The sequence below is a fragment of the Sphingomonas sp. PSPC2-2 genome (assembly GCF_049897725.1).
Taxonomy (GTDB): Bacteria; Pseudomonadota; Alphaproteobacteria; order Sphingomonadales; family Sphingomonadaceae; genus Sphingomonas.
The window spans coordinates 114,768-169,678 of the sequence record NZ_JAFCWU010000006.1 but is presented as its reverse complement, the minus strand read 5'-3'; the positions used below and the strand labels follow the sequence as shown (position 1 = coordinate 169,678).

Here is a 54,911-nt window from a genome sequence, read left to right as displayed (position 1 = left end):
ATGCGGCATACCCGGTCGCCTGGCCAGTGTTGGCAAGGCACCGAAGCTCAGCCCCGCCGGTGCCGACGATGGCCCGGCGCTGGAGCCCTCGCTCTCGGCCCCGTCCGATCGGCGCGGCCAGGCCCGCGCGGCCACGACCCCGCCGCCGGCACCCAATGCGTCGCTCTTTCGCACTGGCGCGGGTGCGTTCTTCCACGACCAGCGCGCCTCGCAAAAGGGCGACATCCTGACCATCCGCATCAACATCGCGGACAAAGCGGACTTGGGCAACGCAACGACCCGCACCCGCGGCGGTACCGAAACCAGCGGCATCAGCGCCTTGTTGGGGCTACAGAACCCGCTGACCAAAATTCTGCCCGGGCAAGTCGACCCGTCGAAGCTGGTCGATACCAAATCCACCTCAGGCTATAACGGTGCCGGCACGGTTGCGCGATCCGAAACGATCAACATGACGATGGCGGCGATCGTCACCGATGTGATGCCCAACGGCAACCTGATGATCCGCGGGCGCCAGGAAGTGCGGGTCAATTTCGAAATGCGCGAGTTGATCGTAACCGGCATCGTCCGGCCGCAAGACATTGGTCGCGACAACAGCATTCCGCACACCCAGATCGCCGAAGCGCGCATCATCTATGGCGGCAAGGGTCAGTTGACCGACGCGCAACAGGCACGTTGGGGCCAGCAGATTTATGACGCGCTGTTCCCTTTCTGATATCCCTAATATTTTGTTTTATTTCTGATGCTTCCATCGCCGATTGGCTCGTTTTCCCGCGCGCGGGAAGGCGGGCCAATTGCGTCGCGATGACCATGGCCGCGCCTTCATCTTTTGGTAACCTTCAATAAATTGCCATTCGATTTTGGTAATCCAATAACTTTCCCAAAATGGAGAGGTGAGCGGCATTTCTCGCCGAACATCGCCGGGGTGGCGTCTAGCCCCAGGCCGCAGAATGCGGCTCTCAATCCTAGAAGGAAATTGCAATGAGCTTTTCGGTAAACACCAACGTCGGCGCAATGACGGCTCTCCAGAGCCTGAGTGCGACCGGCAAGTCCCTCGCGACGACCCAAACCCGCATCACGACCGGCCTGTCGGTTTCTTCGACCAAGGACGATTCGGCTTCGTACACGATCGCCCAGGGCCTTCGTGGTGACGTGGGTAGCCTGAAGTCGGTCAGCTCCTCGCTCAGCCGCGCCAAGAGCGTTGTTGACGTGGCAACTGCCGGCGCCGAGCAGATCTCGGATCTGGTCAACCAGATGAAGGCAAAGGCAACGACCGCCAGCGACACCGGCCTTGATGCCGCCAGCCTGTCCGCCAACGCGAAGGATTTCACCGCGTTGAAGGATCAGATTGCCACGGTTATCTCGTCCTCGTCGTTCAACGGTACGAACCTCCTGTCGAGCGTTTCGGCGGGCACCGTCAAGGCACTGCAGTCGACCGATACGACCGCAGCCACCCTCGACGTCGCCAACCAGGACTTCGAAACAGGCGTCACGACGGCGATTGGTGCCACCTTCACGACCGCTGCGGGCGCGAAGACCATGGTAACGACGCTCAACACCGTGTCCGACACGATCAACGCAAGCCTCAGCACGCTGGGTTCGGCTTCGCGCAAGATCGACAGCCAGATGACCTTCGTCAGCAAGCTGTCGGACACGATCACGACGGGCATCGGCAATCTCGTCGATGCGGATCTGGCCAAGGAGTCTGCAAATCTGCAGGCACTGCAGGTCAAGCAGCAGCTCGGTGTGCAGGCGCTTTCGATCGCCAACCAGGCACCGCAGGCGATTACGTCGCTGTTCCGTTAAGAGAGATCAGCGGCCGCGTATCTGGTCGCTGCACTGGGGTCGACGCGGGAAACCACGTCGGCCCCTTTTCTTTTTTACCCTGCGTTTCATCGGTCGCGGCGACCGAATGCGGGCGCGATCCCCGCTATAATGGAACAAGGATAACAGGAGTTTGAGCATTGTCGCTGCGCATTAGAGAGATAGCCGACGGGCTGGGCAGCAGGCTCCGTGTCACGGCCGAAGATCGCCATTCCGGCAGCCTGGTCATTCTGGAACGGGGCGACCTGAGCAACGGCACGCGTGCGCTGCTCGATCGCTATGGTGCCGAAGTGTTGCGCGCCTTTTTGATGGCCGCACGCCTGTCCCTGTCGGGTGGGCTTCCCGACGAAATCGTCGGCGGCCCGTTTGCGACGCAATTCCGGCTGGTGGTCGACCCCGTCGTCAATCTGGCCCTGACTCAGGACGGGGGTCTCGTCGCCCTCGATATCCCGGCGTCCTTGTGGGACCGGCTGTATGCCGAGCTTTGCCTGATTTCGGCCCATACCAGCGAAGGGCTGCGCGCGCCCGCGCGATCGCCGCGCTACAATTAGCGTCGCGCGGCGGTTAGGCGGCACGCTGGTTTCGTATTTCACGATCGATCGCTAAGACTGCGGCCATGCTCCGCGCGTTCCTCCTCGCGATTGGCCAGCTTGGCGACCGCGCCTTTGCCGCCGTCTTCCTGAAATCCCTCGCGGTGACCCTGGCGCTGCTCACGGCGGCGGGAGGCGGGCTGTGGTATGGTGCAACCCGGCTGGCCGCATGGCTCGGCTGGGAGACGCATATGGGGGGGCTGCTCGGCGCACTTGCATTGCTCGCCGCGTTCGGGCTTGGCTGGCTGCTGTTTCGTGTGATCGCAATTGGCGTGATGGGCGTGTTTGCCGACGACATCGTGATTGCGGTGGAGGCCAAACACTATCCCAGCGCCCTTGCCACCGCGCGCACCGTGCCGCTAATGCGCGGTATCGCGCTTGGCGTGCGGTCGGCGCTGCGGGCGATCCTGATCAACATCGCGCTGGCCCCGATCTATCTCGCATTGCTCGCCACCGGACTGGGCACCTGGCTGCTGTTCTTCCTGGTCAATGGGTGGCTGCTTGGTCAGGATCTCGGCACCATGGTCGCCGCGCGCCACATTCCCGATGCGATGATGCGAGACTGGCGCAAGACCGGCGCGGTCGATCGTTTCGCGTTGGGGGTTGCGGGCACCGCCCTGTTCATGGTTCCCGTGCTCAACCTGTTCGCGCCGATCCTTGGCGCGGCGATGGCCACCCATCTGTTCCATGCGGGGCGAAACACATGAAGCTTCTTGGCGCTTTGACGGCGGGGCTGCTTGTCGCAGGCTGCGCGACCACTGGGGCACCAGCGCCCAGCACGGTGCGCCCGCCGCTCATCCCGATCCCGACTGGAACGGCCGGGCTTGACCATGTGCTGGGGACCAACGCCGCCAATCTGACGCGGATGTTCGGGGCCCCGGTCGCCGATACCCGCGAAGGCACCGCGCGCAAGCTGCAATTCGGCAATGCGACCTGCGTGCTCGACACCTATCTCTATCCCAAGGGCACTGCCGAGCCTGTCGTCACCTATCTCGACGCGCGCCAGAACGACGGATCGCCGATCGACCGCGCGAGCTGCGTCGGGGCGTTGCAGGCGGGACGACGGAAGTAGCGCGCGCCTAAGCCAGCCGCGCCAGCGCCCATCCCGCAGCTTCCGCCACCACGGCATTGGGATCATCAAGCAGCCGCGCGACCGGCGCGCGTAGCGTAGCATCGCCGCTATTGCCCGCCGCGATCAGGCAATTGCGCATCATCCGGTCGCGGCCGATGCGCTTGATCGGCGAGCCGGAAAACACCTGGCGGAACGCCGCGTCGTCAAGCGCAAGCAGATCCGCCAGCGCCGGTGCCGCCAGTTCGGCACGCGGCCGAAAGGCGCGGTTGGCATGCGCGGCCTCGGCAAACTTGTTCCACGGGCACACCGCGAGACAATCATCGCAGCCATAGATGCGGTTGCCGATGCTCTCGCGAAATTCGTGCGGGATCGGCCCGGCATGTTCGATCGTGAGGTAGGAAATGCAGCGGCGCGCGTCGAGCCGGTACGGTGCGGGAAAGGCATCGGTCGGGCAGGCGCGCTGGCACGCGTCGCACGAGCCGCAGCGGTCGCGCTCCTGCGCCTCCTCCGCACCGAATTCCGCCACCTCCAACGTCGTGTAGATCGCCCCCAGAAACAGCCAGCTTCCCTCGTGGCGGCTCACCAGATTGGTGTGCTTGCCCTGCCAACCGAGCCCTGCCGCCGCCGCCAGCGGTTTTTCCATGACCGGCGCGGTATCGACGAACACCTTGACGTCGATGCCCGGCACCTCCCCCACCAGCCAGCGTGCGAGCGCTTTCAGCGCGCGTTTGACGACGTCGTGATAATCGCCGCCCTGCGCATAGGTCGAAATCCGCCCGATGCCACCTTGCCCGGCCAGCGCCAGCGGATCGCGCGCGGGGGCGTAGCTCATCCCCAGCGCAATGACGCTGCGCACCTCGGGCCACAGGCCAGCGGGGGATTCGCGGTGATCGGCACGCGCCTCCATCCAGATCATCTCGCCGTGCCGCCCCTCGGCCAGCCACTGCCGCAGCCGCGCCGCCGTCTCGGGCGCGGCATCGGCGGAGGCGACACCGCAAGCGGCGAACCCACATTCGGACGCCTTCGCCACCAGGCGGGCATGGAGTGACTTGTCGAACTGCACCACCACCCGCTACCACGGGCACTGCCCAACAGGGAATTGGGCTGGAACAGGGAATTGGTGTTGGGGCAGGAATTCGCGGTCCGCGCATCGGGCCTGGTCAAGCGCTTCGGCGACCGGCGCGTCGTCGACGGGGTCGATATCGCGGTGCCAACGGGTACGATCTACGGCGTGCTCGGCCCCAATGGTGCGGGCAAAACCACCACGCTGCGGATGCTGCTCGGCATTATCGAGCCAGATGGCGGGACGCGCACGCTGCTCGGCCATGATCGCCCGCGCGACGCCAGCGACCGCGTCGGCTATCTGCCCGAGGAACGCGGCCTGTATCCCGCGATGCGCGCCAAGGATGCGATCGCCTTCATGGGCGCGTTGCGCGGGCTCGATCTCAAGACCGGGCGCAAGCGCGCGGTGGCGCTGCTCGAAGCCAACGGACTTGGCCATGCGGTCGACACCAAAATCCGCAAATTGTCGAAGGGCATGGCGCAGCTCGTGCAATTGCTGGGTGCTGTCGTGCACCAGCCCGATCTGCTGGTGCTCGACGAACCCTTTTCCGGGCTCGACCCGGTCAACCAGGAACGGCTGGAGGCGCTGATCCTCGCCGAGCGCGATCGCGGGGCAACAGTGCTGTTTTCCACGCATGTGATGGCCCATGCCGAGCGGCTATGCGACCGGCTCGCGATCATCGCGGGCGGCAAGCGCCGCTTCGAGGGCACCGTTGCCGAAGCGCGCGGACTGCTGCCAATGCGTGCGCATTACGTGCCCGAACGCGACGATGCCGCCATCGCCGCGCATCTGCCGCAAGACGCCATGCATGATGGGCAAGGATGGCATTTCGAAGTGCCAGATGGCGGGGTCGAGCAAGCGCTCAGTCGGCTGATCGGCGCGGGCCACGGCATTGCCGGGCTCTCGATCGAACGCCCCGGCCTGCATGATGCGTTCGTCCGCATTGTCGGCAAAGCCGCCCTGGAGCAAGGCCAATGAGCAAGCTGCCGCGCATCATCCGCCAGACCTTCACCATCGCCCGGCGGGACTTTGTGGCGACGGTGTTCACCCCCACCTTCCTGCTGTTCCTGCTCTCGCCCTTGTTCACGATCGGCTTCGGCCTGGTCGGCGGGATGGGCGCGTCGAGCGTGGCCAGCGGATCGACCGACAAGACCCGCATCGTCGCGATCGTCGCCCCCGCACAGCAGGCGGCGATGCGCGCCGCCGACGCACGGCTGCGCGCGATGTTCCCGCGCGGGGATCGTCCCGCCACGCTGACGCTGGAAAATCCGACGGCCGACCCGCAGGCACAGGCGCGCGCGGCCTTCACCGTGCGCAAGGGGGCGGATGTCTCCGCCGCCTTGTTCGGCGATCTTGCCCACCCGACGATCCTCTACGATGGCCAGGGGCGCGGCGATGCGCGCTATATGGCGGCGCTGGCCGAGGCGACGCTGCGCACCAATCCTGCGCAGACCGCGCCGCTCAGCACCGCGACGCTGACCTCGATCGCGCGCATCGCGCCGACCGAGGGCGGGCACAAGCAGGCGGCGTTCATCGCCGTTATCGGCATCTTTTTCCTGACGCTGCTGCTCGCGGGCCAGGCAGTCGGCACGATGATGGAGGAACGCAGCAACAAGGTGATCGAGGTGCTCGCCGCTGCCGTGCCGCTGGAAGCGGTGTTCTTCGGCAAGCTGCTCGGCATGTTCGGGTCGGCGCTGCTGTTCGTCGCCTTCTGGGCGACTTTGGTCAGCCAGGTCGGTGGCATCCTGCCCGCGCAATATGCCGGCGCGATCGGCCAGATCGGCCCGGCGGTGGGCGTGCCGATGTTCTTCCTGCTGTTCTTCGCCTATTTTGCAATGGCCTATCTGCTGCTCGGTGCGGTGTTCCTCGGCGCGGGCGCGCAAGCCTCGACCCCGCGCGAATTGCAGATGCTGTCGCTGCCGATCACCATCATCCAGGTCGCGATGTTCGGGCTCGCGCTAAAGGCAATCGGCGCACCCGAGGCTGCAACGACGCGCTTTATCGAGCTGTTTCCGCTGAGCTCGCCTTACGCAATGGCGGCGCGCGCGGCCGACAAGCCCGACCTGTGGCCACACGCCGCCGCGCTTGGCTGGCAGGCTTTGTGGGTGGCGATCGCGATCACGATCGGCGCGCGTGCATTCCGGCGCGGCGTCCTCAAATCGGGTAGCGGAGGACCGCTGTTCCGACGGCGAAACCCTGTTGACATGAGTGTCAGTTAGGGCTTTTCTCTCTCCATAAAAAGACAGGAGAGTGATGATGGCGACTCTGGCACCCGAAGCACCCGTGCGCGCGGTCGATCCGCTCGATGTCAGCCGTCCCGAACTCTATCGCGACGACGTTTGGCAAGCACCGTTCCGCGAGTTGCGCGCGACATCGCCGGTCCACCGCGTCGAGCATTCGGACTTCGGCCCCTATTGGTCGGTTTCCACCTACAAGCCGATCATCACGGTCGAATCGCTGCCCGATCTGTATTCGTCGCAGGCCGGCGGCATTACGCTCGCCGACTTCATCGAAAATAACCCGACCGACGTGCGGATGCCGATGTTCATTGCGATGGACCGTCCGAAACATACCGGGCAGCGCCGCACCGTCGCCCCTGCCTTCACGCCTTCCGAAATGGTGCGGATGAGCGACAATATCCGCACGCGCACGTCCGAAATTCTCGACTCGCTCGACTGGAATACGCCGTTCGACTGGGTCGATACCGTTTCGGTGGAGCTGACCACGCAGATGCTGGCGATCCTGTTCGATTTTCCGTGGGAGGAACGCCGCAAGCTGACCTTCTGGTCGGACTGGGCGGGCGACATCGAGCTCGCCAAGAATGACGAACTGCGCCTCGAACGGCTGAAGCACATGTATGAATGCGGTGCCTATTTTCAGAATTTGTGGAACGCCAAGGTCGGCAAGGATCCGACCCCCGATCTCATTTCGATGATGATCCATTCCGACGCGATGGCCGAGATGGATCAGATGGAGTTTCTCGGAAACCTGATCCTGCTGATCGTTGGCGGCAACGACACCACCCGCAACACCATGAGCGCGGTCGCCTACGGTCTCGACCAATTCCCCGACCAGCGCGCGAAGCTCGAGGCCGACCCATCGCTGATCCACAATGCCGTGCAGGAAGTGATCCGCTGGCAAACGCCGCTCGCGCATATGCGCCGCACCGCCACCGCCGATACCGAATTGGAGGGGCAACAGATCAAGGCCGGCGACAAATTGGCCTTGTGGTATCTGTCGGCCAATCGTGACGAGAGCGTGTTCGAGAATGCCGACCAAATCATCGTCGATCGTGCGAATGCGCGTCGGCACTTGGCGTTCGGGCACGGCATCCATCGCTGCGTTGGCGCACGCCTCGCCGAATTGCAGGTTTCGGTGTTGCTGGAAGAGATGGCCAAGCGGCGGATGCGCGTAAACGTGCTCGGCGAGCCCGAGCGCGTTGCCGCCTGTTTCGTCCATGGCTATCGCAAGTTGCCGGTCGAGATCAGCCGGTACTGACCGCGCGGACGCGTGGACGTTGCCCCGCGGCCCAGCCGAACCAGGCGACCGCAGCGCCCGCGACCAGGCCGGTGAGCAGTAACGGTGCCACCGGCAACAGCGCGAGCGAGCGATAGGCCGCGTCCCAGCCATAAGTCGCGCCGAGCGTGTCGAACACTATCGTCTGTACCAGCAGCACCGCACCAGCGACCGCAAAGGGTTTGCCGTGGCGCGGCGCGCTGACATAGAGCCATGCGGTCAGGGCGAGCGCCACCACGCTCGACAGGCGCACCGACCAGGCGAACAGCGCGAAATCGTGCGGGCCGTGAATGACCAACCCCGGCACGAACCCAGCGAATACCCGGCCGACAATCGGCATGATCAGCGGCAGAGGCGTCGCGAGCAGATACCGCGCGTGCAACTGCACTCGGCCGCGTTCGGCCAGCGCGTGGTAATAGAGATAGCCCAGCAGCAGCGTCGAAATGAGATCCATCGTCGCGAGCCGTGCGCCATAAATCTGGTAGAAGGGGTCACCTGCGGCGGTTGCGGCGGCCATGCTCCAGATCACCCCCGCGCTGCCGGCGAAAAACACCGGAAAGAGCACGAGGCTCGCCATCCCTCCACGGCGATGCAGCGCCATCTGCCGCGCATGCGCCGACCAGCTTTGCACGCCGAGCAGGATCAGCCACAAGGTCGCGCTGATGCCGTGGAGATGAAAGCCCCAGGGTGCCTTTGCCAATATCGAAAAATAGCCCGGCCAAAAGCCGAGTACGGTCAACGCGAGCAGGGCGGCGAGCCAATACGGCGCGTAGCGGAACGGCATCGGTTTTCCCCCGCATGCCCCCGCATGCCGACCGGAGGATGCAGATCGGCATCTGCCGAGTCAAACCATCATTGCTCAGTTCGGCTTGGCGATCGCTTCCGCTACCACCGGCTCGCCCGCGCCTGAGCAATCGCCATTTTCTCGCGCGATTGCCGCTGGCTTCTTGCGGCCCATCGTCCAGTTGGCCTGCATCCGCACGCGTGGATTGGGCGCGCACCAGATTTCACCGGTCTCGTTGATCGCGGTGACCCAGATGAGGTTATGCTCCTGGCCGTAATCGATCACGGCGAAGGCGTAGCCTGCGCCCTTGTCGAGGACATGCACCGGAAGCGGCGGATCGAGTTGCTGCATCGTCATATGCCAAAAGCGCGCGAGATTGCAGGCGGTTCCGGGCGCAGTGCATCCATCGGGGGAAAGCTGCGTAACTATTGTGTCGCCGCGCACGTATAGCCACATGACGCCCGAAAAGAGGACCCTATCGATGCCCGCCCTGATGCCCCACCGCCGCCAATTCCTCAGCCTCGCAGGTACCGGTGCTGCCGCGATTGCTCTATTCGGTTGCAAGGGAGCCACGGCGAGCGCGCCCGAGCAGTTCGAAGTGGTGCTGAGCGATGCCGCGTGGCGGAAGAAGCTCTCGCCCGCCGCTTATGTCGTGCTGCGCCACGAAAGCACCGAGACGCCCTTTACCAGCCCGCTCAACAGCGAACATCGTGCGGGGGTGTTCTCTTGCGCGGGATGTGCCCTCCCCGCTTTCTCGTCGAAAACCAAGTTTGATAGCGGCACGGGCTGGCCGAGCTTCTGGGCACCGCTGCCCAATGCCGTGCGCACCCGCGCCGACGGTTCGCTCGGTTTCACGCGGACGGAGGTGCATTGCCGACGCTGCGGCGGCCATCTTGGCCATGTGTTCGATGATGGCCCGCAACCGACGGGCAAGCGCTATTGCATGAACGGCGTGGCGCTGAGCTTTACCCTCGGCAAAGCGTAACGCCGGGCCGCAGCGCGGCGGGTTGGCGGCTTAGAAGCGCGCCGCCCCCTGGCTGAGCGAGGCCAGGATGATCGGGGCCTTGGCGGTGCTGTCGATTGCGTCGTCGCCCTGGTCGTTCAGGGGCGCATGTTCGGCATAGATGAAGCCCTTGGTCGGATAGGCCGAGGTGCCAAGGCCACCCTGCGGGCCGTACCAGACCTTAACCCGCGTCCAGTCGCCCTTTTCCGAAATGTCGATCGCGCGGACATCGCGCTCGACACCGCCGCGACGCGACCAATTGGCGTGGGTCAACAGGACTTCGCGATCGCTGACCACTTCGCTGACCATAGCAACATGGCCGAGGCGCATGTGGCTGGTCGAGGCAAAAGCGAGCACGGCACCGACCTTGGGGGCATGGCCGCGCGCATAGCGACCGGCGGCCTGGCCCCACCAGGTGTTGGCATTGCCGCGGATCTCGATGCCAGAAATCATCCGTGCATAAGGCGCGCACTGCCAGAACTGGGCCATCGCTGGGGTCGCCGTCATCAGGGCGCAAGATACCACCAGCGCAAAACGCGCTGTCAAAGTCCGGATTGTCATGTGACCCCCTCAGGTCGCGATGAATTCGTTGAGTGTCTCAAAGCAGTTCATAGCGGGGTTGGAAACCCCGCCACGCGGCGAACGGAACCATTTCCGACGAAGTGAGTTTGTCGCACGATGGGTGGCTTTTCGCCGCTGCCGAAACAGTGCTTTTGGATGATGCCCGCTCGCCAACGGACCAGCACTCGGCTAAGAATCGGCCATGAACCGCAGCATCCTGGTGATCGCCCTGCTCTTGACCGCTTGCTCGCGGGAAGGCGCGTTCAGCAACGATCCGTCGCTTTATCAGAGCAATACCACGACCCTCACCCCAGGCGTGCAGGCCGTGCGTGTCGGTGACGGCGGCCCGGCCTATCCGGCCTGCGCCAGTTCCGGCGTGGTCGTGAACGTGTCGCCCGAAGGCGAGGCCTATCTGCCGCTCCGCGCCGCCCCCTTTGCCGAGGCGCAGGAAGTCGCCCGGCTTGGCGAGGGCGCGAAGCTGTTCCTGTGTCAGCGCTCGCTCGACCAACGCTGGCAGGGCGTGGTGGTCGCGCCGACCGATTCCCCGCAACTGGATTGCGGGGTAGCGGCCACGCTGGCCAATGCGCGCCCCTATGCGGGGCCATGCAAATCGGGCTGGGTGTTGAGCAGCTTCGTCCGACCCGTAGCGGGTTAACCCCGCGCCGCCGAAACCAGCCGCGCATCATGGTCCGCGCGCCCGAACGGAAAACGCGCATAGCAAAGCCCCGCCATCCCGTAAAAGGCGAGCTCCAGTGCGATAAACACGATTGTCAGCCGGTCGAGCGTCTCAGCCGGCACCATCCCGGGGCGCGCGCCTTGCGGAAACTGCGCAAACGCGAGGATTGCGCCGGCCAGGAAGATGCCGAGCCCGCCGACCAGCTTTTGCACGAAAAACCCACCGGCAAAGAACACGCCTTCGGATCGTTTGCCGGTGCGCACTTCGGATTCCTCGACCACGTCCGACAGCATTGCCGCGCCCAGGATAAAAGCTGAAACACCGCACGCGGTGTTGGCCGCAAAGATCGTCAGCAACACCGGCAGCAGCAGTGGTGAGCCCGGCTCTGGAAACCAGCCCGCCAGCCGCAGCACATAAGGGGTCACCAGCAGCACGGCGGCACCAAATGACGCGATCATGCCGATGCGCGGCTTGTCGCCGCCCCTGGTCAGCGCGGGGGCCAGGAAGAACGCCCCTACTGCCCCGATCATCAGCGCGAGCGACAGCCAATTGAAATCGCGGCCCGCAAATTGCCAGACGAACTGATACATATACGTTGATAGCGCGAACGACACGCCTTGCGCGGTATAGGCGAACACCCCCGCCGCCATCAGGATCAGAAAGCCGCGATTGCGGACGGTCCGGAGAAAATCGGCAAAATGCTCGGCCAGCGTTTCCTGCGATTTCGGGATTTGCGGTAGCAGCGGAATTTCATGGTGTAGCCCGATCGACGACACCACGATCGATACTGCCATCACCACCGCCGCCAGCGTCGCCATGCCGGCATAGCCATTGCGGTTGAGAATCCCCACCGGATGCGTCGCGTCGGGCACCAGGAACACGCCATAGGCCAGCGCCAGCATCGCCAACCCGCCTCCCCAGCCGAACAGATAGCGATAAGAGAACATCCGGGTGCGCTCGTCATAGTCCGAACTGAGTTCGGGCCCGAGTGCCGAGGACGGAATCTCGAACGCCGACAAGGCGATCCGCACCAACAGCGCACTGCCAAATACATAGAAGCCAAGCGCCGCGTGCGACCAATGCGGCGGGTTCCACAATAACAGCCAGCCAATCGCCACCGGCAGTGCCGAGGCATACATCCACGGATGCCGCCGCCCCCAGCGCCCTCGCGTATGATCCGACAGATAGCCGACCAGCGGATCGACAAACGCCTCGACCACCAACGCCGCCATGATCGCCACGCCCACCAGTCCGGCGGGCAAGCCGATCACCTGATTGTAGAACAGCAGCAGGAAGGTCGCGAAGCCACTGTCCTTCACCCCATAAGCGATCGAACCGAGCCCGAACGACCAACGGCTACGCGCGCCGAGGCGTCGCGCCGCCGGGATCGCGAGCGGCGGGGTCACGCGGTAAACGCCTCAAGGCTGGAAAAGAGCGACGGCGTCTTCGGGTCCCAACTGTGACGCGGGCCGATCGTCATGCCGCCATCGACGACGATATGCGTACCGGTCACGAAAGCTGCGTCCGCGCTGGCCAGATAGGCGACGGCGGCGGCGATGTCGTCGGCGGTGCCCGCGCGCTGCAAGGGCTGCGCGTGCGCTGCGACCTGTTCGATCATGCCATTGGCCATCACGCGCTTTTCGCCCGAAATGCCGAGTGCCGAGGTGAAGATGTTGGTGGTGATGAAGCCCGGGCACACCGCGTTGACGCGGATGTTATGCTGCGACAGGTCGGCGGCGGCAAGCGTCGTCAAATGCAACACGCCAGCTTTTGCGACCGAATACGCGGTCGGTGCTGCGCCGGTCTGGAGTGCTGCGATCGACGACGTGTTGACGATCGCCCCGCCCTTGCCGCGCGCGATCATCAGCGGGGCGGCATAGCGGATGCCCATCGCGACCGAGCGCAGCAACAGGCTTTGCGTGCGATCCCAATCCTCGGGCGAAATCGCGTCGATCGTCTCGCGCGCGCCGCCCGCCCCGGCATTGTTGAACAGCACATCGATGCCCCCGGCATCGTCCGCCGCCTGTAGCAGGGCGGCGATATCGGCGACCTCGGTCACGTCGGTGCGGAGAAAATGGATGCGCCCGTTGGAGGTTTCGGCAAGGTCCTGCCCGCCGGCGACATCGACATCGCCGATCCACACTTCCGCCCCTTCGCGCACCAGCCGCAGCGCGGTAGCACGTCCAATTCCTGAGGCTCCGCCGGTGACGACGGCGCGCTTGCCCGCAAAACGCATCTCACTCTCCTGTGTTTTTGTCACCTTAGTACGGGTCATGGGCCGGTCAATCCGTGCTGTCGTGGTATTTTTGGAATTTCGGGTTTGGTGCGGCCTTGCGACGATCCCGGCATTTCCCTACCACTGCCGCCAAGCCCCGTTTCGCAATGATGGCGCAGAGAAGAGAGATCATGGCACTCGACCCCGAAACTTTCGACGCGCTGATCGAAACCGTGCGGCGCTTCGTCGCGGAGCGGCTCCGGCCGCTGGAGGGCGCGGTCGAGGACGCCGACGCGATCCCCGCCGACATCGTCCGCGAAATGCGCGACATGGGCCTGTTCGGGCTGTCGATCGCCGAAGACTATGGTGGCCTTGGCCTGACCATGCTGGAAGAAGCCAAGGTCGCGATCGAGCTTGGCCGCACCACCCCCGCCTTCCGCTCGACCTTCGGCACCAATGTCGGGATCGGCTCGCAAGGGTTGGTGATGGCGGGCAATGCCGCGCAAAAGGATACGTGGCTGCCGCGCATCGCAAGCGGCGAGATCATCACCAGCTTTGCGCTGACCGAACCCGATGTCGGCTCCGATTCGGGTGCGGTGAAGACGCGGGCGACCTTCGACGGCCAGTCCTATCGGCTGAGCGGCACCAAGCGCTACATCACCAATGCCGACAAGGCCGATCTGTTCACGGTAATGGCGCGGACTGGCGACGATCCCGGCGCGCGTGGCGTGTCGGCGTTTCTGGTGCCGCGCGCGCTGGCTGGCGTCAGCGTCGGCGAGCCTGAAAAGAAGATGGGGCAAAAGGGCGCGAAGGTCGCCGACGTGCATTTCGACGACGTCGTGGTGCCGGTGGAGAACCGGCTCGGGGCCGAGGGCGAAGGCTTCAAGATCGCGATGCGCGTGCTCGATCGCGGGCGGCTGCACATTTCGGCGGTGTGCGTCGGGGTGGCCGAGCGGCTGATCGCGGATTGCGTGGCCTATGCAACCGAGCGCAAGCAGTTCGGCAAGCCGATTGCCGAGCATCAACTCATCCAGGCCATGATCGCCGACAGCAAGACCGAAGCGCTCGCCGCGCGCGCGCTGGTGCTGGAGACGGCGGCGGGCAAGGATGCGGGCAAGGACGTCGTCATGGAATCGGCGGCGGCCAAATATTATGCGAGCGAGATGGTCGGGCGTGTAGCGGACCGCGCGGTGCAGATCTTTGGCGGGGCGGGCTATATCGCCGATTACGGGATCGAACGGCTGTACCGCGACGTGCGGCTGTTCCGTATTTACGAAGGCACCAGCCAGATCCAGCAACTCATCATCGCACGCGAAACGATCAAGCGCGGGGGGTAACCACTCTCCCTCTCCCCGCAGGCGGGGAGAGGGCAAGCGAGCGAAGCGACGCGCGGGAGAGGGGCAGTGCGGCGCGCTCTCATGACGGCCCCTCTCCCCGACCCTCTCCCCGCAAGCGGGGAGAGGGAGAAGAAGGAAGAAACATGGACACCAATACCCTATTCCGGCTCGACGGCCGTATCGCCCTCGTCACCGGCGGCTCGCGCGGCATCGGCAAGATGATCGCGACCGGCTTCATCGCACAAGGCGCGACCGTCTATATCTCGTCGCGCAAGGCCGATGCCTGTTTCGAAACTGCGGCGGAACTGGGCGAGAAATGCATCGCGCTGCCGCAGGACGTGTCGACGGTGGCCGGGTGCAAGGCGCTCGCCGCACAACTGGCGGAACATACCGATCGGCTCGACATCCTGGTCAACAATGCGGGGGCGGCCTGGGGCGAACCGTTCGAGATCTTCCCGGAAAAAGGCTGGGACAAGGTGATGGACCTCAACGTCAAATCGCCCTTCTTCCTGACCCAGGCGCTGCACGCCCCGCTGAAAACCGCCGCGAGCGCCGGGCGACCCGCCAAGGTCATCAACATCACCTCGATCGACGGCCAGCGGTTGAACCCGTGGGAGACGTACAGCTATCAGGCGTCGAAAGCGGCGCTGATCTACCTCACCAAGCGGATGGCGGCGCGGCTCATCACCGATCATATCAACGTTACTTCGATCGCGCCCGGTGCCTTTGCCAGCGAGATGAACAAGGCCGCACGCGACCACGGTTCAGCGATCGCACAGAGCATCCCCGCCAAGCGTATCGGCGTCGATGAGGATATGGCGGGTGCCGCGATCTACCTCGCCAGTCGCGCGGGCGATTATGTGGTGGGCGATACGATCACCGTCGATGGCGGGCTGGTCCATGCGGCGCTGGGCACGAGCATCGACGCCTAATCCGGGCCCCTTCCCTTCCCCGACCCAAGGGGGAGGGAAATCAGGCCGTTTGGGGGTGATGCGGTTGCAGGATCATCACCCCATCCTCCACCCGCCAGGATTTGAGGCGCGACAGGAAGTTCATCCCCACCACGTTCATGTCGCCAAAGGCGGGCGACACTACCACCGGCAAATCGCGCGCGACGACATTGCCGATGCGCAGTTCCGGCACTGTCGCGGTTTGCGCCGCCACCGTGCCATTGGCGGTCTGCATCATTACCGGCATCAGCGAATCGCTCGGCTCGATCCCCGCTGCGGCGGCGGTATCGGCCGAAATCGCGGTGACCGTGGCACCACTATCGACCAGCATCCGCCGTTCGATCCCGCCCAGCTTCACCCGCACCCAGAAATGCCCGTCCGCCGCCATCGGCACGCGCATCTCCTTGCCCACCACGCGCTGCCCGCCCAGCTCGAACCGCTGCGCCACGCGGGCGAAGGTCGGGTCGAGCGGCGCGCGCTCCATCACCAGCAACGCGACCAGCACCATACATCCGGCGGTCACCGCAAAAGCGAGGAACCGCCCGATCACCGGCACGCGCCGCGCCAGAACCATCACCGCCACGACAGCGATGACCAGCAGATAGAGCGAGCCCTGGGGCCCAAGATCAGGAAGCGTGTTCACCACCCGAATATAATAACGGGCGCGGCTTTATGAAGGCTGACTAGGCCATCGCCGCGAGCAATTGGTCGACCGTGGTCGTGGCGAACGCCGTGAAATTGTCGGCCACGCCATACGGGATCAGCAGATCGCGCCCTTTCGCCAGCACGCCACAGCTATACACCACATTGGGCACATAGCCGTCGCGCTCGAGCGGGCTTGGCGTAAGGATCGGCGCGGGCGTGCGCGCCAGCAGGCGCGACGGATCGACCTTGTCGAGCAGGCAAGCGCCGACACAGTAATTGCGCACCATCCCGACGCCGTGGGTGAACACCAGCCAGCCCTCGTCGATTTCGATCGGCGAGCCGCAATTGCCCATCTGCACAAACTCCCACGGGTAACGCGGCGAGACGATCTTGCCGCCGCCCGCCCAATGCAGAATGTCGTCGGAGGCATGCAGCCAGATGCTTTCGCTATCCTGCCGCCCGAGCATCATGAACCGCCCGCCGACGCGGCGCGGAAACAGCGCCATGCCTTTAGCCCCCGCCGCATCGCCCGTTAGCGCCCGCATCGTGAAACTGCGAAAGTCATCGCTCGACAGCAATTCCGGGCGCGCCGCCGCACCGCTGAAGGCGGTGTAGGTCCCGTAATAGGTGGTGCTGCCATCTTCCTCGGTGAAGTGGACGAGCCGCAAATCCTCGATTCCCTGGCGTTGGCTCGGCAGCACCGGAAACAGCACGGTCTCGGAAATATCCCGGCTGCCACCGCAGCGGAGCATCACCACCGCCCCGGCATCGACATCCGTACCCTCGATAATCGGCGGCACCGCGACCAAGCTTGGCAAATCGATCTTGAGCGCACCGCCCGGCACCCAGTTGCCCGTGCGGAATGCGACCGAAGAAACATGCCCTTCCCCAATTCCGCGTAGCGAAAGGACGAAGCGCACCGCGCCATCTTCGAGGCCACTCTGGTCGGGCGCGACGACTGCACTCGGGTTGAACAAGGCCGCAGCTTCGTATGAAAATTCTTCGCTGAAATACGCGCCGATCAAGCGGCGTTGGCCTTCCGAGGCCACCGGCGGCACCGGCAAAGCGGCAGCAACCTCATCGTAGCGCCGCAGCAACATCGCATCGACGTCGCGGTGGCGCTCATCCAGCGAATCCACGATCAACGCTAGCTCCGCCGTCAATGCGTCGCCCGTCAGGGTCAGGACGCGGTCGACGATGGCCTGTGCGCGGCTATGCCCTTCCCGCTGAAATTGCGCCGGATATTCGAGAGAAAACGGTCGCACCACCGTTCGCGATGGGTCAGGCCGCAAAATGATGCTGCTATGGTCAAGTCTGAGCTGAACATCCGCCATCGCAATCCTTCCTATCCGCCCGCCGCGATACCGCAGCGGAGCCGCCTGAACGTGCGGGCGTGGCCGACGATCCAATGCCGGTCGTCGCCATATGCCATTGGGACGGCGGCCACAAATCCGGAACGCGAACGCTACTCGATTGGCTCGCACACGAATTGGTGCTGGGAATCGGGGCGCGCGTGATACACGGCTATACCGGTTGATTGTGGCCGCGCCCGACTTGCTTTCACACGGAAAGTCCGGGACCGAAAGGGTTCCGATGCCGTCTGCCGTTTCACCCGATGCCGAACTCGGCCTAAAACTCGCGCTGGCGGTGGTCGGCTCCTCGCACGCCCCGGTGCTGCTGCTGGATGGAAACCGCGCTGTCATTATCGCCAGCGACGCCTTTTGCGAAGCCTTCGACATCGATCCCGCAACGATCGTCGGCAAGACCTTTGCCGATCTGGGCGACGGCGAATGGGCCATCCCGCAACTTCAGTCGCTCCTCAAGGCAACCGCGTCGGGACTCGCCGAAGTCAAAAATTACGAATTCGACTTGAAGCGCTCCGGCCTTGCCACGCGGTGTCTGGTCCTGAACGCGCATAAGCTGAGTTACGGTGCCGGGGCCGAACCCCGACTGTTGCTCGCCATCTCCGACGTTACCGCAGCCCGCATCGCGGAAAAGGTGAATGACGGCCTGGTTCATGACAAGAGCGTGTTGCTGCAGGAGTTGCAGCACCGCGTCGCCAATAGTTTGCAGATCATCGCCAGTGTGCTCCTGCAGAGCGCGCGCAAGGTTCAGTCGGAAGAGGTCCGCGGCCATTTGCGGGATGCCCACAGCCGCGTGATGTCGGTCGCTGCGGTCCAGCGGCAACTGGCGGTCGCATCGCTCGACAAGGTCGATGTCGGTCCGTACCTTCACCAATTGTGCGAGAGCATCGGGGCATCGATGATCCACGATCACGAGCAGATTTCGATCGAAGTGACGAGTGCCCGCGAACAGGTCCAGGCCAATATTTCGGTCAGCCTTGGTCTGGTGGTGACAGAGCTGGTGATCAACGCGCTCAAGCATGCGTTTCCTGATGGACGACACGGCAAGATCGCGGTCGATTATATGCGTAGCGGCGCGGACTGGTCGCTCTCGGTAAGCGACGACGGGATCGGCATTACAAAGCAGCCAGGCCCTTCCAAGGCCGGGTTGGGCACGAATATCGTGCAGGCGCTTGCCAAACAGATGGATGCCAGCGTCACCGTGTCGGACGCGGACCCGGGCACCCGGGTAACCTTGGCGCACCATTTGTCGGCGGACACCCCGCCGAAGCGGGCACCCGCCATTTAAGGCTTGGCGTTGGCCCCTGCTGCCGACGGTGGCGGGGGCGGCAACGGTACGACGTGGTACTTGCCATGCAGAGCGTCGATCTCGGCTTGACGCCGCTGCAGATAGAAGGTCCGCGTCGCCACATACGGGTCGGTCGGTCCGTTATGAAGCTGGTGGAACAGTTCGTCATTCTCAGCGCGCCGGTCAAGCACCCCGAGGACGCTGACCGGCAGAGTAAAGGCGGCCCTGTTAAAGGGCTTTCCAACCCCCAGCGGCAGCACCAGCCGATCGACCGCATCCCCCACCAAATCGCGCAGCGTGGTGGGCCCTATCAGCGGCAAGAACAGGAAAGGCCCAGGCTTCACGCCGTAAAAACCGAGCGTGTCGGCAAAGCCATTCGGGCGCCGCGGCAAATGGATCGGGCGACGCTTGGCCATATCGAAAAGGCCGCCGACCCCGACGGTGGAATTGACGACGAAGCGCCCCAGCGTCTCGGCGGCCTTGCCCGCTTTATGCTGGAGCAGAAAATTCACGAACACGATCGGCTCGCGCAGATTGTACAGGAAATTGCGGATGCCGCTGCGGACCGGCACTGGCACGCTGTGCTTATAAGCCAGCGCCAGCGGCCCGACAAAGGCACGGTCGACCTCCTGCGTCGCCTTGAAGGATTCGGTGTTGATCGCAGCGATAGGGTCGTTTGCGGTATTTCGCGAACGGGCCGTAACGACGATGTCTTGCGGCTCTTCCATCGGCGGCGGCGCGGCCGACACCACTGCCGCTTCGTCGGTTGCGACAAGGCTTGCGGTCTGCGGATCGGCGAGCGGCACCGTCGGCGACGCCAGCATGCTGGCCGCCACAACCTGTTCGGGCTGAGTGACCTGCAGGTCGCGATCGTCCACCGGCGTGCTGGTCGCCAGCATCGCTGTGACCCAGATCGGAATGCTCACAAATCCGCTCCTGCCGGGCACGCGTAAGAGGCTTCAAGACACGCAAAACCGGCGATCGGGTTCCCCTGCCGTACTCTTTGGGAAGACGCCAATTGTCGTTTCCTAATGTCGTGCCGACGGGTCAGTATGGAATACGCCAATCCCCCGTTATGTGTGTGACGACACCAAAAGCAAAAATCCTCAATTCTATTTTAGGGCTTTCCGAAATCTCTCGTCGAGCGCGCCCGTGGCGAGCGCGCGCAGCAGGAAGCGGCGGCCTTCCCATAAGAAAAGCCCCGCGTCCGGCATCGCTATCGCTGCATTATCGGGCGATACCGCCCGCCGCCAGCACCGCCAGAGTGACGAGTTCGCTCGCGGTCGAGGTCATCGGCGCGATCTGCACCGATTTCTCCATCCCGACGAGCATCGGCCCGATCACTGCATCGCCGCCCAATTCGCGGAGCAACTTGGCCGAAATATTGGCCGATTGCAGCCCCGGCATGATCAGCACATTGGCTGGCCCCGAGAGGCGCGCGAACGGATAATTGGCAAGCTGTTTGGGGTTGAGCGCGACATCGGGTGCCATTTCGCCTTCATATTCGAAACTGACCTGCCGCTTGTCGAGTACCTTCACCGCCGCGCGGATATCGTCGAGCCAATTGCCTTCGGGGTTGCCAAAGGTCGAATAGCTGAGGAAGGCGACGCGCGGCTCATGCCCCATGCGCTTGGCGACGAGCGCCGTCTGCTCGGCAATATCCGCCAGTTCCTCGGCATTGGGGCGCTCGTTCACGGTGGTGTCGGCCATGAAGACCGTGTGGCTTTGCCCGACCATCAAATGAATGCCGAACGGGGTGCGCCCCGCCTCGGGATCGATCACACGGCGGATTTCGCGCATTGTATGCGCATAGGTGCGCGTGATGCCGGTGATCATCGCGTCGGCTTCGCCCAGTTGCAGCATCACCGCGCCGAAGATGTTGCGATCCTGGTTGATCATCCGCTCGCAGTCGCGCCGCAGATAGCCGCGCCGCTGCAGTCGTTCGTAGAGGAAGTCGACCATGCGCGGCACCAGCGGCGAATTGCGGCTGTTGTGCAATTCATAGCTGTCGGGATCATTGACGCCGAGCGCGCGCAACCGTTCGGGCACATCATCGCGGCCGACCAGCACCGGCGTGCCGTAACCGCCGTCCTTGAACGCGATCGCCGCGCGCAGCACGACTTCTTCCTCGCCTTCCGCGAACAACACCCGCTTGGGATGTGCCTTGGCACCTTCATACGCGAGCGTCAGCACCGAAGTGGTCGGGTTGAGCCGTGCCTTCAGCGTCTGGCGATAGGCCTCCAGATCGAGGATCGGCTTGGTCGCAACGCCCGAATCCATCGCCGCCTTGGCCACCGCGACCGGCACGATTTCCATCAGCCGCGGGTCGAACGGTGCCGGGATGATGTAATCGGGGCCGAAGGTGTGGCGCACACCGTAAGCAACCGCCACTTCCTCGGCCACTTGTTGCCGCGCCAACGCCGCCAGCGCGCGCGCGGCCGCCAGCTTCATTTCATCGTTGATCGTCGTCGCGCGCACGTCGAGCGCGCCGCGGAAGATGAACGGGAAGCCAAGCACGTTATTGACCTGGTTCGGATAGTCCGACCGCCCCGTGGCGATGATCGCATCGGGCCGAGCCGCCTTCGCCTCGGGCGGGGTGATCTCCGGATCGGGATTGGCCATCGCGAAGATGATCGGCTTGGGGGCCATCTTGAGCAGGTCCGACGCCGGCAGCGCCCCGGCGGCTGAAAGACCGACGAACACATCCGCACCATCGAGCGCCTCGGTCAGCGTGCGCTTCTCGGTGGCCACGGCATGCGCCGACTGCCACTGATTGATATCGGCCCGCCCCTGGTAGATCACCCCACCAAGATCGACCATCGTCAACTGGTCGCTCGGCAGGCCCATCGCTTTGATCAGCTCGGCGCACGCGATCGCCGCCGCGCCCGCGCCGTTCATCACCACCTTGGTGTCCTTGATGTCACGGCCGGTCAGGAACAACGCGTTGATAAGCCCCGCCGCGCAAATGATCGCGGTGCCGTGCTGGTCGTCATGGAACACCGGGATGTTCATGCGTTGACGCAAGGTCTGTTCGATGATGAAGCATTCCGGCGACTTGATGTCCTCCAGATTGATCCCGCCAAAGCTCGGCTCCATCAGCTCGATCGCATCGATCAGCCGGTCGGCATCCTCGGTCTTCAGCTCGATATCGATCGCGTCGACATCGGCGAAGCGCTTGAACAGCACCGCTTTGCCTTCCATCACCGGCTTGGACGCGAGCGCGCCGAGATTGCCGAGCCCGAGAATGGCGGTGCCGTTCGAGATGACCGCAACGAGATTGCCCTTCGCGGTGTAATCATACGCCAGGCTCGGATCGGCCGCGATCGCCAGCACCGGCACCGCGACGCCCGGCGAATAGGCCAGCGCCAGATCGCGCTGAGTCGCCATCGGCTTGGACGCGACGATCTCGATCTTGCCCGGTCGCCCTTCCGAGTGGAACAGCAGCGCCTCGCGCTCGGAAAATTGGACGTTCGAGTCTGCAGTCATGGGGGCGGCCTCCTGGATCGGCGTCGTCTTAGAAACAGTTTGGGAGAATGGGAACGGCTCTAGTTGCCGTTACGACTATCGAAGGACCGACGCGCCTCGGCGATGCGGTCGACATTGTCCGCCGCCCACACCCACACGCCGCAAAACGCCTCGGCCAGCGTGAAACCGAGTTCGGTCAGCCGATATTCGACTTTTGGCGGGATCACCGGATGGATCGTCCGGATCACCAGGCCGTCGCGCTCCATCTGACGCAACGTCTGTGTCAACATCTTCTGGCTGATGCCCTCGGCAAGCTGCGCCAGACGCGAGAAGCGCAGTTCGCCATGTTCGGTCAGCACCTCCAGCACGATCATCGTCCATTTGTCGGCGACGCGACCGATCACTTCCGTGACCAGAGCCTCGACGCGCGGATCGAGATTTTCGGGATATTGGTGCGAAACGGCCATTGGTTTCCTGTCGGTAAGTACCGCACTTTTGCGTGCCTACTTTCCAATCGAACGCGCAGCTTTTACGCGCCGTGTCAACAATCGAACGGGAAGAGCAACCATGAATATCAGCGGCAACACCCTCCTCATCACCGGCGGCGGCACCGGCATCGGCCGTGCGCTCGCCGAGCAATTTCACGCGCGCGGCAACCACGTCATCGTCGCCGGCCGTCGTGCCGAGCCGCTCGACGCGCTGGCGCGCGACCTGCCGGGAATCAGCACCGCCTTGCTCGACGTCGCCGACGCGGCCGACATTGCGCGCTTCGCCGACACGATCGCCAGCGAGCACCCGGCCCTCAACGTCGTGATCCACAATGCGGGGATCATGCGCGCCGAAGATATGACCGCGCAGCCCTATGACCTGAGCGATGCCGAAGCGATGATCGCGACCAACCTGCTGGGGCCGATCCGGCTGACCGCGGCCTTGCTGCCGCACCTGCGCAAGCAGCCCAACGCCGCGATCCTCACCGTATCGTCGGGTCTCGCCTTCGTACCGCTGGTGGCGACGCCGACTTATAGTGCGACCAAGGCAGCAATCCACAGTTGGTCGCAATCCTTGCGGGCGCAGTTCGCCGACACGGGCATCGACGTGATCGAAATCGCCCCGCCTGCCGTCGCGACCGATCTGATGCCGGGGCATGCCGAAAACCCCAATTCGATGCCGCTCGACGCCTATATCGCCGAGACGATGGCGCTGCTGGAGACCAATCCGCACGGTCCTGAAAATGCCGTCGAGCGCGTCAAATTCCTGCGCGATGCCGAGCGCGAGGGGCGGTATGACGCGGTGTTCGCCGCGCTCAACCAGCGACACTGACGCGGCGGTTTCCTTTCGGGAGGGCGGGCGGTATCAGACGGCGATGGCGCCAGCACCGACCCCCGCTCCCACCCCGATGATGGCGCAATATTTCGCGCTGAAGGCCGAGGCGGCGGATTGCCTGCTGTTCTACCGCATGGGCGATTTCTTCGAATTGTTCTTCGACGATGCGAAGGTCGCCGCCGCCTGCCTCGACATCGCGCTGACCACGCGCGGCGAGCATCACGGCGCGCCGATCCCGATGTGCGGCGTGCCAGTCCATGCCGCCGATGCCTATCTCGCACGGCTGATCAAGGCCGGGCACCGCGTCGCCATCGCCGAGCAGACCGAGAGCCCGGCAGAAGCCAAGAAGCGCGCGGGCAAGACGTTGGTCTCGCGCGCGATCGTCCGCGTGGTAACGGCGGGGACGCTGACCGAGGAGGCGCTGCTCGATGCGCGCGCCGCCAATTGGTGCGTGGCGATCGGCGAGGTTGGCGGTGCGGTCGCGATTGCCGCTGCCGACATTTCGACCGGGCGGTTCGAGCTGATCGCGTGCGATGCCGCCGGATTGGGTGCCGAACTCGCCCGGCTCGCCCCGGCGGAGACCATCGCGTCGGAAGCGAGCGGCTTTGCCGAGCTCGCGACGATGCTGCGCCCGCGCGGCGAGTTCGACAGCGCGCGCGGCGAGGCGCGGCTGAAGGACCTGTATGCCGTCGCGACGCTCGACGGCTTCGGCCAGTTCGACCGTGCCGCCTTGTCGGCGGCGGGTGGGCTCGTCGCCTATCTCGATCACACCGCCAAGGGCGCGATGCCCTTCCTGCGCCCGCCGCGCCTCGGGCAAAGCGCCCAGCACATGGCGATCGACGCTGCCACGCGCGAAAGCCTGGAACTGACCCAGACGACGAGCGGCGCGCGCAAGGGCAGCTTGCTCGACGCGATCGACCGCACGGTGACGGCGGCGGGCGCGCGCCTGCTCGCCGCCGATCTCGGCGCCCCGCTGATGGAACGGAGCCGGATCGAGGCGCGCTACGATCTGGTCACGCTGCTTACCGAGGATTCGGGGCTGCGCGAGTCGCTGCGGGGGACTTTGCGCAGCATGGCCGATATCGGCCGCGCACTCGGGCGGCTGGCGGCGGGGCGGGGCTCCCCACGCGATCTCGGGCAATTGCGCGACGGGCTCGATGGCGCGTGGCGGCTGGGCGAGCGGCTCGACCGGATCGACCAACCGCCTGCGCTGCTGAAGGATCTTGCCCCGCGCTTGCGCGGGCATGGCGCGCTGATCGACTTGCTGTCGCGCGCGCTCGTGCCGTCACCCCCGATCGATGCCTCGGACGGCGGCTATATCGCGGCGGGCTATGACGCCGCGCTCGATGATCTGCGCGATGCGGGCGCGGGCGGCCGGCGCGCGATCGCCGCGCTCGAGGCCGACTATCGCACGCGGACCGGCGTCGCCCAGCTCAAGATCCGTCACAATGGCGTGCTCGGCTATCATATCGAAGTCCCCGCGCGCGCAGCCGATGGTCTGATGAAGCCCGAAAGCGGCTTCATCCATCGCCAGACGATGGCGGGCGCGGTGCGCTTCAACGCGCCCGAACTGCACGAAGTCGCGGCCAAGGTAACGCAAGCCGGTGCCCATGCATTGGCGGCCGAGGCAGCGCATCTCGAGGATCTGATCGCCGCCGCGCTCGACCGGCGCGAGGCGGTGGCGGCGACCGCGGATGCGCTGGCGCGGCTCGATGTCGCCGCCAGCCATGCCGAGCGCGCGGCGGAAGGCGGCTGGGCGCGGCCCGAGCTTGCCGACCATGCCTGTTTCGACATTGTCGGCGGGCGGCACCCGGTGGTCGAGGATGCGCTGGCCAAGCGGGGCGAACGCTTCGTCGCCAATGACTGTCGCCTGTCGGAAGATTCGCGGCTGTGGCTCGTCACCGGGCCCAATATGGGCGGTAAATCGACCTTCCTGCGCCAGAACGCCGCCATTGCCGTGCTGGCGCAAGCGGGCAGCTACGTTCCCGCGACATCGGCGACGCTAGGGCTAGTCGACCGGCTATTCAGCCGGGTCGGGGCCTCCGACAATCTCGCGCGCGGGCGTTCGACCTTCATGGTCGAGATGGTCGAGACCGCCGCGATCCTGGCACAAGCGACCCCGCGCAGCTTCGTCATCCTCGACGAGGTCGGGCGCGGCACCTCGACCTATGACGGGCTCGCCATTGCCTGGGCGGTGGTCGAGGCGATCCATGACGACAATCGCTGCCGCTGCCTGTTCGCCACCCATTATCACGAACTGACGCGGCTCGCCGAACGCTGCGACGCGCTCACCCTCCACCATGTCCGCGCGCGCGAATGGAAGGGCGAGCTGGTGTTGCTGCACGAAGTGTCCGAAGGCCCGGCCGATCGCAGCTATGGATTGGCGGTCGCGCGATTGGCGGGCTTGCCGCCTGCCACCATCGCCCGCGCCAAGGCGGTGCTGGCAAAGCTGGAGGCAGGCCGCGCCAAGACCGGGGGACTGGCGGCGGGCCTGGACGATCTGCCGCTCTTCGCCGCCGCGATGGAGGTGGAGGAAGAGCAAGCCGACGCGATCCGCGCCGAGGTGGAGGCGCTCGACGTCGACGCGCTCACCCCGCGCGAGGCGCTGGAAACGCTCTACCGGCTGAAGGCGCTGGCGCGGCAGGGATAGGTCAGCGCAGCAGCAACGCCGTGATCGCACCGCCCGGCACGGTCGGTATCAGGATCATCAACATCGCCAGCACCGCCAATGGCCGCCACCACTGCGCCAACGCGCGGATGCCGGGCGTTGCAGCCAGCGCGATGCCGGGCCACAGCACGGCATAATAACGCGACTGCGCGATCGACTGGTCGCCGATGCGCTGGAACGCGCTCCATCCGAACCAGAAGTGGATCACCAGCGTCACCCCAAACGCGGCGAGAAAAGGCCAGCCGATCGCACCGATACGCCGGTCTGCTCGACTCCCCAGCGCCGCCAGCGCAACCGGTGCCAGCGCCAGTATCGCGGAAAAGACGACGGGCAGCTGAAATTCCGCAGCCGGCCATTTGTCGGCGAGCGTGGCAAAGAAGAACACCGCATAATCCTGGATGTAGATTTGCGGCCGGTCGGCCAACGGAACGCCATACAGCGCCTCGTTGACGTAAAGCAGATGGCCGGTGCGCGCATAATTGGCCAGGTATGGCAGCGCTCCAACGCCCCCCCCCAGCGCGATCGGCCAGAGGTCCGCGAAGCGCCACGCGCGCCGCCCGCGCATCAGCGGCCATCCGCGCGCAATGATCACTGCCGTGCCGAGCGAGACGAGCGCGGTCAGCTTCGTCCACCCGGCCAATGCCAGCCCGATGCCGAGCAGCCACGCGCCGCCACCCGCCCCGGTCAGGCCGACAAAGACGATCACGGCGGCGATATTCGCCAGATTGTCGTTGTTGACGATCCCGCCGATCAACGGTGCCTTTGGGAAACAGGCGATCAGTATGACGAACACCGTCCGGTCGCCCCCCGCCCCCAGATAGCGTACACCCGCCCAGAGACCGATCGCCAGCGCCACTAGCGCCAGCACGACATTGGCAAGCCGCAAGGCATACACATCGGACGTAACGCGCAGCATCTGCCCGATCATCATGTAATATAGCGGCGGGTGGTTGATGTAATTGCTGGCCGTCGTCCACCGCGCCAAATCGTCGCGGCTGACCATGCGATAGGTGCTGGCATCGGCAAACGGCGCTGGATGTTCATATTGCGCCCGCACGACCGACACATGCGGGAGTTCGTCGAAGGTGGACGGATAGGGCATCCGCAGCGCGACCATTGTCGTCAAAGCGGCAAATACCACCAGGACGACCATCGCGCAGCTCCGCCAGCCGGGCTGTGGGCGTTTCATCCAGGTCGGCGGCATCTGCATCGCCGCCTTCTGGCATGACTTGGTTTACCGGCCCGTTACCGTGGCGGCGACAGTCGCGAAGGCCGCGCGCCCTCTCGGCAAGCGGCCGAAAACGCCCTATGCCCGCGCGATCACCGTATAGGTCATCTCCCGCCGCGTCTCGAAACCGAGCGCGCGGTACAGCGCCACTGCCGGGTTGTCGGCATAGCTGTGCAGAAACACGCCCTCCCCACCCGCGATCAGCGGCGCAATCACCGCTTCCATCAACGCGCGGGCGAAACCCTGCCCGCGAAAATCGGGATGCGTGCACACCGCGCTGACCTCGCTGAAACCCGGCACCTTCATCCGCTCGCCAGCCATCGCGACCAGCCGCCCGGCGCGGCGCACGCCGATATAGCCGCCTTGCAGATGCGTCGCCGCGAAGAACGGTCCCGGCGCGGTCAGCGTTGCGAGCGCCAGCATCTCGGGCGCGTCCTCGTCGCCCAAGCGCACGATGTCCACGGCGCGCGCCGCGCGGTGGAGCCGCCTCGCCACCATCTGGTCGAGCCGCCGCTCCGACACGATCGTCGTCCCCGACGGCAGCACCGCCGGGCCGACACCGATCAGGCCAAGCGTGCCCCCTTCCGTTATGAGCGCCGCCAATGCCGCCAGCGCCTCAGGTGATCCGTCGGCAGCCTCCCCGAACAGATTGACGTCAGGACGGAAGCGCACAGCGCGGGTATCGCCTGTCGCCAGCGCACTTTGGCGGCCGGTGAGACTGTGCCAGATTGGTCGATCGAGCGGCGTGAACGGCATATTGGTCATCGGCCCCTTACACACTGGAAGCGACGTTTGGCGCATCCCGTGAATTGCCATCAAACCCCGCGGCTACGCGACACTGTGCATCATCGCGCAGTTGCACGACAAGGCGTACCGCGAGGCCCCGCGCGCATCGCGCGTGGACGCGGATCGCCCGACCCCCTATCTGGAACGCATGCCGCCGCGCTTTGAAACCCTCCCGCAACGCCGTTCGATCATCGATCGGCGCACCGTCGCCGATGCGCTTGCCGCGCTCGAGGGGGATCGCAACACTTTGCGGAACGCAGCAACCGCCTTGCTCAAGCAAGCGCTCGACGCAGGGCGTGCCGAGATCGGGCGGCGGTTGATCGAGCATCCTTCGCGCGGGTTGGAGGCAGCGGCGGGCCAGGCCTTCCTGATCGACCAGTTGCTCCGCTTGCTATACGATTTCACCGTCCAGCGCCTGTATCCGATGAGCAATCCGACCGCGGCCGAGCGTATCACGATCATCGCGGTCGGCGGCTATGGGCGCGGCGAAATGGCCCCCTATTCCGACGTTGATGTCGGCTTCCTGACTCCCGGCAAACAACCGCCCTGGGCCGAGCAAGTAATCGAGACAATGCTCTATGCGCTGTGGGATCTCGGCCTGAAAGTCGGCCATAGCAGCCGCTCGCTCGACGAGATGGTGCGCCAGGCCAAAAGCGACGTGACGATCCGCACCGCCTTGCTCGAGGCACGCTACGTGTGGGGCGATCAGGCGCTATATGACGAGGCCGCGCGCCGCTTCAAGGTCGAGGTGCAGGCCGACACCGCACGCCAGTTCATCGCCGACAAGCTCGCCGAGCGCGACGTGCGGCACCACAAGATGGGCGACACGCGCTATGTCGTCGAACCCAACGTAAAAGAAGCGAAGGGCGGCCTGCGCGATCTGCACACGCTCTTCTGGATCGGCAAATACGCCTATAATGTCACCGAGCCCGCCGAGCTGGTCGAGGCCGGGCTGCTCAGCCGCGCCGAATATCGCCAGTTCCACCGTGCCGAGAATTTCCTGTGGGCCGTGCGCTGCCACCTGCACGCCATTTCCGGTCGGGCCGAGGATCGGCTGACCTTCGACCTGCAGCGCGAGATCGCCGAGCGGATGCGCTTTGCCGACCGGCCCGGCAAATCCAAGGTCGAGCGTTTCATGCAATATTACTTCCTGCAGGCGCGCACGGCAGGCGACCTGACCGGCGTGTTTCTGGCGCATCTCGACGAGAAGTTCGCCGCGCGCGGACGGCGGTTCGGCTTGTCGGTGCTGCGGCGATCCCCGCGCAAGCTGAACGGCTTCACCGTCATTCGTGGTCGACTGGCGATCCCCAATGACGGTTTTCTCGCCGAAAAGCCGGTGCGGCTGATCGAATTGTTCGCGCTGGCCGACAAACACGGTCTGGAAATCCACCCGCTGGCCATGCGCGCCGCCGCACGCGACGCGAAACTTGCCGATGATATCCGCCAGGACCCGACCGCCAACGCGCTCTTCCTCGACGTGCTGACCTCGCCGCGCGACCCCGAAACGGTGCTGCGCTGGATGAACGAGGCGGGGGTGTTCGGTCGCTTCGTGCCCGATTTCGGCCGCGTCGTGGCGCAAATGCAGTTCGACATGTACCATCACTACACCGTCGACGAACACACCATCCGCGCGATTGGCCTGCTCAGCCGGATCGAACATGGCGAGCTGGAGACCGACCATCCGCTGTGTACGGTGTTGCTGAAACAGATCGTCTCGCGCCGCGCGCTCTATGTCGCGGTGTTGCTGCATGACATCGCCAAGGGGCGCGGCGGCGACCATTCGGTGCTGGGTGCCGAGGTCGCGCACCGGCTCTGCCCGCGCCTGGGACTGAGCCCGGCCGAGACCGAAACCGTCGCCTGGCTGGTGCGCTATCACCTGCTGATGTCGGCGACCGCGTTCAAACGCGACCTGTCGGACTTCAAGACCATCCTCGATTTCGCAGAAGCCGTGCAAAGCCCCGAGCGTTTGCGGCTGTTGCTGCTGCTGACGGTCGTCGACATTCGCGCGGTCGGCCCCGGTGTGTGGAACGGGTGGAAGCGGCAATTGCTGTCCGACCTGTACGAATCGGCCGAAGAAGTGCTGCGGCTGGGCCACAAGCAAAAGGGGCGCGGCGAGCGGATCGCCGCCAAGCAGGAGGCGCTGCAGGCGCTGCTGGGCTGGGATGCGGCGCAGTTTGACCATCTCGTGCGCCGCTTGCCCGAACCTTATTGGGTGGCCGAGCCCGAGGACGTAATCGCCCGCAATGCCGGGCTGATCGCCGAAGCGGGCTCGGCGCAGCTCTCGATCAGCGCGCAGGTCTATCCCGAGCGCGGCGCGACGCTCGTCACCGTCTACGCCGCCGATCACCCGGGGCTGTTCTACCGCATCGCCGGCGCGATCAGCGTGGCTGGCGGCAATATCATCGATGCGCGCATCCACACCACACGCGACGGCATGGCGCTCGACAACTTCCTGGTGCAGGATCCGTTCGGTCGCCCGTTCGACGAGACGGCACAGCTTTCCCGGCTGAAACAGGCAATCGAGGACGCACTCGCCAATCGCGGCAAGATGATCGACCGGCTGATGGCAAAGCCGCCATCGCGTCCGCGTGCCGAGGCGTTTGCAATCGCTCCGAACGTGCTGATCGACAACAAGGCGTCGAACCGCTTCACCGTGATCGAGATCAACGCGCGCGACCGGCCCGCCTTATTGCATCAGCTGGCGCACGCGCTGTTCCAGTCGAAGGTGACGATCCATTCGGCGCATGTCGCAACCTATGGCGAACGCGCGGTCGACACGTTCTACCTGACCGACCTGACCGGCGAAAAGATCTCAGCAGCGAGCCGATTGAAGACGATCGAGCGGCGCCTGCTGGGTGCCGCGGCAGGAGAGCGGATCACCGACGCGGCGTAAACCCGGCCGTGAAGGCGGGTTGCCCCCGCCACGACGGGATCGCTGCGCCCCACGCGTCTTGCGATCCGCGTCGCGACTGTCACCCGTCACAGCGGCGCGTGCGTCTGAAATCCGCCCGATGGCATCCCCTTCGACCGCCGCTCGGGATTTCCACCCGAATAGCCCCGATGGTCGCGGACCTTGGCGATCACCCGCTGCCCTTCGTCATTGCCGGTCTTGAACCGGCTGGCGTTGCGATTGAGGCCGTCGACTTCGCTCGCCAGGTTGCGTGCGGCGGCGGACGTTTGCTCCACCATCGCGGCATTTTGCTGCGTCGCACGGTCGACCTCGTTCACGGCCCCGACAATCTCCTTGATGGTGGTGGCTTGCGTGCGGTTCTCGGCGGCCATGCGGGACACCAGCGACAACACTTGCTCCACGCTGCCGGAAATATTGGAAAGCGCCCCATCGACATCCTGCACCGCACCAACGGCGGTGCCGATATCCTCCTGGGTCGCGGTCAACTGCCCGCGCGCGCGTTTCGCCTCCTCTTCGGACCGCATTGCCAGCGCCGAGACAAGGTCGGCGACGACGGCAAACCCGCGTCCGGCGTCCCCGGCGCGCCCCGCCTCGACTGCGGCATTCATCGCCAGAACGCGCGTCTGGAAGGCGATCTTGTCGAGGCCTTCGATGACACTGTCGATCCCTTTCGCGCCATCGAGCACGCGGCTCATCGCCGACACGGCATGTTCGGCGGTGTTGCGACCGGCGACCACATTCGACACCGCCTGCTCGGTCTGATCGACCGTCTGGCCCGCCGATCGCGCCGTCTGCACCAGCACGCCCTCCATTTGCGACAGCGAAGCAGAGGCCTTTTCGAGACTGGCGGCATTGCCCTCGGAGCGCCGGGCCAGGTCATCTGCCGCCAACGCGATCTCGTTGGAGCCGGTGCGAATGCCGTGACACGCATCGGTGACCGATGCCATCAGCTCGCGCAAGTCGCCAACCGCACCGTTATAATTTTGTTTAAGTTCCTGATAATTATTCGGAAACTCTTCGTGAATCTGCGCGGTCAGATCTCCATCCGACATCGCCTTCAAGTGGCGCGAAAGCGTATCGACCACAGCATGCTGCGCGATATCCTCCGCCGCCTTGGCGTGGTCGGCGGCAGCCTTGGCCACCGCCACGTCGCGGAAGGTGCCGAGTGCACGTGCCATGTCGCCCAATTCGTCGGACCGGGCGAGGCCGGGAATGTCCGACGCGGTGTCCCCCGCCTGAAGTGCCCCCATGCGCGCGGTCAGCGCATTCAGCGGTTGCGTGATCGAGCGAGCGAGCAACCATCCAAGGCCCGCCATCGCCAGAATCCCGAGCAGTGCGAGACCAACCAGCAAGGACGCTTCGCCCCAAATCGCCGCCCAGGCGTCGGTCTGATAGGCACCGGTGCCGATCACCCAGCCCCACGACGCGAACTTCTTCACGAACGAAATTTTGGGTTGCGGTGCCTCGGAGCCTGGCTTGGGCCAGCGATAGGCGACAAAGTCCCCGTCCGGATTGCGCTCGGCCGCCTTGACGAACTCCACGAACGGAAAACGCCCATCCGGGTCGGTGGTCTGGCGAAGGTCCTTGCCCTCCAGTTCCGGCTTGACCGGATGCATGATCATCCGGGGTAACAGATCGTTGACCCAGAAATACTCTTTGCCGCTGTAGCGCATCCTGCGAAGGGTGGAGAGCGCACCGGCCTGCGCCTGTTCACGGGTTAGGCGACCATCGGCCTCCTGCGCCTGATACTGCTCGACCACGCCATATGCGGTTTCCAGGGTTGCGCGGGTTTGCATCGCCTCGTCGTGCAGCATGACACCGCCCAACCGCAGCAATGCAACGCCAAGACCAAGCGTCATCGCACAGAGCGCCGCCAATGTAAGAAGGTGAAGTCGACGGCCGATATTCAAACGCATCTCATAATCCTCGGTACCCTGAGTGCATTATAGACGGGAGCCGAAGAGGGCGCGGAAGCGCGACAACATTGATTTCGAAAGTCGATTTGCCGAATGCAGCGGCGTTCCCGGTGAGCGGATATGCTGCGCGAAACATGCCTTTTATAGGGGATCGGCTGGCTGCATTCCTGCTTTCGCGAGGCGTATTCCGTGATATCGTGCCCGTCGCCCCGCTGCCGTCGGCGAAGCTCGGGGCAAAGGACATCACAAGGAGGATTGCATGCCCGTACTCGGCATTGGCGGCCTATTCTTGCGCAGTAAGGATCCCGATGCGCTGTCCGCCTGGTATCGCGATCATCTCGGAGTCGGTGCGGGTTGCGTTTCGGTCGAGGGAGCGACGGCGGACCCGTGGTCCTGGCTGGCACAGGGCGGGCCCGTTATATTCGCGCCATTCGCCGCCGATTCCGATTATTTTCCGGCAGACCGACAGTTCATGCTCAACCTGCGTGTGGCGGATCTGGACGGCTTGATCGCCAATCTGACCAGCGCGGGAATCGACGTTCTGACCAAGCCCGAATGGGACGACCCGGCGACCGGACGCTTTGCCCGAGTCCACGATCCGGAGGGACGCCCAATCGAGCTGTGGGAAGCACCCGCAGACTGACGCGGGGCGGGCAGGGTGCCCGCCCGACCTATTATTTCGGCGCGAGCACCATCAGCATCTGGCGGCCTTCCATGCGCGGATAGGCTTCGACCTTGGCGGTTTCCGCCACGTCGGCCTGGACGCGCTGCAGCAGGATCATGCCGAGCTGGCCGTGGCTCAATTCACGACCGCGGAAGCGCAGCGTGATCTTGACCTTGTCGCCTTCGTCGATGAACTCGAGCACCTTCTTCATCTTGGTGTCGTAATCATGGTCATCGATGTTGGGACGCATCTTGATCTCTTTGATCTCCTGCGTCTTTTGCGACTTGCGTGCGAGGTTCGCTTTCTTCTGCGCCTCGTACTTGAACTTGCCGACATCGAGGAACTTGGCGACGGGCGGATCAGCGTTGGGCGACACCTCGACCAGGTCCAAACCGACCTCGCGCGCCTGCTCCATCGCCTCGCGCGTGTACATCATGCCAAGATTTTCGCCGTCCTGATCGATCACGCGGACCTTGGACGACACAATGAATTCGTTGAAGCGAGGGCCGTTCATTGGCGGCGCCTGCCGGGTCATGGGAGGACGGATAGGTGTAGCTCCTGTCGTTGTTGATGGACTGATATAGGGGATTTTCGGGCAAAACGAAAGGTGGACTCGTTCGATCCTCATACCACCCCGGCGAAGGCCGGGGCCCAGCCGGACAGGCTCATGCTGAAAGCGCTCCGCTCCCTTGCAAAAACCTTCGCAACTGGGCCCCGGCCTTCGCCGGGGTGGTCGTCATTTTACAGGTCCGGGGCCTTGGCCGCCTCGGTCAGCATCGCGATCGCCTCGTCCAGCGTCAGGAATTGCTGCCGGTCGCTGCCCAATTGCCGCAAGGCGACCTTGCCCTCTTCGGCCTCGCGCTTGCCGACGACGAGCAGGTTCGGGACCTTCGCCAGCGAGTGCTCGCGCACCTTATAGTTGATCTTCTCGTTGCGCAGATCGGTCTCGACCCGGATCCCCGCCGCCGCCAGTTTCGCGGCCACTTCGGTGGCATAGCCATCCGCATCGGACACGATCGTCGCGACCACCGCTTGCACCGGTGCCAGCCACAGCGGGAAGCGCCCGGCATGGTGCTCGATCAGGATGCCGATGAAGCGCTCGAACGTGCCCAGAATCGCGCGGTGCAGCATCACCGGGCGGTGGCGCTCGCCATCCGCGCCGACATAGCTGGCGTCGAGTCGTTCGGGCAGCACGCGGTCCGACTGGATCGTGCCGACTTGCCACGTCCGCCCGATCGCATCGGTCAGGTGGAATTCGAGCTTGGGCGCATAGAACGCCCCCTCGCCCGGCAGTTCCTCGAAATTGGCCTTGATCGTCTCGCTGAGGTTGGAGCCGAGCACCGCCTGGCGCAATTCGTCCTCGGCCTTGTCCCACATCTCGTCCGAGCCGAAGCGCTTTTCGGGGCGCAGCGCGAGTTTCACCGCGTAGTCCGAGAAGCCGAGATGCTGGTACACACTGTCGAGCAGTTCGCAGAATTGCTGTACCTCGGCGACCAATTGATCCTCGCGCACGAAGATATGCGCGTCGTCCTGCGTGAATTGGCGCACGCGCATGATGCCGTGCAGCGCGCCATGCGGCTCGTTGCGGTGGCAGCAGCCGAATTCGGCCATGCGCATCGGCAGGTCGCGGTAGCTCTTGATGCCCTGGCGGAAAATCAACACGTGCGCCGGGCAGTTCATCGGCTTCAGCGCCATCAGATCGGCTGTGCCGCTGAAGATCGCCGCGTCATCCTCGGTATTCGGGATTTCGTCGGGCACGACGAACATGTTCTCGCGATATTTGCCCCAATGGCCGGACTGCTCCCACTGGCGCGCGTCCATCAATTGCGGGGTCTTCACCTCGACATAGCCCGCTGCGTCGAGCCGGCGGCGCATATAGGCCTCCAACTGACGCCACAGCATATAGCCCTTGGGGTGCCAGAACACGCTGCCTTGCGCTTCGGACTGGAGATGGAACAGGTCCATTTCCTGGCCGATCTTGCGATGGTCGCGCTTGGCGGCTTCCTCCAGCATCGTCAGATGCGCATCGAGCTGCTTCTTGTTCAGCCAGCCGGTGCCGTAAATGCGGCTGAGCATCGCGTTCTTCTGGTCGCCGCGCCAATAAGCGCCCGACACACGCGTCAGCTTGAACGCCTGCGGATCAAGCTTGCCGGTCGAGGCCAGATGCGGCCCGCGGCACATGTCGAGCCACGCGTCGTCACCCTTGCCGGCCTTGTAGACCGTCAGTTCCTCGCCCTCGGGCAGTTCGGCGGCCCATTCGGCCTTGAAGCTCTCGCCCTGCGCGGTCCAGCGCGCGATCAGATCGGCACGGCTCCACACTTCGCGGATCAGCGGCTCGTCCTTGCCGATGATGCGGCGCATCTCGGCTTCGATCGCGGGCAGATCCTCGTCGGTGAACGGACGATCCTTCGGCGCGAAGTCGTAATAAAAGCCGTCGTCGGTCGAGGGACCGAAGGTGATCTGCGTCCCCGGAAACAGGTTCTGCACCGCTTCGGCCAGCACATGCGCAAAATCGTGGCGGGCGAGTTCGAGCGCATCGGCCTCGTCCTTCGCGGTCACCAGCGCCAGCGCGCTGTCGCCCTCAAACGGGCGCATGATGTCGCGCAATTCGCCATCGACGCGCGCGGCGATCGCCGCTTTCGCCAGGCCCGGCCCGATCGCTGCGGCCACATCTGCGGGGGTAGTCCCCGGGGCTACCTCACGGACGGAACCGTCGGGCAGCGAGATGCGGAACAGGGCGGACATCGGGATGGGATCTTTCTTGGCTTATAGGAGCCCCGGCGCTTAAGCCGGGCTGGTCGATATAAGCAAGCGCGGGCGATCCGTCACCCTCCGCCAATTACCGCCGCCTGCAGGCCGGAGGGTCGCACCGCCCGGCCCGCGTGGGTACGTGCATGCGTGCGCTCAGCAATGACCGCCGACCCTCGTTTCCAACAGCGCCGTCGGCGGGGGCATCCGTCGGCCCTGCTCAACCTGGAAGCGATCGGCCTGGGCGGACAACTGCCCCACTTCGCCGGTCAGATTGCGGGCGGCAGCCGAGGTTTCCTCGACCATCGCGGCATTTTCCTGCGTCGACCGGTCGATCGCGTGGACGGCCAGGCTTACTTCGGTGATCGCGCCGGCCTGTGCTTCATTATCCTTGGCGATCTGCTTGGCCAGAACGGTGACACGGTCCCCCGAGGTGAGGATGACGCCGAATGCCTCGTCCACCTGCTGTACCGCATCGACCGCAGCGCCGATGTCGACCCGCGTGACGCCCAGTTGGTCGCGCGCGCGCTTGGCCTCTTCCTCGGCGCGCATCGCCAGCGCAGAGACCAGATCGGCCACCACCGCAAAGCCGCGACCGGCATCGCCCGCGCGCCCGGCCTCGACCGCCGCGTTCATGGCGAGAACGCGTGTCTGGAACGCGATCTTGTCGAGCCCGCCAATCACGTCATCAATGCCCTTGGCGCTGTCGAGCACGCGCGTCATCGCCTGCACAGCGGCATCGGTGCGCCCGCGCCCTTCGAGCACCGCCGCATTGGCTTGCTCCGAGGTTTCGACCGATTGCGACGCGGCAAGGGCGGTCGCCTTGAGCCGCGTATCGACCTGCTGGATCGCGGCGGTGGTCTGCTCCAGGCTTGCCGCCGTGCTTTCGGTGCGGCGCGCGATGTCATTTGCTGCCTGGGCGATTTCGTTCGAGCCGCCCTGAATGTTGCTGGCGCTGGATTTGACCGAAGCAAGCAAGGTCCGCAAATTTCCAAGCGCCTCGTTGTAACTATTCTTCATCGGCCCATAAGCCGCCGGGAAATTTTCCGTAATATCTGCGGTGAGGTCGCCATTAGAAAGCCGCCCCAGCTTGTCGACCATCGTCCTGGTGACCGTCGCATTGAGTTCCGAATTCCGCTCCAGTTCTTCGTTCATGACGACCTGCTTCTGGGCGTTATCGCGAAACGCGAACATCGCCTTGGTCATGCGTCCGACGCAATCGGTGAATTCGGTGAATTCGATCGGCGACTGGAGATCGCCGGAGGCGAGCCCCTCCATCCGCACGACCGTCGCGACATAGGGGCCGGCGATCGCCTCGCGGAAAAAGTGCGCCATCCCGAGGCCGACCGTGGTGGCAATCACGCCGACCAGTAACGCGCCCTTGGGATTCACCCACATTGCGCAGGTGGTTACGGCCAATAAAGCAACGAAAAACCCGAAGGCTACAAGGAGTTTCAACCGGACGGGCGCTGAGGCTTTAAACCAATACACGTAGGATCTCCTGAAATCATGCTTTAGAACTAGAGAGATCGTCTGCGCAAAAGTTGCGAGGACGCCCACCCGGTTATTGTAGGGGAATTATCGGGAAGCGTTGCGCGCACACGAAAATCTTGCCTCCCTCCGCCATTGCCGATTGTCGACGCGACCCATTATGGTGCGCGCCGAAACCCACAGAGATTGCTCGCCTGTCAGCCAAGGAATAGGATGATGCTAACCGGATTGCTGGTGTACACGATCATCGTGATGCAGTTTTTCCCCGAAACGGCGGTCGCACGGTGGTTGGATCGCACGGTGGCGATCACACGCGATGTGTTTGGCAGGATCGAGCGTCGACACCTCATCTTTTTGATGCTGACGGCCGTCATCCTCATCGCCGGTGCGGAGTTGCTGGCGATCGCCGGGCCGTTCGACATGGCGCTGGTCGTGCTGTGGGACGTGTCGACCTATATCGACATTGTTCTGACGACCGCGGTGATCGCGACCGCCACGCGCGGCGGCGCGGGCTGGCGCACGCTCATCGCACGGTTCCTGCCCCGCCGTGCGCCGCGCGCGCGGCGTCGGCGCGGCGTCCAGGCCACCCCGCCCTCCGCCAATGACGACGACCGACCGGCCTTTGCGCGAGCCGCTTAGGCTACCCCGAACGGCACCACGCGATTGCTGCGAACATGGCCGATCTCGGCGCGCCCGAGATAGGGCACGCGCATCTCGCCGCACCAGCGCGCGATCATCGTTTCAAGGCTTTCACCCCAGGGCGGATCATTGTTCACCACCTCGCTGACTTGACCCAACCGCACCCCCGCCAGTCCCTTCAACTGCGTGGCGTGCGCCATCGTGAACAACATCCGGTCGACGCGGTAGAGCGGCTCGGACACTTCCTCGACGATAAGCACATGATCGGTGAGATCGGGCAGCCACGGCGTGCCGATCAGCGCGGTCAGGATCGCGAGATTGAACGCCGCCGCCGGTCGCCCGTCCAGGCCGGGATCGAGCACGCTGCGATCCTTCTTCGTCAGCCACAGCAACGACCGCGCAAACGCCGCACCGCCGTCTCCACTGCCCGCAACCGACGCCATCGGCCCATGCACCGGATGTCCGACCTTGGCGGCATACAGCGCGCCGAGCAGGAAGCCCATGTCGGAAAACCCCAAATAGGTCTTGCGCCGCGCCGCCGCGCCCAGCTGCGGCATCACGCTGTGCAGGATGCGGTTGGAGCCATAGCCGCCGCGCGCGAACCAGATCGCATCGAACGCGGGGTCATTAGCGACCTCCAGGAACGCCGCCGCGCGCACCGCGTCCGACCCGGCGAAATGCCCTTCGCTGAGGAAGCATTGCGGGTGAAACACCAGATCGACCTCGGGCATCGCCACCGCCGCCAGCCCGAGCGCACGCGCCGCCAGCGCTTCATCGATCCCGCGTGCGGGTGCCACCACCCCAATCTTCATGCCATCACCGTTCGTTTCGAGCCCATCTCTGTCGAGCACAATCGAGAAACCTGCCCCCCGCCCCGTCGCCCGGTTTCTCGACTGCGCTCGAAACGAACGGGAGGGGTGGTGCTTTCCGACGACCCGCGATAGCCCGCTGTTATGAGCAACGGCAAATCATACTTCTTCGTCGGCATTGGCGGCAGCGGCATGATGCCCCTGGCGATGATCCTGGCCGGGCGCGGGGCCAGCGTCGCGGGGTCGGACCGCACGCTCGATGCCGGGCGCTTGCCCGCCAAATTCGCCGATCTCGCCGCCAAGGGCGTGGCGCTATTCCCGCAGGACGGCTCCGGCGTCACCTCGGCCGAACAGATCGTGGTCGCCTCGGCGGCGGTCGAAGCGAGCGTCGCCGATATCGTCGCCGCCGATCGCGTCGGCGCGCAGCGGCTGAGCCGCCCGCAATTGCTCGCCTCGCTGTTCAACGCGAGCGACCTGCCGATCGGCGTGGCCGGCACCAGCGGCAAATCGACCGTGACGGGGATGATCGGCTGGATTCTCCATGCCTGCGGGCGCGATCCGACGGTTATGAACGGCGCGGTGATGAAGAATTTCGCGTCGCCCGACGCGCCGTTTGCCAGCGCGCTCGTCGGCGATGGTGCCGCGTTCGTCAGCGAAGTCGACGAGAGCGACGGCTCGATCGCGCTCTACACGCCCAAAATCGCCGTGCTCAACAATGTCAGCCTCGACCATAAGTCTCTGGAGGAATTGCGCGCGCTGTTCGCCGATTTCGCAGCGAAAGCGGAGACGACCATCCTCAATGTCGGCGATGCCGAGGCGGCGGCGCTGGCGGCGGCGCTCGGTTCTGCGCGACTGGTCACCTTCGCGGTCGAAGCCGACGCCGATCTCAGCGCGCACAACCTCCAGCCCGAACCCTTCGCGATCACCTTCGATCTGCACGTCGATGGCGCGGCGCATCCGGTGCGGTTGTCAGTGCCGGGGCGGCACAATGTCGCCAATGCATTGGCGGCGCTGGGCGCGGCGCGCGCGGCGGGCGTGCCGCTGTCCGAGGCGATCCCAGCGATTGCAGGTTTCACCGGTCTCAAGCGCCGCTTCGAACTGGTCGGGACCAGCGCCGATGTCACCGTGATCGACGATTTCGGGCACAACCCCGACAAGATCGCGGCGACGCTGGCGACGCTGCACGCCTTTCCGGGGCGCTTGCTCGTGCTGTTCCAGCCGCATGGCTATGGCCCGCTGAAAGTGATGCGCGCCGAACTGGTCGCGATGTTCCAGCGGATGCTCGGGGACGATGACCTGCTGGTATTGCCCGATCCGGTCTATCAGGGCGGGACGGTGGCGCGGGAGGTGACCAGCGCCGACATCGCCCGCGACATCGGCGCGCAAGCCCACAACATCGCCGATCGCGCACAGGCCGCTGTCTGGCTCGTCGAGCAAGCGCGACCCGGCGACCGAATTGTGGTAATGGGGGCACGAGACGATACGCTGAGCCAACTGGCCGCCGACATGTTGCCGCAGATTGCGCCCAGATTCGCCTGAGTTACCAAGGAGCCGCCTTATGTTTCGCCGTCTGTTCCTCGATCACCCCGCCTCGGTCGGCGAAAGCTATGCCGAGCATTTCGGTGTTGCTTCCCGCTTCGGCGTGACTTTGATCGGCGGCGGCCTCGCTTGCCTCGTCCATGCCGTCGTCCCCGCCGCATTCAAGACCACCGGCAGCCAGACCGTGCTGCGCCTGAACAAGCGCATCGTCGAAAAGCGCGCAGCGGTGATGGCGGACGAACTGCAGCGCCGCACGGTCGAATATGTGATCTGACGGTATCCTCCCCGGAACGGGGAGGATACAGAGGCCCAGTTCCCGAAACCGCGCTTCCCGGCTATGGCGGCGCGATGCTGCGCATCACCGATCTCAAGCTCCCGCTCCACCATGCCGAGGAAGAACTCGCCGCAGCGATCCGCCAGCGGCTGCGCATCACCCCGCGCGATCTGGTGCGCTACACCATCGCCCGCCGCGCGCATGACGCGCGCGACAAGACCGACATCCAATTGGTCTATTCGGTCGATGTGAACGTCCGCGACGAAGCGCCGGTGCTGGCGCGCTTCAAGAAGGACAAACATGTCCAGCCGACCCCCAACACCGCCTACAAATTCGTCGCCAAGGCGCCCGAGGGCTGGAGCGGCCCGCGCCCGGTGATCGTGGGCGCCGGCCCGTGCGGGCTGTTTGCCGGGCTGATCCTCGCGCAAATGGGCTTCCGCCCGATCATCCTCGATCGCGGCAAGGTGGTGCGCGAACGCACCAAAGACACCTGGGGCCTGTGGCGGCGCAGCGTGCTCAACCCCGAAAGCAATGTGCAGTTCGGCGAAGGCGGCGCCGGCACCTTTTCCGACGGCAAGCTCTACAGCCGGATCAAAGACCCGCGCCACCTCGACCGCAAGGTGCTGACCGAATTCGTAAAAGCCGGTGCCCCGCCCGAAATTCTGACCGAGGCGCACCCACATATCGGCACCTTCCGCCTGGTCACTATGGTCGAGAGCATGCGCGCGACGATCGAGGCGTTGGGCGGCGAATATCGCTTTCAGACCCGCGTCGACGGCATCGATGTCGCCACCGACGAGCACGGCACACGGCGCGTGCGCGGGCTGCATTTGCACACCGGCGATTATCTCGCCGCCGAACAGGTGGTGCTCGCGGTCGGCCATAGCGCACGCGATACCTTCCACATGCTCCATGCAGGCGGTGTGCATGTCGAGGCCAAGCCCTTCTCGATCGGCGTGCGCATCGAGCATCCGCAATCGTGGATCGACCAGGCGCGTTTCGGCCCCAATGCCGGGCACCCGATTTTGGGCGCGGCCGAATATCACATCTCGCACCATGCCAAGAACGGGCGCACCGCCTATAGCTTCTGCATGTGCCCCGGCGGCACGGTGGTGGCGGCCACCTCCGAGGAAGGCCGCGTCGCCACCAACGGCATGAGCCAATATTCGCGCAACGAACGCAACGCCAATTCGGGAATGGTGGTCGGCATCGACCCGGAGCGCGACTATCCCGAGCATCCGCTGGCGGGAATCGCGCTGCAACGCCAGATCGAGGAACGCGCCTTCGTCGCGGGCGGCTCCAATTATCACGCGCCCGCGCAATTGCTCGGCGACTTCCTCGCCGGGCGGCCCTCGACCAAGCTTGGCAGCGTCACCCCCTCTTATCGCCCCGGCGTGACGATGACCGACCTGTCGCTATGCCTGCCCGAATTCGTGATCACCGCGATGCGCGAAGCGCTGGTCCAGTTCGGGCGTGAGATCCCCGGCTATGACCATCCCGACGCGGTGCTGACCGGCGTCGAGACGCGCACCTCGGCCCCGGTGCGCATCACGCGCGGCGACGATTTCCAGAGCCTCAATACCGCAGGCCTGTTCCCGGCGGGCGAAGGCGCTGGATATGCCGGGGGGATTTTGTCGGCGGCGGTGGACGGAATCAAGGTGGCGGAGGCGGTGGCGGCTAAGATCAAAGTCTGAGCGAACTCGCTACCGGCCCTATCAAGGCTCCTTGACAGACAAGGAACCTTGACTGTAAAGCTCCCTTCACAAGAGTGAAAGGATGCTTTCCATGCAGAAGCGCAATCCGGCGCAGCAGCGCTACGTCGTGCGGTTTATTCCGACGATGTTCAGCTATGTCCTTGTGCTGTTCGCCGCGACCTATCTGATCCGTTTCTGGCACCCGACCGGGATCGCGCTGGCCGCGCTTGCGGTTGCCCCGTCCCTGCCCTTGCTCGGCGTGATTGCGATCATGGGTTTGTACCTTGTCGAGGAGCGCGACGAGTTTCTGCGTCAACGCCTGGTAAAGGCAATGCTTGGGGGGTTGGCGGTATTGCTGGCCGTGCTGACGGTCTGGGGCTTTCTCGCCAATGGCGGGCTTACCGACCAGCCACCCGCGTTCCTCGCCTTCCCATTGTGGTGCGGTGCCTTCGGATTGGTTCAGTGCGGGATGAGTCTGCGCGACCGCCTGACGTCGAGCACTGCGACATGATCAACCGCCTCAAGGTGCTGCGCGCGGAGCGAGGCTGGAGCCAGGGCGACCTGGCCGAGCGGCTGGAGGTGTCGCGCCAGAGCGTCAACGCGATCGAGACCGGGCGCTACGATCCGTCGCTCCCGCTCGCCTTCCGCATCGCTGAATTGTTCGCGCTTCCGATCGAAGCGATTTTCGTCAGTCCCTCCAAAGGAGACGCGTCATGATGTCTGCCCGCAAAACCGCTTTGATCGCCGCGCTGGCGCTGCTGCTGCCCGCCACGCCGACGCAGGCCGCCCCGACGGGGGCACAGGTGGCGACGACGGCCGAGCTACGCCTGCCGCACATTTCGATCGTCACCATGGGCAAGGGCAGTCCGGTGATCCTGATCCCCGGCCTCGCCTCCCCGCGCGCGGTGTGGGACGATGTTGCACCCGAACTGGCCAAGACCCACCGCGTCATCCTGGTGCAGGTCAACGGTTTTGGCGGGGATGATCCCGGGGCCAATTTGCAGCCGGGCGTACTCGACGGCATCGTCGCCGATCTCGACGGCTATATTACGCGTGAGAAGCTGCACGGCACGCTGGTGATCGGCCATTCGATGGGCGGGCTGGTCGGCCTGATGCTGGCCAAGGCGCATCCAGCGGACCTCGCGCGGTTGATGATCGTCGACTCGCTCCCCTATTTCGCGGTGCTGATGGCTCCGCCAGGGATCGACCCCACCCCTGCAATGGTCGCGCCGCAAGCCGCCAAAATGCGCGACGCTATCGCCGCCAGTTATGGAACGGTGCCGAGCGATGCGGCGGTGGCGGCGCAGACGCGCGGCCTGGCGATCAAGCCCGCCAGTATCGCCCGCATGACCACCTGGGCCAAGGCTGCCGATCCGCGCGTAACGGCGCAAGCGATGTATGAGGATCTGACCACCGATCTGCGCCCGGCACTGGCGTCGATCACGACGCCGATGACCTTGCTGTATCCGTGGAACGCGGGCGGGCCGACCAAGGCGATGGCCGATCCATTCTATCGCAAGCATTATGCTACGGCACCGCACATCACCTATGTCGATATCGGCGACAGTGCTCATATGGTGATGCTCGACCAGCCCGAGGCGTTCAAGGCGGCAGTGGTCGCGTTTGTAGCTGGGAAATAGCGTCTCCCCGCCCCCCGGCGTCCTTGCTGCGGCGGGGACGCCAGGAGGTGGCGAACAAACCCCGATTTCCCCCACCCCGATCTTCGGCTAAGCCCGCCGCCATGACCGACACATCGACCCCCGTCCGCCCCGCCCTCGCATATCATCTGACCGAGGGCACCGGCCCCACCGTCGTGTTCCTGCCCGGTTATGGTTCGGACATGGAAGGCACCAAGGCGCTGGCGCTCGAAGCCTGGGCGAAGCGCAGCGGGCGCGCTTATCTGCGCTTCGATTATGGCGGGTGCGGACAAAGCGCGGGGGCGTTTGAGGAACAGACGCTCGCCGGCTGGCGCGACGATGTGCTGGCGATGCTCGATCAGCTAGAAGGCCCCGCCGTGCTGGTGGGATCATCGATGGGCGGCTGGCTGATGCTGCTGGTCGCGCGCGACCATCCGCACAAGGTCGCGGCGCTGGTCGGCATCGCGCCCGCGCCCGATTTCACCGACTGGGGCTTCACCGTCGACGAGAAACTGCAGATCCTGTCCGAAGGCCGGCTGGAGAAGGTCGGGCGCTATGCCGATCTGCCGATGGTCTATACCCGCGCTTTCTGGCAATCGGGCGAGGCCAATCGCGTGCTGTTCTCAGGCCTCCCGATCGACGTGCCGGTGCGGCTGCTGCACGGCATGGCCGATGCCGAGGTGCCCGCCAACCGGACGATCCGCCTGGCCGAGGTGATCCGTTCAGCCAAGGTGCAGGTGACGCTGATCAAGGACGGGGATCACCGGCTGTCGCGCGAGGCGGACCTCGCCTTGCTGATCGCCGCGGTCGAGGATGTGACGCGCGCCTTATGATCCTGCTGTCTTTGCTTGCCACCGCAGCGCTTGCGCAAAGCACCGCCACCGGGCCGACCGGCCCCGCTGCCCCCAGTGGCGACCGCTATGACCGCTGCCTGGCGCTGTCGACCACCAACCCCGCCGCCGCCGAGGCCGAAGCGGGGCAATGGGCGTTGGCGGGCGGCGACTTTCTCGCCAGCCAGTGCCTGGGCATGGCCTATAGCCGCGAACAACGCTGGTCCGCTGCTGCTGCCGCCTTCGAGAAAGCGGCGACCGGCGCGGAACGGGCCAAGGACAAGCAAGCCGTCAATTACTGGGCGCAGGCGGGCAATGCCTGGCTGGCGGCAGGCGATGCCTCCAAGGCGCGCAGCGCGCTCGATGCCGCGCTCGCCACCGGCACGCTGACTGGCCTGTCGCTGGGCGAGGCGCATCTCGACCGCGCGCGCGCGATGGTGGCGGGCGACGACATGGAAAATGCGCGCGACGATATCGACCATGCGCTGAGCGAAGTGCCGACCGATCCGCTGGCCTGGCTGCTGTCAGCAACGCTCGCGCGGCGGATGCAGGAAGTGCCGCGCGCCAAGAAGGACATTGCCGAAGCCTTGCGGCTGGGCGGCGACGACCCTGCGGTGCAACTGGAGGCGGGCAACATCGCCGCACTGGCCGGGGATGAAGCCGGGGCCAAAGCGGCCTGGCATCAGGCGGTGACGCTGCGGCCCGACAGCGCGCCCGGAAAGGCCGCGGCGGCCGCCTTGACGCAATTCGACGCCAAACCGTAGCTGGCGCTTGCCGCCGTGCATGCCTATTTGGGCGGCAAAGCCTGTAGGAGTGCGCCGATGAAATATCTCCACACGATGATTCGCGTGACCGACCCGGTCGCGACGATCGACTTTTTCAAACTTCTCGGGCTGGAGGAAGTGCGCCGCTTCGACAATGAGAAGGGCCGCTTCACGCTGATCTTTCTGGCCGCGCCCGGCGACCATGACGCGCAAGTCGAGCTGACGCACAATTGGGACCCGGAGCCCTATACGGGCGGGCGCAATTTCGGCCACCTCGCCTACCAGGTCGAGAATATCTATGAGACGTGCCAGCGCCTGATGGATGGCGGCGTGACGATCAACCGCCCACCGCGCGACGGCCACATGGCGTTCGTGCGCACGCCCGACAATATCTCGATCGAATTGCTGCAGAACGGCGTGCTGCCCCCCGCCGAACCCTGGGCGTCGATGCCCAACACCGGAGAATGGTAATGGCGACCACGCTCGACATCGTCCGCGTGCCCGCGCTCGACGATAATTATGTGTGGCTGCTGCACGACGCCGTTGCCAATGAAACCGTCGTGGTGGATCCGAGCGAGGCCGCCCCGGTGCTGGCGGCGGCGAATGCGCGCGGCTGGACCATCTCGCAGATCTGGAACACCCACTGGCACCCCGATCACACCAATGGCAATGCAGAGATCAAGGCGCTTGGCGCGACGGTCAGCGGCCCCGCTGCCGAAGCCGACAAGATCCCCACACTCGATTACGGCCTGCGTGAGGGCGACAGCGTCAAGATCGGCAACCATGTCGCGCGCGTGATCGAAACGCCGGGGCATACCGCGGGGCATATCGTGTTCCACATGGCCGACGATGCGTTGCTGTTCAGCGGCGATACGCTGTTCGCAATGGGGTGCGGACGCCTGTTCGAAGGGGGCCCGGCGCAAATGTACGCCAATATGCAGCGCCTCGCCGTTTTGCCGCCCGAGACGATCGTGTTCTGCGCGCACGAATATACCCAGTCGAACGGCCGCTATGCCGCCGCTGCCGAGCCCGACAATGCGGCGGTCACCGAACGCATGAAGGACGTCGACGCCAAGCGTGCTGCGGGCGAGCCAACCGTGCCGACGACGATCGCCCTGGAACTGGCCACCAACCCGTTCCTGCGCGCTTCCTCCGCCGAGCAATTGGCCGAGCGTCGCGCGGCAAAGGATGTTTTTTGACCGCGAAATGGCGTAAACAAACGACGGGGGCAGATGCTGTGAAAAGGACCGTTGCCATGTACCGATTCCTCCTGCCCGCCGCGCTGCTGATCGGCGGGACCGCCGCACTTTCCGCCGATACCAAGGGCTATGAGACGCGCCAGGCCGCGCAGGACAAAGCCGAACTCGACAAGCAGCTCGCCGGGCTGGTGCCGGGCAAGCCGCAGACCTGCATCGACCCGATCCGCTACCGCGACACTACCCGCGTCGGCGACACGATCCTGTACAAGAACGGCCGTAACGACATCATGCGCACCGATACCGGCGGCGGCTGCTTCGGGCTGCGGCGGGGCGACGCGATCGTGACCAAGACCTTCGGCAGCCAGCTCTGTCGCGGCGATATCGTCCGCACGGTCGATCTGACCAGCCATATCCCGAGCGGCAGCTGCAGCTTTGGCGATTTCATCCCTTACCGCAAACCATGATCCGCAGCGCGCTGCTCGTGTCCGCGCTGGCCACGATGGTGGCGTCGGACAGCAAGGATCTCGATAAGGCCCTGGCCGGGCGCGTCGCGGGAAAGCCCGAGACGTGCCTGTCGACCAGCCGGATCGGCAGCCCGCAGGTGATCGACGATCACACGCTGCTATACCGCGACGGCGGACGCATCTGGCGCAACGACCTGCCCGATGCGTGCCCGGGGCTCGACGACGACGTGATCGTAGTGACCGAGGTGTTTGGCGGACAATTGTGTCGCGGCGACCTGTTCTACACGCTCGAGCGCTCCGGCCTCGGCATCCCCGGCCCGCGCTGCCGCCTCGGCGCGTTCGTGCCGTGGGACAAGGGGAAGAGCGGGGTTAAGAGCGAGTAAAGCGGGGAGGGTCGGGACACCCTCCCCTCTCTTACAGCACGAACCGACTTAGATCGGTGTTGCGCGCGATGCTCGCCAGATGCGTTTCGACATAAGCCGCATCGACCACCACCGTCTCGCCACCGCGATCCTCGGCGTTGAAGCTGACGTCTTCCAGCAGCTTTTCCATCACCGTCTGCAAGCGGCGCGCACCGATATTCTCGATCTCGCCATTCACTTCCGCCGCAATGCGCGCGACCGCGCGAATGCCGTCTTCGGTGAATTTCACGCCGACATTTTCGGTCGCTATCAGCGCGACATATTGCTGCGTCAGCGATGCCTTGGTGTCGCTGAGGATCGCGACGAAATCGTCCTCGGTCAGCGCCTTCAACTCGACGCGGATCGGCAAGCGGCCCTGTAGCTCGGGCAGCAAGTCGCTCGGCTTGGCGACGTGGAACGCGCCGCTGGCGATGAACAGGATATGGTCGGTCTTCATCGGCCCATATTTGGTCGCGACCGTGGTGCCCTCGATCAGCGGCAGCAAATCGCGCTGCACGCCCTCGCGCGAGACGGAACCGCCGCGCACGTCGGACACCGCGATCTTGTCGATTTCATCGAGGAACACGATCCCGTTCGCCTCGGCATCGGCCAAGGCGGCGCGGCTGACCTCATCCTGGTCGAGGCGCTTGTCGGCCTCTTCCTCGACGAGCTTGTCCCAGGCGGCGGGCACGGTCAGTTTGCGGCGTTTGAGTTGCTGGTTGCCGAACGCCTTGCCCATCATTTCGGACAGGTTGATCATCTGCGCGCCGCCGCCGGGCAGTTCGAACGGCATGTTGGGCTGCGCTTCCAGCTCGATCTCGATCTCGGTGTCGCGCAAATGGCCGTCGTGCAACCGCTGGCGGAACGCCTCGCGCGTCGCCTCGCTCGCGCCCTTGCCGGTCAGCGCGTCGAGCAGCCGCGCCATCGCGGCTTCCTCGGCCTTGTCCTTCACCGCCGCGCGGCGGCGTTCCTTTTCGAGCCGGATCGCTTCCTCGACCAGATCGCGCGCAATCTGCTCGACGTCGCGACCGACATAGCCCACCTCGGTGAATTTGGTCGCCTCGACCTTGATGAACGGCGCATCGGCCAGCTTGGCGAGACGGCGGCTGATCTCGGTCTTGCCGCAGCCGGTCGGCCCGATCATCAGGATGTTCTTCGGAGAGACCTCGTCGCGCAATTCGGGCGCGAGCTGCTGGCGGCGCCAGCGGTTGCGCATCGCGACCGCGACCGCACGCTTGGCGTCGGCCTGGCCGATGATGTGCGCATCGAGGGCTGCGACAATGGCTTTGGGAGTCAGGGCTTCGTTCATTGGAAAGGTTCCGTCGCCCCGGCGGAGGCCGGGGCCGCTATGATATTAGGGCGCGTGCTATTTGCCAGCGGCCCCGGCCTCCGCCGGGGCGACGCGCATCAGGCAGATGCCGCGAGGCTCTCCACGGTCAGCCGGTCGTTGGTGTAGACGCACACCTCCGCCGCGATCGCCATCGCCTTGCGGCAGATCGTCTCGGCATCGGCTTCGTAATCGACCAGCGCGCGTGCGGCGGACAGCGCATAATTGCCGCCCGATCCGATCGCCGCGACGGTGCCATTGGGGCTCGCCTCGGGCTCCAGCACGTCGCCATTGCCGGTCAGGATCAGCGTTACATCCTTGTCGGCGACGATCATCATCGCCTCCAGATTGCGGAGGTATTTGTCGGTGCGCCAGTCCTTGGCCAGTTCGACCGCACTGCGCAGCAATTGTCCGTGATGCTGCTCGAGCTTGCGCTCAAGCCGCTCGAACAGCGTGAAGGCATCGGCGGTCGCGCCGGCAAAGCCGCCGATCACCGATCCGTCACCGAGGCGGCGGACCTTCTTGGCATTGGGTTTCATGACGGTCTGGCCCTGCGTCACCTGGCCGTCTCCGGCGACGACGACGCGGCCATTCTTGCGCACGGACAGGATCGTGGTGCCGTGCCACACCATTGGGTTCTCGCTCATGCGCAGCGATATGGGATGCGGATTACGGCTGCGCAATCCAGCCGCACAAGTTTGCGCGAGCCGGACGAGGGAACCCCCTCGCCCGGCCCAATCGCGTCAGCGGCAGCGCACGTCGCGATTATCGCTCTTGTCGATCGCCTGCCCCGCGAGCGCCCCGCCAATGCCGCCGAGCAGCGCACCGAGCACGCCCGAGCCGCCCGGCGCGATCGCCGCGCCCAAAGCGCCACCGGCGACGCCACCGACGATCAGACCGGTCGTGCCGTCATTGCGGCGGCAATAATAGCGCCCGTCGCTGCCGCGATAGACGCGGTCGTTCGAGCTGAGGCGGCGCTCCTGATAGCGGCGCGGATCGTCGCGGTAATAACGCGACGCGTCATACCCGTTATACGCGGGATCGGGCCGATCGTAATCGTAGCGCGAATAGCCGCCATCCCCATAACCGCGACGCGGCCCGTCGCCATATTCGGTGCAGCCGGCCACCAACGTCGAGGCGGCGATCAAACCCAGAGTGAATGCGCGCATGTCGAGATCCTCCTGTATCGTAGAACGGGTAATGCGCCGCGCACGAAAAGGTTGCGATCCGGCCCTTTCACAGGGCTTATCTGCGTAGTTTCCGAGGCTGATCGTGCGCGCGGGACCGCTGGTAAACGGCGGCCCGGCAGCACAAAGGATCGCATTCCCATGAGCACATACACTTTCGTCGGCAGCGGCATCGCCTCCCTCGCCGGTGCGGTTTTCCTCATCCGCGACGGCCAGGTTGTCGGCAAGGATATCGTGATCCTGGAGGAAAGCCACCAGTTCGGCGGGGCGTTCGATGCGCATGGCGATGCCGAAAACGGCTATTTCATGAGCGGCAGCCGCATGTTCGAGGCGATGTATCAATGCACCTTCGACTTGCTCGATTCGATCCCCTCGGCGAGCGACTCGAGCATCTCGGTGCGCGAGGAGACCGACCGCGCCAATGCTGAGTGGCCGTGGCACAACAAGGTGCGGCTGGTGAATCGCGACGGCAGCATCCCCGATTTCCACACCATGGGCTTTACCGAGCGCGACCGCATCGACCTGGTCAAGATCATGGCCGAGCCCGAGCAACTGCTCGACGGCAAGCGCATCATCGATTGCTTCCAGCCGCACTTCTTCCAGAGTAATTTCTGGTTCGAATGGTGTACTTTGTTCGCCTTCGAACCGTGGCACAGCGCGATCGAGTTCAAGCGCTACCTCCAGCGCTTCGTCCACCATTTCTCGACGATCGACACGCAGGAGGGCATCTATCGCAGCCTGCTCAACCAATATGACAGCTTCGCCGTGCCGATCGTCAACTGGCTGAAGGAACGCGGCGTGCAGTTCCGCTTCGGCGTGCGGGTCGAGGATCTGGGCTTTGCGAGCGGCGAGGCGATCACCGTCACCAGCATCGCCACCCTTACCGACCACGGCCCCGAGGCGATCCCGGTCGCGCCCGGCGACTGCGTGTTCGTCACCAATGGATCGATGACCGCCGACAAGGCATTCGGATCGATGACCAAGGCCCCCGGCCTCGACGCCAGCAACCATTCGGGCGCGTGGAAACTCTGGGAGAAGCTCGCGCAAGGCCGCCCCGCCTTCGGCAACCCCGCCGCGTTCAACGGCAACATCGCCGAAAGCTCGTGGATTTCCTACACCGTCACGGTCAAGGACCCGCTGTTCCTGCAACTGATGGAGCGCTTCAGCGGCAGCGCCCCCGGTACGGGCGGGCTGATCACCTTCAAGGATTCGAGCTGGCTGATCACGCTGTCCATCTATCACCAGCCCTTCTTCGCCGATCAGCCCGAGGGCGTGTCGGTATGGTGGGGCTACGGCCTGTTCCACGATCGCATCGGCGATTACGTCAAGAAGCGCATGGTCGATTGCACGGGCGCGGAGATTCTGGAGGAAGTGCTCGGCCATCTGCACTTCAGCGCGGCCGACCAGGCGGCGGTGATGGCGGCCTCGACCTGCATCCCCTGCGCCATGCCCTATATCACCAGCCAGTTCATGGTACGCACGGGCAAGGACCGGCCCAAGGTAGTGCCCGCGGGATCGACCAATCTCGCCTTTCTCGGCCAATATGCCGAGCAACCCGACGACGTGGTGTTCACCGTGGAATATTCGGTGCGCTGCGCGATGACGGCGGTGTACACGCTGCTCAAGCTCGATCGCACCCCGCCGCCGGTCTATAAGGGCCTGCACAGCCCGCAAGTGATTGTGGATGCGATCAGGACGCTGCACCGGTAGGGCGCGCGCACAATGCCCCTCCCCTTCACCCGGCGCTGGGTTGGGGTGGGGCCGTTCCGCGAGCGCGCGTGCTGCGCTGCGGAAGGTTAGGGGAAAGTTAGGCGAAATCACTTCGCACAGCACCCGGTGGCTCGGGCGAAACTGGGGGGTGCGGTGCTGTCAAAGAACGTGGCGGAGCATAGCGTTTCGGGGGTGTGTAGGACAGGCGCGAAGGACTGGTCGCATGGCGCGGCCGATGCGAAGGGTCGTGGCGAGCGGCAGCATGGGTTCATGGATATTTCTGGCGGGCGTGGAGGACGGTGATCACCTCGACGGTGTCCGCCAGAACCCGATAGATCAGAATGTAATTGGGGTGGACCACCGCCTCGCGCGTGCCGGGCACCCGGCCAGGGCGGTGGACGTACGGATGTTCCGGCAGGCGTTCCGCCGCATCGCGGATCAAGGCGGCCAGGCGTTGCGCTGCGACCGGATTGCGCTGGCGGATGAAGGCGGCGATGTCGAGCAGGTCACGGCGCGCCTTTGGACGCCAGACCAGCCGCAGCATCAGCGGGGCGCGTGTCCGTCGAGAACGGCTTGGAGGTCGGCCATCACCTGATCGTGCGGGATACTGGGTGCTGGGTCGGCAAGCGCCTGCGCCACCTTCTCGCGTACCCAGCGATCATGCGCTTCGGCCGCTTCGGCCGACTCGAACTCGGACTCAATGGGCGAGAGCTTGGCCATGTGGGGAATATAGCGCAGAAGCGGAGCGGGAAGAAGGGGATTGCGGGGAGGTAGGCTTGCAGCGCCGGCGCTGCGGCTCCACCTCGACGTGATCGAGCGCTTTCGCGCCGATGGGGCGGGCTGGCAGGGGCGGATGAATGCCGCGTTACGCAAGGCGGTGGGGTTGTAGGCGATTTTGACCGTCAGCACGGATCGTCGCATCTTTTGCGCATGACGCTGTCGGCGCTGGGTTGAGCCGGGGGGGTCGGCTTCCGCTGGCCGGAGCCGGACGTGCGCGTACTGGACGACAGCTCGCCCTTTTATGGCGCGATCCCGGATTGGCTGTTCTTGCGGGTGCCCGCGAGTGTTGGAACTTGGGCTGGGCGGGGGATGCGGGTTGTTGGGCGGACGGAGCAAAGGGTTTGGGAATTTAGAAAACTGTCACCGTAATTTCTAGGATGCTAAGCACTAATCAATGCTCGCACGCCATCACGAAGCTTTTTAAAGCTGGGCGATGTATTACGTTCTACATCCATATGCGGCGGTATATTTTCGGCCCACTCTGCCTTTAAAATTCCCGACGCCGGCCATCCTTGAGAAATAACCCGTGAAGATCCGCCAGGAGTTATCGCATCCGCCATGCGTTCCCAAGTACCACAAATAGAGTCTTGCGTATACGAGCGAACAACCGCTGTATTCACGTTATTGTAAGCAGCTCGGACGGCCTCAATATCTCCGAAGTACCACGCTTCCATTTCTTCTATGGCCAAACGAAATAACACGCGGAGCATTGGCGCAGCGTGTCGGGCCAATCGATTTAGCTCTGCGAGAAATGCAGTACAATCTCTATTGTCGTTATCAATTATAACTACGACAGCATCAATATATGGCGTCTTCCCATAACCTGCTAAAATTCTAGGAAGCTGATCCAATATTATTCTTTTTGATGGATCTATCCTGCTTGCCAGACCCGGAGGAATTCGCCCAATGCCACGATATCCGTGAATTCTATAGGTTACATCATTATTACCTATAATTAATGGAATTATGCGTTCAAGAAACGCCTTTCCCGAGGCGTCTTCAATTAAGAATTCTACGTGCATCAACGAACATCCAGGTAATCGCTATACCAAAGACCGCCAAGCGGCAGTCCTTCATTTATCATATTTTGAACCAGGGGGTCATCGGACGCGCGCCTTATAGTCGAGAATCCATCACCGCCTTTTTCCATTACCCAAACTTCATCTGGTCCTAGAGAGTCCACAAGATAGGGCTGATGAGTAGTCAAAAATATCTGTGAACCTCGCCCTTTTGATCTTGCATGAGTTCGAAATTCGTGGGCTAGAGCATCAAGCAGCTTATGGTATAAACCGTTCTCTGGTTCTTCTATGCACAAAAACGGAGGAGGCGAAGGATCTTCAAGTAACAGCAAATAGGCGAATACCTTAAGAGTCCCGTCTGACATCTGTTGTGCAAAAAATGGATCTTCGAAGCTTGCGTCGTTGAAACGCAACAATAGACGCCCATCCTCGGTACGATGCGTATCGATCGCATCTATACCGGGAATTTTGCTTGCTATCGCGGATAGTACCTCTCTAAATTTTCGAGGATGCTCACGCTCCATAAATTGAACGACATTACCAAGGTTATCGC

56 protein-coding genes (2 of these 56 cut by a window edge) are annotated in these 54,911 nt (G+C 64.5%); 31 read left to right on the top strand and 25 right to left on the bottom strand.

Translation table 11 applies throughout. The features are described from left to right. From flgH to ACP7BY_RS12670, 5 genes are all read left to right on the top strand, one after another. Positions 1–712, top strand: partial view of a flagellar basal body L-ring protein FlgH gene (gene flgH, locus ACP7BY_RS12690; protein ID WP_033964166.1) — the 3' portion only. The gene continues 47 nt to the left of window position 1, outside the view; 712 of the gene's 759 nt are visible here — the last part of the coding sequence; its start codon lies beyond the left edge, outside the window; its stop codon occupies positions 710–712. 266 nt (positions 713–978) lie between these two features. Beyond that, on the top strand, positions 979–1,803 hold the full coding sequence (locus tag ACP7BY_RS12685; protein WP_033964167.1) for a flagellin: 825 nt from the start codon (positions 979–981) through the stop codon (positions 1,801–1,803). Positions 1,804–1,961: 158 nt separating this feature from the next. Continuing rightward, positions 1,962–2,372 carry a hypothetical protein gene (locus ACP7BY_RS12680; RefSeq protein ID WP_010407172.1) on the top strand — a complete coding sequence of 137 codons (411 nt, stop codon included), beginning with the start codon at positions 1,962–1,964 and terminating at the stop codon, positions 2,370–2,372. Positions 2,373–2,437: 65 nt separating this feature from the next. Beyond that, positions 2,438–3,118, top strand: a complete 681-nt coding sequence (locus ACP7BY_RS12675) for an EI24 domain-containing protein (protein WP_033964169.1) — start codon at positions 2,438–2,440, stop codon at positions 3,116–3,118. After that, entirely contained in the window at positions 3,115–3,483 is a 369-nt protein-coding gene (locus ACP7BY_RS12670) for a hypothetical protein (RefSeq protein WP_033964170.1), read from the top strand. Before ACP7BY_RS12675 ends, ACP7BY_RS12670 begins: the two co-directional genes overlap by 4 nt. A gap of 7 nt (positions 3,484–3,490) precedes the next feature. Here the strand turns inward: ACP7BY_RS12670 and queG are convergent, their stop codons facing one another. Further along, positions 3,491–4,552 carry a tRNA epoxyqueuosine(34) reductase QueG gene (gene queG, locus ACP7BY_RS12665; RefSeq protein ID WP_137902858.1) on the bottom strand — a complete coding sequence of 354 codons (1,062 nt, stop codon included), beginning with the start codon at positions 4,550–4,552 and terminating at the stop codon, positions 3,491–3,493. 48 nt (positions 4,553–4,600) lie between these two features. Here queG and ACP7BY_RS12660 point away from each other — a divergent pair, with 48 nt between their 5' ends. From ACP7BY_RS12660 to ACP7BY_RS12650, 3 genes are read left to right on the top strand one after another with little or no spacing between them, the layout of a single operon-like run. Continuing rightward, positions 4,601–5,524 (top strand): ABC transporter ATP-binding protein, encoded by a 924-nt coding sequence (locus ACP7BY_RS12660; RefSeq protein WP_033964172.1) that lies wholly within the window; start codon positions 4,601–4,603, stop codon positions 5,522–5,524. Further along, positions 5,521–6,765, top strand: coding sequence for an ABC transporter permease (locus ACP7BY_RS12655; protein WP_137902857.1), 1,245 nt, complete (start codon positions 5,521–5,523; stop codon positions 6,763–6,765). The genes ACP7BY_RS12660 and ACP7BY_RS12655 overlap by 4 nt, the downstream gene beginning before the upstream one ends. A 37-nt stretch (positions 6,766–6,802) precedes the next feature. Further along, on the top strand, positions 6,803–8,044 hold the full coding sequence (locus ACP7BY_RS12650) for a cytochrome P450 (RefSeq protein WP_033964182.1): 1,242 nt from the start codon (positions 6,803–6,805) through the stop codon (positions 8,042–8,044). On the opposite strand, the gene ACP7BY_RS12645 is transcribed toward ACP7BY_RS12650, so the two are convergent. Then, positions 8,031–8,846: a hypothetical protein gene (locus tag ACP7BY_RS12645; protein WP_033964173.1), complete on the bottom strand. Its 816-nt coding sequence runs from the start codon at positions 8,844–8,846 to the stop codon at positions 8,031–8,033. The genes ACP7BY_RS12650 and ACP7BY_RS12645 overlap by 14 nt on opposite strands. A gap of 75 nt (positions 8,847–8,921) precedes the next feature. After that, positions 8,922–9,203 (bottom strand): hypothetical protein, encoded by a 282-nt coding sequence (locus tag ACP7BY_RS12640; RefSeq protein WP_033964174.1) that lies wholly within the window; start codon positions 9,201–9,203, stop codon positions 8,922–8,924. Positions 9,204–9,339: 136 nt separating this feature from the next. Between ACP7BY_RS12640 and msrB the strand changes: the two genes are divergently transcribed. After that, complete coding sequence (gene msrB, locus ACP7BY_RS12635) at positions 9,340–9,831, top strand: peptide-methionine (R)-S-oxide reductase MsrB (RefSeq protein ID WP_033964183.1); 492 nt, start codon at positions 9,340–9,342, stop codon at positions 9,829–9,831. Positions 9,832–9,861: 30 nt separating this feature from the next. On the opposite strand, the gene ACP7BY_RS12630 is transcribed toward msrB, so the two are convergent. Continuing rightward, a complete protein-coding gene (locus ACP7BY_RS12630; protein WP_033964175.1) occupies positions 9,862–10,410 on the bottom strand; it encodes a CHAP domain-containing protein in 549 nt (182 codons plus the stop codon). A 202-nt stretch (positions 10,411–10,612) separates the two neighbouring features. Between ACP7BY_RS12630 and ACP7BY_RS12625 the strand changes: the two genes are divergently transcribed. Further along, complete coding sequence (locus ACP7BY_RS12625; protein ID WP_033964176.1) at positions 10,613–11,065, top strand: hypothetical protein; 453 nt, start codon at positions 10,613–10,615, stop codon at positions 11,063–11,065. On the opposite strand, the gene ACP7BY_RS12620 is transcribed toward ACP7BY_RS12625, so the two are convergent. Further along, entirely contained in the window at positions 11,062–12,492 is a 1,431-nt protein-coding gene (locus tag ACP7BY_RS12620; RefSeq protein ID WP_137902856.1) for an MFS transporter, read from the bottom strand. The genes ACP7BY_RS12625 and ACP7BY_RS12620 overlap by 4 nt on opposite strands. After that, positions 12,489–13,322, bottom strand: a complete 834-nt coding sequence (locus tag ACP7BY_RS12615) for an SDR family NAD(P)-dependent oxidoreductase (RefSeq protein ID WP_033964177.1) — start codon at positions 13,320–13,322, stop codon at positions 12,489–12,491. The genes ACP7BY_RS12620 and ACP7BY_RS12615 overlap by 4 nt, the downstream gene beginning before the upstream one ends. A 170-nt stretch (positions 13,323–13,492) precedes the next feature. Here ACP7BY_RS12615 and ACP7BY_RS12610 point away from each other — a divergent pair, with 170 nt between their 5' ends. Then, positions 13,493–14,638 (top strand): acyl-CoA dehydrogenase family protein, encoded by a 1,146-nt coding sequence (locus tag ACP7BY_RS12610; RefSeq protein ID WP_137902855.1) that lies wholly within the window; start codon positions 13,493–13,495, stop codon positions 14,636–14,638. Between the two features lie 143 nt (positions 14,639–14,781). Then, the gene (locus ACP7BY_RS12605; RefSeq protein ID WP_033966295.1) at positions 14,782–15,570 is read left to right on the top strand and encodes an SDR family oxidoreductase; all 789 of its coding nucleotides are present in this window, start codon (positions 14,782–14,784) and stop codon (positions 15,568–15,570) included. 40 nt (positions 15,571–15,610) lie between these two features. Here the strand turns inward: ACP7BY_RS12605 and ACP7BY_RS12600 are convergent, their stop codons facing one another. Both ACP7BY_RS12600 and ACP7BY_RS12595 read right to left on the bottom strand, forming a co-directional pair. Beyond that, positions 15,611–16,231, bottom strand: coding sequence for a retropepsin-like aspartic protease family protein (locus ACP7BY_RS12600; RefSeq protein ID WP_033966300.1), 621 nt, complete (start codon positions 16,229–16,231; stop codon positions 15,611–15,613). Between the two features lie 40 nt (positions 16,232–16,271). Continuing rightward, on the bottom strand, positions 16,272–17,567 hold the full coding sequence (locus ACP7BY_RS12595; protein ID WP_033966294.1) for a glycoside hydrolase family 130 protein: 1,296 nt from the start codon (positions 17,565–17,567) through the stop codon (positions 16,272–16,274). 259 nt (positions 17,568–17,826) lie between these two features. Here ACP7BY_RS12595 and ACP7BY_RS12590 point away from each other — a divergent pair, with 259 nt between their 5' ends. Then, the gene (locus ACP7BY_RS12590) at positions 17,827–18,885 is read left to right on the top strand and encodes a sensor histidine kinase (RefSeq protein ID WP_137902854.1); all 1,059 of its coding nucleotides are present in this window, start codon (positions 17,827–17,829) and stop codon (positions 18,883–18,885) included. Here ACP7BY_RS12590 and ACP7BY_RS12585 read toward each other — a convergent pair. From ACP7BY_RS12585 to ACP7BY_RS12575, 3 genes are all read right to left on the bottom strand, one after another. Further along, positions 18,882–19,811 carry an MlaA family lipoprotein gene (locus ACP7BY_RS12585; protein ID WP_137902853.1) on the bottom strand — a complete coding sequence of 310 codons (930 nt, stop codon included), beginning with the start codon at positions 19,809–19,811 and terminating at the stop codon, positions 18,882–18,884. The two genes, ACP7BY_RS12590 and ACP7BY_RS12585, sit on opposite strands and share 4 nt — an antisense overlap. Before the next feature lie 301 nt (positions 19,812–20,112). After that, positions 20,113–22,371 carry an NADP-dependent malic enzyme gene (locus ACP7BY_RS12580; RefSeq protein ID WP_033966292.1) on the bottom strand — a complete coding sequence of 753 codons (2,259 nt, stop codon included), beginning with the start codon at positions 22,369–22,371 and terminating at the stop codon, positions 20,113–20,115. Between the two features lie 59 nt (positions 22,372–22,430). Continuing rightward, a complete protein-coding gene (locus ACP7BY_RS12575) occupies positions 22,431–22,817 on the bottom strand; it encodes a winged helix-turn-helix transcriptional regulator (RefSeq protein ID WP_033966291.1) in 387 nt (128 codons plus the stop codon). Positions 22,818–22,917: 100 nt separating this feature from the next. Here ACP7BY_RS12575 and ACP7BY_RS12570 point away from each other — a divergent pair, with 100 nt between their 5' ends. Together ACP7BY_RS12570 and mutS are read left to right on the top strand one after the other, a co-directional pair. After that, complete coding sequence (locus tag ACP7BY_RS12570) at positions 22,918–23,670, top strand: SDR family oxidoreductase (protein WP_033966290.1); 753 nt, start codon at positions 22,918–22,920, stop codon at positions 23,668–23,670. Between the two features lie 76 nt (positions 23,671–23,746). After that, entirely contained in the window at positions 23,747–26,323 is a 2,577-nt protein-coding gene (gene mutS, locus ACP7BY_RS12565) for a DNA mismatch repair protein MutS (RefSeq protein ID WP_137902877.1), read from the top strand. 1 nt (position 26,324) lies between these two features. On the opposite strand, the gene ACP7BY_RS12560 is transcribed toward mutS, so the two are convergent. Both ACP7BY_RS12560 and ACP7BY_RS12555 read right to left on the bottom strand, forming a co-directional pair. Then, the gene (locus ACP7BY_RS12560) at positions 26,325–27,551 is read right to left on the bottom strand and encodes a hypothetical protein (protein ID WP_137902852.1); all 1,227 of its coding nucleotides are present in this window, start codon (positions 27,549–27,551) and stop codon (positions 26,325–26,327) included. 96 nt (positions 27,552–27,647) lie between these two features. Next, complete coding sequence (locus tag ACP7BY_RS12555; RefSeq protein WP_033966117.1) at positions 27,648–28,334, bottom strand: GNAT family N-acetyltransferase; 687 nt, start codon at positions 28,332–28,334, stop codon at positions 27,648–27,650. 169 nt (positions 28,335–28,503) lie between these two features. Between ACP7BY_RS12555 and ACP7BY_RS12550 the strand changes: the two genes are divergently transcribed. After that, positions 28,504–31,248 (top strand): [protein-PII] uridylyltransferase, encoded by a 2,745-nt coding sequence (locus ACP7BY_RS12550; RefSeq protein WP_033966122.1) that lies wholly within the window; start codon positions 28,504–28,506, stop codon positions 31,246–31,248. Positions 31,249–31,334: 86 nt separating this feature from the next. On the opposite strand, the gene ACP7BY_RS12545 is transcribed toward ACP7BY_RS12550, so the two are convergent. Continuing rightward, entirely contained in the window at positions 31,335–33,182 is a 1,848-nt protein-coding gene (locus ACP7BY_RS12545; protein ID WP_033966118.1) for a methyl-accepting chemotaxis protein, read from the bottom strand. Between the two features lie 259 nt (positions 33,183–33,441). Here ACP7BY_RS12545 and ACP7BY_RS12540 point away from each other — a divergent pair, with 259 nt between their 5' ends. Then, positions 33,442–33,825, top strand: coding sequence for a VOC family protein (locus tag ACP7BY_RS12540; RefSeq protein WP_126848060.1), 384 nt, complete (start codon positions 33,442–33,444; stop codon positions 33,823–33,825). Positions 33,826–33,856: 31 nt separating this feature from the next. Here the strand turns inward: ACP7BY_RS12540 and infC are convergent, their stop codons facing one another. The 3 genes from infC to ACP7BY_RS12525 all read right to left on the bottom strand — a co-directional run bounded on the left by infC (position 33,857) and on the right by ACP7BY_RS12525 (position 37,992). After that, positions 33,857–34,360: a translation initiation factor IF-3 gene (gene infC / locus ACP7BY_RS12535; RefSeq protein WP_426288152.1), complete on the bottom strand. Its 504-nt coding sequence runs from the start codon at positions 34,358–34,360 to the stop codon at positions 33,857–33,859. 227 nt (positions 34,361–34,587) lie between these two features. Next, the gene (thrS, locus tag ACP7BY_RS12530) at positions 34,588–36,591 is read right to left on the bottom strand and encodes a threonine--tRNA ligase (protein ID WP_137902851.1); all 2,004 of its coding nucleotides are present in this window, start codon (positions 36,589–36,591) and stop codon (positions 34,588–34,590) included. A 159-nt stretch (positions 36,592–36,750) separates the two neighbouring features. Next, on the bottom strand, positions 36,751–37,992 hold the full coding sequence (locus ACP7BY_RS12525) for a methyl-accepting chemotaxis protein (protein ID WP_033966120.1): 1,242 nt from the start codon (positions 37,990–37,992) through the stop codon (positions 36,751–36,753). Positions 37,993–38,298: 306 nt separating this feature from the next. Between ACP7BY_RS12525 and ACP7BY_RS12520 the strand changes: the two genes are divergently transcribed. After that, entirely contained in the window at positions 38,299–38,724 is a 426-nt protein-coding gene (locus ACP7BY_RS12520) for a hypothetical protein (RefSeq protein WP_137902850.1), read from the top strand. On the opposite strand, the gene ACP7BY_RS12515 is transcribed toward ACP7BY_RS12520, so the two are convergent. Then, on the bottom strand, positions 38,721–39,536 hold the full coding sequence (locus ACP7BY_RS12515; RefSeq protein ID WP_137902849.1) for an LD-carboxypeptidase: 816 nt from the start codon (positions 39,534–39,536) through the stop codon (positions 38,721–38,723). The two genes, ACP7BY_RS12520 and ACP7BY_RS12515, sit on opposite strands and share 4 nt — an antisense overlap. A 141-nt stretch (positions 39,537–39,677) precedes the next feature. Here ACP7BY_RS12515 and ACP7BY_RS12510 point away from each other — a divergent pair, with 141 nt between their 5' ends. The 12 genes from ACP7BY_RS12510 (at position 39,678) to ACP7BY_RS12455 (ending at position 48,317) form a co-directional block, all read left to right on the top strand. Further along, complete coding sequence (locus tag ACP7BY_RS12510) at positions 39,678–41,072, top strand: glutamate ligase domain-containing protein (RefSeq protein WP_033964246.1); 1,395 nt, start codon at positions 39,678–39,680, stop codon at positions 41,070–41,072. Positions 41,073–41,091: 19 nt separating this feature from the next. Next, a complete protein-coding gene (locus tag ACP7BY_RS12505) occupies positions 41,092–41,346 on the top strand; it encodes a DUF6356 family protein (protein ID WP_033964245.1) in 255 nt (84 codons plus the stop codon). 74 nt (positions 41,347–41,420) lie between these two features. Further along, positions 41,421–43,040, top strand: a complete 1,620-nt coding sequence (locus ACP7BY_RS12500; protein ID WP_033964244.1) for an NAD(P)/FAD-dependent oxidoreductase — start codon at positions 41,421–41,423, stop codon at positions 43,038–43,040. A 91-nt stretch (positions 43,041–43,131) separates the two neighbouring features. Then, entirely contained in the window at positions 43,132–43,551 is a 420-nt protein-coding gene (locus tag ACP7BY_RS12495) for a hypothetical protein (RefSeq protein WP_231564982.1), read from the top strand. Further along, positions 43,548–43,757, top strand: coding sequence for a helix-turn-helix transcriptional regulator (locus ACP7BY_RS12490; RefSeq protein ID WP_033964242.1), 210 nt, complete (start codon positions 43,548–43,550; stop codon positions 43,755–43,757). Before ACP7BY_RS12495 ends, ACP7BY_RS12490 begins: the two co-directional genes overlap by 4 nt. Then, the gene (locus tag ACP7BY_RS12485; RefSeq protein ID WP_137902848.1) at positions 43,754–44,680 is read left to right on the top strand and encodes an alpha/beta fold hydrolase; all 927 of its coding nucleotides are present in this window, start codon (positions 43,754–43,756) and stop codon (positions 44,678–44,680) included. The genes ACP7BY_RS12490 and ACP7BY_RS12485 overlap by 4 nt, the downstream gene beginning before the upstream one ends. Positions 44,681–44,781: 101 nt before the next feature. Continuing rightward, positions 44,782–45,510 (top strand): alpha/beta fold hydrolase, encoded by a 729-nt coding sequence (locus tag ACP7BY_RS12480; RefSeq protein ID WP_137902847.1) that lies wholly within the window; start codon positions 44,782–44,784, stop codon positions 45,508–45,510. Next, positions 45,507–46,271 carry a hypothetical protein gene (locus tag ACP7BY_RS12475; protein ID WP_171010533.1) on the top strand — a complete coding sequence of 255 codons (765 nt, stop codon included), beginning with the start codon at positions 45,507–45,509 and terminating at the stop codon, positions 46,269–46,271. The genes ACP7BY_RS12480 and ACP7BY_RS12475 overlap by 4 nt, the downstream gene beginning before the upstream one ends. Positions 46,272–46,328: 57 nt before the next feature. Continuing rightward, positions 46,329–46,742 carry a VOC family protein gene (locus ACP7BY_RS12470; protein WP_126848091.1) on the top strand — a complete coding sequence of 138 codons (414 nt, stop codon included), beginning with the start codon at positions 46,329–46,331 and terminating at the stop codon, positions 46,740–46,742. Next, a complete protein-coding gene (gloB, locus tag ACP7BY_RS12465) occupies positions 46,742–47,470 on the top strand; it encodes a hydroxyacylglutathione hydrolase (RefSeq protein WP_033964241.1) in 729 nt (242 codons plus the stop codon). The genes ACP7BY_RS12470 and gloB overlap by 1 nt, the downstream gene beginning before the upstream one ends. A gap of 56 nt (positions 47,471–47,526) precedes the next feature. Then, entirely contained in the window at positions 47,527–47,934 is a 408-nt protein-coding gene (locus ACP7BY_RS12460; RefSeq protein WP_052192248.1) for a hypothetical protein, read from the top strand. Continuing rightward, entirely contained in the window at positions 47,931–48,317 is a 387-nt protein-coding gene (locus tag ACP7BY_RS12455) for a hypothetical protein (protein ID WP_052192245.1), read from the top strand. Before ACP7BY_RS12460 ends, ACP7BY_RS12455 begins: the two co-directional genes overlap by 4 nt. A gap of 31 nt (positions 48,318–48,348) precedes the next feature. On the opposite strand, the gene hslU is transcribed toward ACP7BY_RS12455, so the two are convergent. The 3 genes from hslU to ACP7BY_RS12440 form a co-directional block, all read right to left on the bottom strand. After that, on the bottom strand, positions 48,349–49,644 hold the full coding sequence (hslU, locus tag ACP7BY_RS12450; protein WP_137902846.1) for an ATP-dependent protease ATPase subunit HslU: 1,296 nt from the start codon (positions 49,642–49,644) through the stop codon (positions 48,349–48,351). 98 nt (positions 49,645–49,742) lie between these two features. Then, positions 49,743–50,309: an ATP-dependent protease subunit HslV gene (hslV, locus tag ACP7BY_RS12445; RefSeq protein ID WP_033964240.1), complete on the bottom strand. Its 567-nt coding sequence runs from the start codon at positions 50,307–50,309 to the stop codon at positions 49,743–49,745. A gap of 96 nt (positions 50,310–50,405) precedes the next feature. Beyond that, the gene (locus ACP7BY_RS12440; RefSeq protein ID WP_171010532.1) at positions 50,406–50,831 is read right to left on the bottom strand and encodes a hypothetical protein; all 426 of its coding nucleotides are present in this window, start codon (positions 50,829–50,831) and stop codon (positions 50,406–50,408) included. 159 nt (positions 50,832–50,990) lie between these two features. On the opposite strand from ACP7BY_RS12440, the gene ACP7BY_RS12435 reads away from it, so the two are divergent. Beyond that, positions 50,991–52,559 carry an oleate hydratase gene (locus tag ACP7BY_RS12435; protein WP_033964239.1) on the top strand — a complete coding sequence of 523 codons (1,569 nt, stop codon included), beginning with the start codon at positions 50,991–50,993 and terminating at the stop codon, positions 52,557–52,559. A gap of 268 nt (positions 52,560–52,827) precedes the next feature. Here the strand turns inward: ACP7BY_RS12435 and ACP7BY_RS12430 are convergent, their stop codons facing one another. From ACP7BY_RS12430 to ACP7BY_RS12415, 4 genes are all read right to left on the bottom strand, one after another. After that, entirely contained in the window at positions 52,828–53,103 is a 276-nt protein-coding gene (locus ACP7BY_RS12430; RefSeq protein ID WP_171010531.1) for a type II toxin-antitoxin system RelE/ParE family toxin, read from the bottom strand. Beyond that, complete coding sequence (locus ACP7BY_RS12425; protein ID WP_426288151.1) at positions 53,103–53,468, bottom strand: hypothetical protein; 366 nt, start codon at positions 53,466–53,468, stop codon at positions 53,103–53,105. Before ACP7BY_RS12425 ends, ACP7BY_RS12430 begins: the two co-directional genes overlap by 1 nt. A gap of 251 nt (positions 53,469–53,719) precedes the next feature. Beyond that, positions 53,720–54,361, bottom strand: a complete 642-nt coding sequence (locus tag ACP7BY_RS12420) for a DUF4276 family protein (RefSeq protein WP_081988642.1) — start codon at positions 54,359–54,361, stop codon at positions 53,720–53,722. Further along, a protein-coding gene (locus tag ACP7BY_RS12415) for an AAA family ATPase (RefSeq protein WP_081988641.1) crosses the window boundary here: on the bottom strand, positions 54,361–54,911 show its final stretch. 727 nt of this gene lie beyond the right edge of the window; only the last 551 of its 1,278 coding nucleotides appear in the window; its start codon lies beyond the right edge, outside the window; its stop codon occupies positions 54,361–54,363. Before ACP7BY_RS12415 ends, ACP7BY_RS12420 begins: the two co-directional genes overlap by 1 nt.

What these genes read in the sequence shown, in the direction of transcription:
- ACP7BY_RS12685 (WP_033964167.1), top strand. Translation starts at nt 979, where the DNA reads ATGAGCTTTTCGGTAAACACCAACGTCGGCGCAATGACGGCTCTCCAG.
- ACP7BY_RS12675 (WP_033964169.1), top strand. Translation starts at nt 2,438, where the DNA reads ATGCTCCGCGCGTTCCTCCTCGCGATTGGCCAGCTTGGCGACCGCGCC.
- ACP7BY_RS12670 (WP_033964170.1), top strand. Translation starts at nt 3,115, where the DNA reads ATGAAGCTTCTTGGCGCTTTGACGGCGGGGCTGCTTGTCGCAGGCTGC.
- ACP7BY_RS12655 (WP_137902857.1), top strand. Translation starts at nt 5,521, where the DNA reads ATGAGCAAGCTGCCGCGCATCATCCGCCAGACCTTCACCATCGCCCGG.
- ACP7BY_RS12650 (WP_033964182.1), top strand. Translation starts at nt 6,803, where the DNA reads ATGGCGACTCTGGCACCCGAAGCACCCGTGCGCGCGGTCGATCCGCTC.
- ACP7BY_RS12645 (WP_033964173.1), bottom strand. Translation starts at nt 8,846, where the DNA reads ATGCCGTTCCGCTACGCGCCGTATTGGCTCGCCGCCCTGCTCGCGTTG.
- ACP7BY_RS12640 (WP_033964174.1), bottom strand. Translation starts at nt 9,203, where the DNA reads ATGACGATGCAGCAACTCGATCCGCCGCTTCCGGTGCATGTCCTCGAC.
- msrB (WP_033964183.1), top strand. Translation starts at nt 9,340, where the DNA reads ATGCCCCACCGCCGCCAATTCCTCAGCCTCGCAGGTACCGGTGCTGCC.
- ACP7BY_RS12630 (WP_033964175.1), bottom strand. Translation starts at nt 10,410, where the DNA reads ATGACAATCCGGACTTTGACAGCGCGTTTTGCGCTGGTGGTATCTTGC.
- ACP7BY_RS12625 (WP_033964176.1), top strand. Translation starts at nt 10,613, where the DNA reads ATGAACCGCAGCATCCTGGTGATCGCCCTGCTCTTGACCGCTTGCTCG.
- ACP7BY_RS12615 (WP_033964177.1), bottom strand. Translation starts at nt 13,322, where the DNA reads ATGCGTTTTGCGGGCAAGCGCGCCGTCGTCACCGGCGGAGCCTCAGGA.
- ACP7BY_RS12610 (WP_137902855.1), top strand. Translation starts at nt 13,493, where the DNA reads ATGGCACTCGACCCCGAAACTTTCGACGCGCTGATCGAAACCGTGCGG.
- ACP7BY_RS12605 (WP_033966295.1), top strand. Translation starts at nt 14,782, where the DNA reads ATGGACACCAATACCCTATTCCGGCTCGACGGCCGTATCGCCCTCGTC.
- ACP7BY_RS12595 (WP_033966294.1), bottom strand. Translation starts at nt 17,567, where the DNA reads ATGGCGGATGTTCAGCTCAGACTTGACCATAGCAGCATCATTTTGCGG.
- ACP7BY_RS12590 (WP_137902854.1), top strand. Translation starts at nt 17,827, where the DNA reads ATGCCGTCTGCCGTTTCACCCGATGCCGAACTCGGCCTAAAACTCGCG.
- ACP7BY_RS12580 (WP_033966292.1), bottom strand. Translation starts at nt 22,371, where the DNA reads ATGACTGCAGACTCGAACGTCCAATTTTCCGAGCGCGAGGCGCTGCTG.
- ACP7BY_RS12575 (WP_033966291.1), bottom strand. Translation starts at nt 22,817, where the DNA reads ATGGCCGTTTCGCACCAATATCCCGAAAATCTCGATCCGCGCGTCGAG.
- ACP7BY_RS12570 (WP_033966290.1), top strand. Translation starts at nt 22,918, where the DNA reads ATGAATATCAGCGGCAACACCCTCCTCATCACCGGCGGCGGCACCGGC.
- mutS (WP_137902877.1), top strand. Translation starts at nt 23,747, where the DNA reads ATGATGGCGCAATATTTCGCGCTGAAGGCCGAGGCGGCGGATTGCCTG.
- ACP7BY_RS12560 (WP_137902852.1), bottom strand. Translation starts at nt 27,551, where the DNA reads ATGCAGATGCCGCCGACCTGGATGAAACGCCCACAGCCCGGCTGGCGG.
- ACP7BY_RS12555 (WP_033966117.1), bottom strand. Translation starts at nt 28,334, where the DNA reads ATGACCAATATGCCGTTCACGCCGCTCGATCGACCAATCTGGCACAGT.
- ACP7BY_RS12550 (WP_033966122.1), top strand. Translation starts at nt 28,504, where the DNA reads ATGCCGCCGCGCTTTGAAACCCTCCCGCAACGCCGTTCGATCATCGAT.
- ACP7BY_RS12545 (WP_033966118.1), bottom strand. Translation starts at nt 33,182, where the DNA reads ATGCGTTTGAATATCGGCCGTCGACTTCACCTTCTTACATTGGCGGCG.
- ACP7BY_RS12540 (WP_126848060.1), top strand. Translation starts at nt 33,442, where the DNA reads ATGCCCGTACTCGGCATTGGCGGCCTATTCTTGCGCAGTAAGGATCCC.
- infC (WP_426288152.1), bottom strand. Translation starts at nt 34,360, where the DNA reads ATGAACGGCCCTCGCTTCAACGAATTCATTGTGTCGTCCAAGGTCCGC.
- thrS (WP_137902851.1), bottom strand. Translation starts at nt 36,591, where the DNA reads ATGTCCGCCCTGTTCCGCATCTCGCTGCCCGACGGTTCCGTCCGTGAG.
- ACP7BY_RS12525 (WP_033966120.1), bottom strand. Translation starts at nt 37,992, where the DNA reads ATGTGGGTGAATCCCAAGGGCGCGTTACTGGTCGGCGTGATTGCCACC.
- ACP7BY_RS12520 (WP_137902850.1), top strand. Translation starts at nt 38,299, where the DNA reads ATGATGCTAACCGGATTGCTGGTGTACACGATCATCGTGATGCAGTTT.
- ACP7BY_RS12515 (WP_137902849.1), bottom strand. Translation starts at nt 39,536, where the DNA reads ATGAAGATTGGGGTGGTGGCACCCGCACGCGGGATCGATGAAGCGCTG.
- ACP7BY_RS12510 (WP_033964246.1), top strand. Translation starts at nt 39,678, where the DNA reads ATGAGCAACGGCAAATCATACTTCTTCGTCGGCATTGGCGGCAGCGGC.
- ACP7BY_RS12505 (WP_033964245.1), top strand. Translation starts at nt 41,092, where the DNA reads ATGTTTCGCCGTCTGTTCCTCGATCACCCCGCCTCGGTCGGCGAAAGC.
- ACP7BY_RS12500 (WP_033964244.1), top strand. Translation starts at nt 41,421, where the DNA reads ATGCTGCGCATCACCGATCTCAAGCTCCCGCTCCACCATGCCGAGGAA.
- ACP7BY_RS12495 (WP_231564982.1), top strand. Translation starts at nt 43,132, where the DNA reads ATGCAGAAGCGCAATCCGGCGCAGCAGCGCTACGTCGTGCGGTTTATT.
- ACP7BY_RS12490 (WP_033964242.1), top strand. Translation starts at nt 43,548, where the DNA reads ATGATCAACCGCCTCAAGGTGCTGCGCGCGGAGCGAGGCTGGAGCCAG.
- ACP7BY_RS12485 (WP_137902848.1), top strand. Translation starts at nt 43,754, where the DNA reads ATGATGTCTGCCCGCAAAACCGCTTTGATCGCCGCGCTGGCGCTGCTG.
- ACP7BY_RS12480 (WP_137902847.1), top strand. Translation starts at nt 44,782, where the DNA reads ATGACCGACACATCGACCCCCGTCCGCCCCGCCCTCGCATATCATCTG.
- ACP7BY_RS12475 (WP_171010533.1), top strand. Translation starts at nt 45,507, where the DNA reads ATGATCCTGCTGTCTTTGCTTGCCACCGCAGCGCTTGCGCAAAGCACC.
- ACP7BY_RS12470 (WP_126848091.1), top strand. Translation starts at nt 46,329, where the DNA reads ATGAAATATCTCCACACGATGATTCGCGTGACCGACCCGGTCGCGACG.
- gloB (WP_033964241.1), top strand. Translation starts at nt 46,742, where the DNA reads ATGGCGACCACGCTCGACATCGTCCGCGTGCCCGCGCTCGACGATAAT.
- ACP7BY_RS12460 (WP_052192248.1), top strand. Translation starts at nt 47,527, where the DNA reads ATGTACCGATTCCTCCTGCCCGCCGCGCTGCTGATCGGCGGGACCGCC.
- ACP7BY_RS12455 (WP_052192245.1), top strand. Translation starts at nt 47,931, where the DNA reads ATGATCCGCAGCGCGCTGCTCGTGTCCGCGCTGGCCACGATGGTGGCG.
- hslU (WP_137902846.1), bottom strand. Translation starts at nt 49,644, where the DNA reads ATGAACGAAGCCCTGACTCCCAAAGCCATTGTCGCAGCCCTCGATGCG.
- hslV (WP_033964240.1), bottom strand. Translation starts at nt 50,309, where the DNA reads ATGAGCGAGAACCCAATGGTGTGGCACGGCACCACGATCCTGTCCGTG.
- ACP7BY_RS12440 (WP_171010532.1), bottom strand. Translation starts at nt 50,831, where the DNA reads ATGCGCGCATTCACTCTGGGTTTGATCGCCGCCTCGACGTTGGTGGCC.
- ACP7BY_RS12435 (WP_033964239.1), top strand. Translation starts at nt 50,991, where the DNA reads ATGAGCACATACACTTTCGTCGGCAGCGGCATCGCCTCCCTCGCCGGT.
- ACP7BY_RS12430 (WP_171010531.1), bottom strand. Translation starts at nt 53,103, where the DNA reads ATGCTGCGGCTGGTCTGGCGTCCAAAGGCGCGCCGTGACCTGCTCGAC.
- ACP7BY_RS12420 (WP_081988642.1), bottom strand. Translation starts at nt 54,361, where the DNA reads ATGCACGTAGAATTCTTAATTGAAGACGCCTCGGGAAAGGCGTTTCTT.